Origin of the sequence: Kosakonia sp. 1610 (genome assembly GCF_050435845.1) — a bacterium.
Taxonomy (GTDB): Bacteria; Pseudomonadota; Gammaproteobacteria; order Enterobacterales; family Enterobacteriaceae; genus Kosakonia; species Kosakonia cowanii.
The window spans coordinates 339470-397140 of record NZ_JBNDKZ010000003.1; the positions used below are offsets into that span (position 1 = coordinate 339470).

The 57671-nt window shown below is 57.5% G+C and carries 46 protein-coding genes, 1 pseudogene and 1 riboswitch; of the genes and pseudogenes, 25 read left to right on the forward strand and 22 right to left on the reverse strand.

Features of this window, described 5'->3' with window-relative positions; translation table 11 throughout:
* The first annotated feature begins 30 nt into the window (after positions 1–30).
* From dnaJ to nhaR, 3 genes are all read left to right on the forward strand, one after another.
* Complete coding sequence (dnaJ, locus tag ABIC80_RS12305; protein ID WP_023480326.1) at positions 31–1173, forward strand: molecular chaperone DnaJ; 1143 nt, start codon at positions 31–33, stop codon at positions 1171–1173.
* Positions 1174–1339: 166 nt separating this feature from the next.
* Complete coding sequence (gene nhaA, locus ABIC80_RS12310; RefSeq protein ID WP_429177351.1) at positions 1340–2506, forward strand: Na+/H+ antiporter NhaA; 1167 nt, start codon at positions 1340–1342, stop codon at positions 2504–2506.
* A gap of 20 nt (positions 2507–2526) precedes the next feature.
* A complete protein-coding gene (gene nhaR, locus ABIC80_RS12315) occupies positions 2527–3426 on the forward strand; it encodes a transcriptional activator NhaR (protein WP_094419329.1) in 900 nt (299 codons plus the stop codon).
* Positions 3427–3474: 48 nt separating this feature from the next.
* On the opposite strand, the gene rpsT is transcribed toward nhaR, so the two are convergent.
* Positions 3475–3738: a 30S ribosomal protein S20 gene (rpsT, locus tag ABIC80_RS12320; RefSeq protein ID WP_023480327.1), complete on the reverse strand. Its 264-nt coding sequence runs from the start codon at positions 3736–3738 to the stop codon at positions 3475–3477.
* Between the two features lie 89 nt (positions 3739–3827).
* Between rpsT and ABIC80_RS12325 the strand changes: the two are divergent.
* From ABIC80_RS12325 to folA, 14 genes and pseudogenes are all read left to right on the forward strand, one after another.
* Positions 3828–3924 (forward strand): annotated as a pseudogene (locus ABIC80_RS12325) (hypothetical protein); the annotation flags it as partial.
* Positions 3925–4065: 141 nt separating this feature from the next.
* Positions 4066–5007, forward strand: a complete 942-nt coding sequence (gene ribF, locus ABIC80_RS12330; protein WP_429177353.1) for a bifunctional riboflavin kinase/FAD synthetase — start codon at positions 4066–4068, stop codon at positions 5005–5007.
* Between the two features lie 45 nt (positions 5008–5052).
* Positions 5053–7869 (forward strand): isoleucine--tRNA ligase, encoded by a 2817-nt coding sequence (ileS, locus tag ABIC80_RS12335; RefSeq protein WP_094419330.1) that lies wholly within the window; start codon positions 5053–5055, stop codon positions 7867–7869.
* Positions 7869–8369, forward strand: coding sequence for a signal peptidase II (gene lspA / locus ABIC80_RS12340; RefSeq protein WP_200134214.1), 501 nt, complete (start codon positions 7869–7871; stop codon positions 8367–8369). Before ileS ends, lspA begins: the two co-directional genes overlap by 1 nt.
* Positions 8370–8475: 106 nt before the next feature.
* The gene (gene fkpB, locus ABIC80_RS12345; protein WP_023480425.1) at positions 8476–8946 is read left to right on the forward strand and encodes an FKBP-type peptidyl-prolyl cis-trans isomerase; all 471 of its coding nucleotides are present in this window, start codon (positions 8476–8478) and stop codon (positions 8944–8946) included.
* Positions 8927–9877, forward strand: coding sequence for a 4-hydroxy-3-methylbut-2-enyl diphosphate reductase (ispH, locus tag ABIC80_RS12350; RefSeq protein ID WP_076768916.1), 951 nt, complete (start codon positions 8927–8929; stop codon positions 9875–9877). The genes fkpB and ispH overlap by 20 nt, the downstream gene beginning before the upstream one ends.
* 75 nt (positions 9878–9952) lie before the next feature.
* Positions 9953–10867, forward strand: coding sequence for a ribonucleoside hydrolase RihC (gene rihC / locus ABIC80_RS12355; RefSeq protein WP_429177355.1), 915 nt, complete (start codon positions 9953–9955; stop codon positions 10865–10867).
* Positions 10868–11020: 153 nt separating this feature from the next.
* Entirely contained in the window at positions 11021–11842 is an 822-nt protein-coding gene (gene dapB / locus ABIC80_RS12360; RefSeq protein ID WP_429177357.1) for a 4-hydroxy-tetrahydrodipicolinate reductase, read from the forward strand.
* 455 nt (positions 11843–12297) lie between these two features.
* Positions 12298–13446 (forward strand): glutamine-hydrolyzing carbamoyl-phosphate synthase small subunit, encoded by a 1149-nt coding sequence (gene carA / locus ABIC80_RS12365; protein WP_429177359.1) that lies wholly within the window; start codon positions 12298–12300, stop codon positions 13444–13446.
* A gap of 17 nt (positions 13447–13463) precedes the next feature.
* Positions 13464–16688, forward strand: a complete 3225-nt coding sequence (gene carB / locus ABIC80_RS12370; RefSeq protein WP_094419334.1) for a carbamoyl-phosphate synthase large subunit — start codon at positions 13464–13466, stop codon at positions 16686–16688.
* Positions 16689–16914: 226 nt separating this feature from the next.
* Complete coding sequence (locus ABIC80_RS12375; protein ID WP_429177361.1) at positions 16915–17148, forward strand: YgdI/YgdR family lipoprotein; 234 nt, start codon at positions 16915–16917, stop codon at positions 17146–17148.
* A 132-nt stretch (positions 17149–17280) separates the two neighbouring features.
* A complete protein-coding gene (kefF, locus tag ABIC80_RS12380; protein WP_263753284.1) occupies positions 17281–17811 on the forward strand; it encodes a glutathione-regulated potassium-efflux system oxidoreductase KefF in 531 nt (176 codons plus the stop codon).
* Positions 17804–19666, forward strand: a complete 1863-nt coding sequence (kefC, locus tag ABIC80_RS12385; RefSeq protein ID WP_139966657.1) for a glutathione-regulated potassium-efflux system protein KefC — start codon at positions 17804–17806, stop codon at positions 19664–19666. Before kefF ends, kefC begins: the two co-directional genes overlap by 8 nt.
* A gap of 194 nt (positions 19667–19860) precedes the next feature.
* Entirely contained in the window at positions 19861–20340 is a 480-nt protein-coding gene (gene folA, locus ABIC80_RS12390; RefSeq protein WP_023480281.1) for a type 3 dihydrofolate reductase, read from the forward strand.
* Positions 20341–20374: 34 nt separating this feature from the next.
* Here the strand turns inward: folA and apaH are convergent, their stop codons facing one another.
* The 6 genes from apaH to lptD are packed head-to-tail and all read right to left on the reverse strand — an operon-like array spanning position 20375 to position 27094.
* A complete protein-coding gene (gene apaH / locus ABIC80_RS12395; protein WP_429177363.1) occupies positions 20375–21223 on the reverse strand; it encodes a bis(5'-nucleosyl)-tetraphosphatase (symmetrical) ApaH in 849 nt (282 codons plus the stop codon).
* Between the two features lie 3 nt (positions 21224–21226).
* Positions 21227–21604, reverse strand: a complete 378-nt coding sequence (gene apaG / locus ABIC80_RS12400; RefSeq protein ID WP_042715373.1) for a Co2+/Mg2+ efflux protein ApaG — start codon at positions 21602–21604, stop codon at positions 21227–21229.
* Between the two features lie 3 nt (positions 21605–21607).
* Complete coding sequence (gene rsmA, locus ABIC80_RS12405; protein ID WP_023480359.1) at positions 21608–22429, reverse strand: 16S rRNA (adenine(1518)-N(6)/adenine(1519)-N(6))-dimethyltransferase RsmA; 822 nt, start codon at positions 22427–22429, stop codon at positions 21608–21610.
* Positions 22426–23415: a 4-hydroxythreonine-4-phosphate dehydrogenase PdxA gene (pdxA, locus tag ABIC80_RS12410; protein WP_429177414.1), complete on the reverse strand. Its 990-nt coding sequence runs from the start codon at positions 23413–23415 to the stop codon at positions 22426–22428. Before pdxA ends, rsmA begins: the two co-directional genes overlap by 4 nt.
* Positions 23412–24698: a peptidylprolyl isomerase SurA gene (surA, locus tag ABIC80_RS12415; RefSeq protein ID WP_023480474.1), complete on the reverse strand. Its 1287-nt coding sequence runs from the start codon at positions 24696–24698 to the stop codon at positions 23412–23414. The genes pdxA and surA overlap by 4 nt, the downstream gene beginning before the upstream one ends.
* 53 nt (positions 24699–24751) lie before the next feature.
* Positions 24752–27094 carry an LPS assembly protein LptD gene (gene lptD / locus ABIC80_RS12420; protein ID WP_429177364.1) on the reverse strand — a complete coding sequence of 781 codons (2343 nt, stop codon included), beginning with the start codon at positions 27092–27094 and terminating at the stop codon, positions 24752–24754.
* 195 nt (positions 27095–27289) lie between these two features.
* Between lptD and djlA the strand changes: the two genes are divergently transcribed.
* On the forward strand, positions 27290–28114 hold the full coding sequence (gene djlA / locus ABIC80_RS12425) for a co-chaperone DjlA (RefSeq protein ID WP_124969843.1): 825 nt from the start codon (positions 27290–27292) through the stop codon (positions 28112–28114).
* Positions 28115–28151: 37 nt separating this feature from the next.
* Here the strand turns inward: djlA and rluA are convergent, their stop codons facing one another.
* From rluA to araB, 6 genes are all read right to left on the reverse strand, one after another.
* Positions 28152–28811: a bifunctional tRNA pseudouridine(32) synthase/23S rRNA pseudouridine(746) synthase RluA gene (gene rluA / locus ABIC80_RS12430; RefSeq protein ID WP_094419342.1), complete on the reverse strand. Its 660-nt coding sequence runs from the start codon at positions 28809–28811 to the stop codon at positions 28152–28154.
* Between the two features lie 12 nt (positions 28812–28823).
* The gene (gene rapA, locus ABIC80_RS12435; RefSeq protein ID WP_076768905.1) at positions 28824–31730 is read right to left on the reverse strand and encodes an RNA polymerase-associated protein RapA; all 2907 of its coding nucleotides are present in this window, start codon (positions 31728–31730) and stop codon (positions 28824–28826) included.
* 146 nt (positions 31731–31876) lie between these two features.
* On the reverse strand, positions 31877–34234 hold the full coding sequence (gene polB / locus ABIC80_RS12440) for a DNA polymerase II (protein ID WP_429177366.1): 2358 nt from the start codon (positions 34232–34234) through the stop codon (positions 31877–31879).
* A gap of 74 nt (positions 34235–34308) precedes the next feature.
* Positions 34309–35004 (reverse strand): L-ribulose-5-phosphate 4-epimerase, encoded by a 696-nt coding sequence (gene araD / locus ABIC80_RS12445; RefSeq protein ID WP_094419345.1) that lies wholly within the window; start codon positions 35002–35004, stop codon positions 34309–34311.
* 139 nt (positions 35005–35143) lie between these two features.
* On the reverse strand, positions 35144–36646 hold the full coding sequence (araA, locus tag ABIC80_RS12450) for an L-arabinose isomerase (RefSeq protein ID WP_094419346.1): 1503 nt from the start codon (positions 36644–36646) through the stop codon (positions 35144–35146).
* Between the two features lie 10 nt (positions 36647–36656).
* The gene (gene araB / locus ABIC80_RS12455) at positions 36657–38348 is read right to left on the reverse strand and encodes a ribulokinase (RefSeq protein WP_429177368.1); all 1692 of its coding nucleotides are present in this window, start codon (positions 38346–38348) and stop codon (positions 36657–36659) included.
* Between the two features lie 337 nt (positions 38349–38685).
* Between araB and araC the strand changes: the two genes are divergently transcribed.
* Complete coding sequence (gene araC, locus ABIC80_RS12460; protein WP_042718368.1) at positions 38686–39531, forward strand: arabinose operon transcriptional regulator AraC; 846 nt, start codon at positions 38686–38688, stop codon at positions 39529–39531.
* A gap of 126 nt (positions 39532–39657) precedes the next feature.
* Positions 39658–40428 (forward strand): DedA family protein, encoded by a 771-nt coding sequence (locus ABIC80_RS12465; protein ID WP_263753277.1) that lies wholly within the window; start codon positions 39658–39660, stop codon positions 40426–40428.
* Here the strand turns inward: ABIC80_RS12465 and thiQ are convergent.
* From thiQ to sgrR, 4 genes are all read right to left on the reverse strand, one after another.
* Positions 40422–41123 carry a thiamine ABC transporter ATP-binding protein ThiQ gene (gene thiQ / locus ABIC80_RS12470; protein WP_429177369.1) on the reverse strand — a complete coding sequence of 234 codons (702 nt, stop codon included), beginning with the start codon at positions 41121–41123 and terminating at the stop codon, positions 40422–40424. The two genes, ABIC80_RS12465 and thiQ, sit on opposite strands and share 7 nt — an antisense overlap.
* Positions 41107–42717, reverse strand: a complete 1611-nt coding sequence (gene thiP / locus ABIC80_RS12475; protein WP_429177416.1) for a thiamine/thiamine pyrophosphate ABC transporter permease ThiP — start codon at positions 42715–42717, stop codon at positions 41107–41109. The genes thiQ and thiP overlap by 17 nt, the downstream gene beginning before the upstream one ends.
* Positions 42693–43676: a thiamine ABC transporter substrate binding subunit gene (thiB, locus tag ABIC80_RS12480; RefSeq protein WP_124969828.1), complete on the reverse strand. Its 984-nt coding sequence runs from the start codon at positions 43674–43676 to the stop codon at positions 42693–42695. The genes thiP and thiB overlap by 25 nt, the downstream gene beginning before the upstream one ends.
* Positions 43677–43705: 29 nt before the next feature.
* Positions 43706–43806, reverse strand: a riboswitch (TPP riboswitch).
* Between the two features lie 36 nt (positions 43807–43842).
* The gene (sgrR, locus tag ABIC80_RS12485) at positions 43843–45498 is read right to left on the reverse strand and encodes an HTH-type transcriptional regulator SgrR (protein WP_429177371.1); all 1656 of its coding nucleotides are present in this window, start codon (positions 45496–45498) and stop codon (positions 43843–43845) included.
* 246 nt (positions 45499–45744) lie between these two features.
* On the opposite strand from sgrR, the gene ABIC80_RS12490 reads away from it, so the two are divergent.
* On the forward strand, positions 45745–46923 hold the full coding sequence (locus ABIC80_RS12490; protein ID WP_263753274.1) for a sugar efflux transporter: 1179 nt from the start codon (positions 45745–45747) through the stop codon (positions 46921–46923).
* A gap of 166 nt (positions 46924–47089) precedes the next feature.
* On the opposite strand, the gene leuD is transcribed toward ABIC80_RS12490, so the two are convergent.
* The 5 genes from leuD to leuL form a co-directional block, all read right to left on the reverse strand.
* Positions 47090–47695, reverse strand: a complete 606-nt coding sequence (gene leuD, locus ABIC80_RS12495; protein WP_263753273.1) for a 3-isopropylmalate dehydratase small subunit — start codon at positions 47693–47695, stop codon at positions 47090–47092.
* A gap of 10 nt (positions 47696–47705) precedes the next feature.
* Entirely contained in the window at positions 47706–49109 is a 1404-nt protein-coding gene (gene leuC / locus ABIC80_RS12500) for a 3-isopropylmalate dehydratase large subunit (RefSeq protein ID WP_042718365.1), read from the reverse strand.
* A gap of 2 nt (positions 49110–49111) precedes the next feature.
* Entirely contained in the window at positions 49112–50203 is a 1092-nt protein-coding gene (leuB, locus tag ABIC80_RS12505) for a 3-isopropylmalate dehydrogenase (RefSeq protein WP_023480275.1), read from the reverse strand.
* Positions 50203–51777: a 2-isopropylmalate synthase gene (gene leuA / locus ABIC80_RS12510; RefSeq protein ID WP_023480193.1), complete on the reverse strand. Its 1575-nt coding sequence runs from the start codon at positions 51775–51777 to the stop codon at positions 50203–50205. Before leuA ends, leuB begins: the two co-directional genes overlap by 1 nt.
* Positions 51778–51869: 92 nt before the next feature.
* Positions 51870–51956 (reverse strand): leu operon leader peptide, encoded by an 87-nt coding sequence (gene leuL, locus ABIC80_RS12515; RefSeq protein WP_429177418.1) that lies wholly within the window; start codon positions 51954–51956, stop codon positions 51870–51872.
* A 479-nt stretch (positions 51957–52435) separates the two neighbouring features.
* Between leuL and leuO the strand changes: the two genes are divergently transcribed.
* The 4 genes from leuO to cra all read left to right on the forward strand — a co-directional run bounded on the left by leuO (position 52436) and on the right by cra (position 57185).
* Positions 52436–53398 (forward strand): transcriptional regulator LeuO, encoded by a 963-nt coding sequence (leuO, locus tag ABIC80_RS12520; protein ID WP_429177372.1) that lies wholly within the window; start codon positions 52436–52438, stop codon positions 53396–53398.
* Positions 53399–53784: 386 nt separating this feature from the next.
* Positions 53785–55509, forward strand: coding sequence for an acetolactate synthase 3 large subunit (gene ilvI, locus ABIC80_RS12525; protein WP_200134237.1), 1725 nt, complete (start codon positions 53785–53787; stop codon positions 55507–55509).
* 2 nt (positions 55510–55511) lie between these two features.
* Entirely contained in the window at positions 55512–56003 is a 492-nt protein-coding gene (gene ilvN, locus ABIC80_RS12530; RefSeq protein ID WP_007373137.1) for an acetolactate synthase small subunit, read from the forward strand.
* Positions 56004–56180: 177 nt separating this feature from the next.
* On the forward strand, positions 56181–57185 hold the full coding sequence (cra, locus tag ABIC80_RS12535) for a catabolite repressor/activator (protein WP_042718373.1): 1005 nt from the start codon (positions 56181–56183) through the stop codon (positions 57183–57185).
* Positions 57186–57671: the final 486 nt, after the last annotated feature.

The following is a 57671-nucleotide window of genomic DNA, read 5'->3' on the forward strand; positions in this document are numbered from 1 at the left end:
GTGCTCGTATGTTAAGGGGCAGATAAACCGATGGCGAAGCAAGATTATTACGAGATTCTCGGTGTGTCGAAAACGGCCGAAGAGTCTGAGATCAAAAAGGCGTACCGACGCCTGGCCATGAAATTTCACCCGGACCGCAACCAGGGCGATAAAGAGGCCGAAAGCAAATTCAAAGAGATCAACGAAGCCTATAAGGTCCTGACCGATCCCCAGAAACGCGCGGCGTACGATCAGTACGGTCATGCGGCCTTTGAGCAGGGCGGCGGTGGCGGTGGATACGGCGGCGGCGGCTTTGGCGGCGGTGCCGACTTTAGCGACATCTTTGGCGATGTCTTTGGCGACATCTTCGGCGGCGGTCGCGGTCGTCAACGCGCGGCGCGTGGTTCCGATCTGCGTTACACCATGGAGCTGACGCTGGAAGAAGCGGTACGCGGCGTCACGAAAGAGATCCGCATCCCGACGCTGGAAGAGTGCGACATCTGCCACGGCAGCGGCGCAAAAGCGGGTACTCAGCCGCAGACCTGTCCGACCTGTCATGGCTCCGGCCAGGTGCAGATGCGCCAGGGCTTCTTTGCCGTACAGCAGACCTGTCCGCACTGTCAGGGCCGCGGTACGCTGATTAAAGATCCGTGCAACAAATGTCACGGCCACGGTCGCGTTGAGAAATCCAAAACCCTCTCCGTGAAGATCCCGGCAGGGGTGGATACCGGCGATCGTATTCGTCTGAGCGGCGAAGGCGAAGCGGGCGAGCACGGCGCGCCGGCAGGCGATCTCTACGTTCAGGTGCAGGTGAAACAGCACCCGATCTTCGAGCGTGAAGGCAATAACCTCTACTGCGAAGTGCCGATCAACTTTGCCATGGCGGCGCTGGGCGGCGAAATCGAAGTGCCGACGCTGGATGGTCGCGTGAAGCTGAAAGTGCCGAGCGAAACCCAGACCGGCAAGCTGTTCCGCATGCGCGGTAAAGGCGTGAAATCCGTGCGCGGTGGCGCGCAGGGCGATCTGCTGTGCCGCGTGGTCGTAGAGACGCCGGTCGGCCTGAACGAGAAGCAGAAACAGCTGCTGCAGGATCTGCAGGATAGTTTTGGTGGCCCGACCGGGGAAAATAACAGCCCGCGCTCCAAAAGCTTCTTCGACGGCGTGAAAAAATTCTTCGACGATCTGACGCGCTAAGCGTTTCGCATCACCTCTCTTTATCAACCCGGCGCTGCCGGGTTTTTTTTTGCCCGCTCGCATACCTCGGGAAAACAGAGTTGATAAGCAATAATAATCTGTTTTTAACGAAGAGTGACGAGGAGTAAGATAGCCGCCACGACGTTACAGGGAGTGGGAGAATCCGATGAAGTTTTTGCACCGTTTTTTAAATAGCGATGCCTCAGGTGGCATCGTGCTGATTTGTGCCGCCGCGCTGGCCATGCTCTGCGCGAACCTCGGCGTGACGCAGGAGATTTACAGCTCGTTTTTACAGACCCCAGTCCAGCTGAAAGTCGGCTCGCTTGAGATCAATAAAGACATGCTGTTGTGGATTAACGATGCGCTGATGGCGATCTTTTTCCTGATGGTCGGTCTGGAAGTGAAGTATGAACTGGTAGAGGGGACGCTCGCCAGCCGTCAGCAGGCGGTATTCCCGGTGATTGCCGCGCTGGGTGGAATGGTTGCACCCGCGCTGATCTTCCTGCTGTTTAATGGTCATAACCCGCTGGCAAGCCACGGTTGGGCCATTCCTACCGCGACCGATATTGCCTTTGCCCTTGGCGTGCTGGCGCTGTTAGGTAATCGCGTCCCGCCGGTACTGAAGGTGTTTCTGATGGCGCTGGCGATCATTGACGATCTCGGCGCGATTGTGATTATTGCACTGTTCTACACCAGCGATCTCTCGACTCTGGCGCTGGGCGTTGCCGCCACCGCTATCGCCGTGCTGGCAATCATGAACGCACTCAATGTGCGCCGCATCGGTCTCTATATGTTAGTGGGCGTCGTGCTGTGGACGGCGGTGCTGAAATCCGGGGTTCATGCCACGCTTGCGGGTGTTATCGTCGGTTTCTTTGTGCCGCTGAAAAAAGAGAATGGCGTATCGCCGTTACATCAGCTGAGTGATGCGATTAGCCCGTGGGTCGCCTGGCTTATTCTGCCGCTGTTTGCTTTTGCCAATGCCGGGGTTCCTCTTATCGGTATGTCGCTCTCCGGCCTGACGGATGTACTGCCGTTGGGGATTATTGCTGGTCTGGTGATCGGTAAACCGCTCGGTATTTCGCTCTTCTGCTGGCTGGCGCTGCGTTTGAAACTGGCGAAGCTGCCGCATGGCGCGGTGTTCAAACAGATTATGGCGGTCGGTGTGCTGTGCGGTATCGGCTTTACCATGTCGATCTTTATCTCGTCACTCGCCTTTGGTGATGCGCATGCCGATATGATCGCCTGGAGCAAACTGGGCATTCTCACCGGCTCGGTTATCTCGGCCGTGGCGGGTTACTGCCTGCTGCGTACGCGCCTTATCCGCACGGCGTAGTCACCAAAAGGTAAAGCGCCATGTCATATATCAATTACAACCATCTGTACTACTTCTGGCATGTCTACCGGGAAGGCTCCGTCGTTGGTGCGGCGGAGGCGCTTTACTTAACGCCGCAGACCATCACCGGGCAGATCAAAGCGCTGGAGGAGCGGCTACAGGGCAAGCTCTTTAAACGTAAAGGGCGGGGGCTGGAAGCTACCGAACTGGGTCAGCTGGTGTTTCGCTATGCGGATAAGATGTTCGCCTTAAGCCAGGAGATGCTCGATATCATCAACTACCGCAAAGAGGCGAACCTGCTGTTTGATGTCGGCGTGGCGGATGCGCTCTCAAAGCGGCTGGTGAGCGGTATCCTTGATGCCGCCGTGCAGGAGGGCGAGCCGATTCACCTGCGCTGCTTTGAATCGACGCACGAGCTGCTGCTGGAGCAGTTAAGCCAGCATAAGCTCGATATGATTATCTCGGACTGCCCCATCGACTCTGCGCAGCAGGAGGGGCTCTTTTCGGTGAAGATTGGCGAATGCAGCGTCAGCTTCTGGAGCAGCGGCCCGGTGCCCGTTCTGCCGTTTCCCGCCTGCCTTGAAACGCGTCGGTTATTAATTCCCGGTCGCCGCTCAATGCTCGGCCGCAAGTTAATGAACTGGTTTCATGTGCAGAACCTGCAGGTGGAGATCCTCGGCGAGTTTGATGATGCTGCGCTGATGAAGGCCTTTGGCGCGAAACATGACGCCATTTTTGTTGCGCCGACCTCGTATGGCGACGACTTCTATGCCGATGCGCGCATGGTGGAGATCGGTCGGCTCGACAATGTGCAGGAGGAGTATCACGCGATTTTTGCTGAACGGATGATCCAGCATCCGGCGGTGCAGCGCATCTGCAATCGCGATTATTCAGCGCTCTTCGCGCTCCGCCAGAAATGAAAAAACCCGCCGAAGCGGGTTTTTTTTACAAAGCGAACAGCGAAGCGATTAAGCCAGGCTGTTGATACGCGCGGTCAGGTTAGCCTTATGACGCGCTGCTTTGTTTTTGTGGATCAGACCTTTAGCGGCCTGACGATCCACGATCGGTTGCATTTCGTTAAATGCATTCTGCGCAGCGGCTTTGTCGCCAGCTTCAATAGCTGCGTATACTTTCTTAACGAAAGTACGCATCATTGAGCGACGGCTAGCGTTGTGCTTGCGAGCCTTTTCAGACTGAACGGCGCGCTTCTTAGCTGATTTGATATTAGCCAAGGTCCAACTCCCAAATATGATCTTTATGGACAATTCAAAGGCCGGGGAATATGCCCTTTTAGCCTTCTTTTGTCAATGGATTTGTGCAAATAAGCGCCGTTAAGCAACGACGCTCGTTACGTAGTGATGGCGCAGGATTCTAACAGCTTGCGTGTCGCGAATACAGCTTTTCCACCAGAAAAATCGTGCATAACGGCAGATTCTCACCACAGCCAGCGGCAGCCTGATGAAAAGCCTCTCCTTATCTGGCGCGATAAGGCAATCGCCGGTTAACGTTGCCCGCTGTACAAGGTATAATCCGACGATTTTCACTGTTTTGAGCCAGACATGAAGCTGATACGCGGCATACATAACCTCAGTCATGCACCGCACGGGTGTGTGCTGACTATTGGTAATTTCGACGGCGTACATCGCGGTCATCAGGCGTTGCTACAGGGGCTGGGCGCAGAAGGGCGCGCGCGTGGCCTGCCGGTGGTGGTGATGATTTTTGAACCGCAGCCGCTGGAGCTGTTCGCCGGGGAAAAATCCCCCGCGCGGCTGACGCGTCTGCGCGAGAAGCTTCGCTGGCTGGCCGAGTGCGGCGTGGAGTATGTTCTCTGCCTGCGCTTCGACAGGCGTTTTGCGGCGCTGACCGCACAAACCTTTGTCAGCGACCTGCTGGTTGACCGCCTCGGTGTGAAATTTCTCGCAGTCGGTGACGATTTCCGTTTTGGCGCTGGTCGCCAGGGGGATTTCTTGTTATTACAGAAGGCCGGTGAGAAATATGGCTTTGACGTCACCAGTACGCAAACCTTCTGCGAAGGCGGCGTGCGGGTGAGCAGCACCGCGATTCGCCAGGCGCTGGCGAACGACGACCTGGCGCTTGCCGAGAATCTGCTTGGCCGCCCGTTCAGCATCTCCGGGCGCGTTGTCCACGGCGATGCGCTGGGGCGCACCATCGGTTTTCCAACGGCGAATGTGCCGCTGCGTCGCCAGGTCTCCCCGGTAAAAGGGGTCTACGCGGTTGAAGTCGCGGGTCTCGGCGACACGCTGCTGCCGGGCGTTGCCAATATTGGTACCCGTCCGACGGTGGCAGGTATTCGCCAACAGCTGGAAGTGCACCTGCTGGATGTTGCAATAGACCTTTATGGTCGCCATATAGACGTAGTACTGCGTAAAAAAATACGTAACGAACAGCGCTTTGCTTCCCTCGATGAACTGAAGGCGCAAATCGCCCGAGATGAGGTAGCGGCCCGTGAGTTTTTTGGGCTATCTAAACCGGCTTCTTAAGGCCTGGTGGTATTAATCAAACCGAAATACGGAACCGAGAATCTAATGAGTGACTATAAATCTACCCTGAATTTGCCGGAAACAGGGTTCCCAATGCGTGGCGATCTCGCCAAACGCGAACCGGGAATGCTGGCGCGTTGGACTGATGATGACCTCTACGGCATCATCCGTGCGGCGAAAAAAGGCAAAAAAACCTTCATTCTGCATGATGGCCCTCCATATGCGAATGGCAGCATTCATATTGGTCACTCGGTTAACAAGATTCTGAAAGACATTATTGTGAAGTCCAAAGGGCTCGCAGGTTATGACTCGCCTTACGTTCCGGGTTGGGATTGCCACGGTCTGCCGATCGAACTCAAAGTCGAGCAGGAGTACGGCAAACCGGGCGAGAAGTTTACCGCCGCCGAGTTCCGCGCTAAGTGCCGTGAATATGCCGCCACGCAGGTAGACGGGCAGCGCAAAGACTTTATCCGTCTGGGCGTGCTCGGCGACTGGTCGCACCCTTACCTGACCATGGACTTCAAAACCGAAGCCAATATCATCCGCGCGCTGGGCAAAATCATCGGTAACGGCCACCTGCTGAAAGGGGCTAAACCGGTGCACTGGTGCGTCGACTGCCGTTCTGCGCTGGCGGAAGCGGAAGTTGAGTATTACGACAAAACCTCACCTTCTATCGATGTCGCCTTCCAGGCCGTCGATCAGCAGGCGGCGAAAGCGAAATTCGGCGTTGATTCTGTTAACGGCCCGGTTTCGCTGGTTATCTGGACCACCACACCGTGGACACTCCCTGCTAACCGCGCTATCTCCCTCTCTCCGGAGTTTGAGTACGCGCTGGTGCAGGTTGACGGTCAGGCGGTGATCCTGGCAAAAGATCTGGTTGAGAGCGTGATGAAACGCACCGGCATCAGCGATTATCGCGTGCTGGCTACGGTCAACGGCGCTGAGCTTGAGCTGATGCGCTTCAAACACCCATTCCTCGATTTCGACGTGCCGGCGATCCTTGGCGATCACGTTACGCTGGAAGCGGGTACCGGTGCGGTGCATACCGCCGGTGGTCACGGCCCGGACGACTACACCATCAGCCAGAAGTACGGTCTGGAAATTGCCAACCCGGTTGGCCCGGACGGTCGCTATCTGCCGGGCACCTACCCGACGCTGGACGGCATTAACGTCTTCAAAGCAAACGACATCATCGTGGCGCTGCTGACCGAGAAAGGCGCGCTGCTGCACGTCGAGAAGATGCAGCACAGCTATCCGTGCTGCTGGCGTCACAAGTCGCCGATCATCTTCCGCGCTACGCCGCAGTGGTTCGTCAGCATGGATCAAAAAGGGCTGCGCGCGCAGTCGCTGCAGGAGATCAAAGGCGTGCAGTGGATCCCGGACTGGGGCCAGGCGCGTATCGAATCGATGGTCGCTAACCGCCCTGACTGGTGTATCTCCCGTCAGCGCACCTGGGGCGTGCCGATGTCGCTGTTCGTCCATAAAGATAGCGAAGAGCTGCACCCGCGTACGCTGGAGCTGATGGAAGAGGTAGCAAAACGCGTTGAAGTTGACGGCATTCAGGCCTGGTGGGATCTCGACCCGCGCGACATCCTCGGCGATGACGCCGACAGCTATGTCAAAGTGCCGGATACGCTGGATGTCTGGTTTGACTCCGGTTCAACCCATGCTTCCGTCGTCGACGTTCGCCCGGAGTTTGCAGGCAACGCAGCAGACATGTATCTGGAAGGTTCGGATCAGCATCGCGGCTGGTTTATGTCCTCCCTGATGATCTCGACAGCGATGAAGGGCAAAGCGCCTTATCGTCAGGTGCTGACCCACGGTTTCACCGTTGACGGCCAGGGCCGCAAGATGTCGAAATCGATCGGCAACACCGTTTCGCCGCAGGATGTGATGAACAAACTCGGCGCGGATATTCTGCGTCTGTGGGTGGCATCAACGGATTACACCGGTGAAATCGCCGTTTCCGACGAGATCCTCAAGCGTGCCGCCGATAGCTATCGTCGTATCCGTAACACCGCGCGCTTCCTGCTGGCGAACCTTAACGGTTTCGATCCGGCGAAAGATATGGTGAAACCGGAAGATATGGTGGTGCTGGATCGCTGGGCTGTCGGCTGCGCGAAAGCGGCGCAGGAAGATATCCTGAAAGCCTACGAATCCTACGACTTCCATGAAGTGGTGCAGCGCCTGATGCGCTTCTGCTCCGTGGAGATGGGCTCCTTCTATCTCGACATCATTAAAGACCGCCAGTACACCGCGAAAGCGGACAGCCGCGCGCGTCTTAGCTGCCAGAGCGCCCTCTATCACATCTGTGAAGCGCTGGTGCGCTGGATGGCACCGATCATGTCCTTCACTGCGGATGAGATCTGGGGCTACCTGCCGGGCGATCGCGAGAAGTATGTCTTCACCGGCGAGTGGTACGAAGGCCTGTTTGGTCTCGCGGACAGCGAAGCGATGAACGATGCCTACTGGGCCGAGCTGCTGAAAGTGCGTGGCGAAGTCAACAAGGTGATCGAGCAGGCGCGTGCCGATAAGAAAGTGGGCGGCTCCCTTGAAGCGACGGTGACGCTGTTCGCGCAGCCGGAGCTGGCGGCGAAACTGACGGCGCTGGGCGATGAATTGCGATTTGTCCTGTTGACCTCAGGCGCACAGGTTGAGGATTATGCCAGCGCGTCTGCGGATGCACAGCAGAGCGAACTGCTCAAAGGGCTGAAAGTAGCGCTGAGTAAAGCCGATGGTGAGAAGTGCCCGCGTTGCTGGCATTACACCCATGATGTCGGTCAGGTGGCGGAACACGCAGAAATTTGCGGACGCTGTGTTAGCAACGTCGCCGGTGACGGCGAAAAACGTAAGTTTGCCTGATGAGTAAACCGATCTTTTCAACAGGGCTGCGCTGGCTATGGCTGGTCGTGGCGGTGCTGATTATCGATCTGGGCAGTAAATACCTGATCCTCCAGAACTTCGCTCTGGGGGAGACGGTCTCTCTGTTCCCGTCGTTAAACCTGCACTATGCGCGTAACTATGGGGCGGCATTCAGCTTCCTCGCCGACAGTGGCGGCTGGCAACGCTGGTTCTTCGCGGGTATCGCTATCGGTATCTGCGTGGTGCTGTCGGTGCTGATGTACCGCGCTAAAGCGTCGCAAAAGCTGAATAACATCGCCTATGCGCTGATTATTGGCGGCGCGCTCGGTAACTTGTTCGACCGTCTGTGGCATGGCTTTGTCGTCGATATGATCGATTTTTATGTGGGCGACTGGCATTTTGCTACCTTTAACCTTGCCGATACTGCAATCTGTATCGGCGCGGCGCTGATCGTGCTGGAAGGGTTTTTACCCTCCGCCGCAGTGAAAAAACAGGCGTAAGCCATAAAGCGTTGTAGGCCCGGTTATTAAGCCGGATAAGCGTAGCGCCATCCGGCATGCAATATAGCCCGGGTCCTACATTCGCTATCACATAAGAGCAACCTGCATGTCTAAATCCGTACAGAGCGACAGCGCAGTGCTGGTGCACTTCACGCTCAAGCTCGAAGATGGTTCACTTGCCGAATCCACACGCAACAACGGTAAGCCGGCGCTGTTTCGCCTTGGCGACGGTTCCCTTTCCGAAGGGCTGGAGCAACATCTGCTTGGCCTGAAGGCCGGGGAGAAAAAGGTCTTTTCCCTTGAGCCGGATGCCGCTTTCGGCACGCCGAGCCCGGACCTGATCCAGTACTTCTCGCGCCGTGAATTTATGGACGCCGGCGAGCCTGAAATCGGCGCGATTATGCTCTTTACCGCAATGGATGGCAGCGAAATGCCCGGCGTGATCCGTGAAATCAACGGTGATTCGATTACCGTCGATTTCAACCATCCGCTGGCGGGCAGAACCGTCCACTTTGATATCGATGTGCTGGAAGTCGATCCGGCACTGGAGGAGACAAATGCAGATCCTGTTGGCTAACCCGCGCGGTTTTTGCGCTGGCGTTGACCGCGCTATCAGCATTGTTGAAAACGCGCTGGCGATCTACGGCGCGCCGATTTACGTGCGTCACGAAGTGGTGCACAACCGCTACGTGGTCGACAGCCTGCGCGAGCGCGGCGCCATCTTTATTGAGCAGATAAGCGAAGTGCCGGACGGCGCGATCCTGATCTTCTCGGCGCACGGCGTTTCACAAGCGGTGCGCAACGAAGCGAAAAGCCGTGATTTAACGGTCTTCGATGCCACCTGTCCATTGGTCACAAAAGTGCATATGGAAGTGGCACGCGCCAGCCGACGTGGCGAAGAGGCGATCCTGATTGGTCACGCCGGTCACCCGGAAGTGGAAGGCACTATGGGTCAGTACAGCAACCCGAAAGGGGGCATGTACCTGGTTGAGTCGCCGGACGATGTAGCGACGCTTGAGATCAAAGATCCGGGCAAACTCTCGTTTATGACCCAGACCACGCTCTCCGTCGACGATACTTCTGATGTCATTGACGCCCTGCGCGTGCGTTTCCCGCAGATCGTCGGGCCGCGTAAAGATGATATCTGCTACGCCACCACCAACCGTCAGGAAGCGGTGCGCGCACTGGCTGAACAGGCGGAAGTGGTGCTGGTGGTGGGCTCCAAAAACTCCTCCAACTCCAACCGGCTCGCCGAGCTGGCGCAGCGGATGGGCAAAGCGGCCTATCTGATTGATGATGCCTCTGATATCCAGGAGCGCTGGGTTCAGGGTATTGCCTGTGTCGGCGTTACCGCTGGCGCGTCCGCGCCAGATATTCTGGTGCAGAACGTGATTACCCGCCTGCAGGAGCTGGGCGGCGGCGAGGCCATCCCGCTTGAAGGGCGCGAAGAGAATATCGTCTTCGAAGTGCCAAAAGAGCTGCGGGTCGAGGTTCGCGAAGTCGAGTAACCTTTTTCCCGAGGGTTATGCGAAGATGCCAGACTGAGTCTGGCATTTTTTTTGACCATTTTTCGTGGAGGGGCTATGGGTCTGCCAATCATTCTCGACACCGATCCCGGTATTGACGACGCCGTGGCGATTGCCGCCGCGCTGTTCGCACCTGAGTGCGATCTGAAACTGATCACCACTGTTGCCGGTAATGTTTCGCTGGAGAAAACCACCCGCAACGCGCTGCAACTGCTTCACTTCTGGAACGCAGATGTCCCGCTGGCGCAGGGCGCCGCCACGCCCTTGCTGCGCCCGCTTTACAGCGCGGCAAATGTGCATGGCGAATCGGGGCTGGATGGCTACGACTTTATTGAACATGCACGCCAGCCGCTGGCGACCCCGGCTTTTCAGGCGATCCGCGAAATGCTGCTGGCCTCGCCTGAACCCATGACGCTGGTGACCATCGGCCCGCTGACCAATATCGCGCTGCTGCTTACCCACTACCCGGAGTGCCAGTTCAACATCCGTCGGCTGGTGATGATGGGCGGCTCCGCCGGGCGCGGTAACTTTACGCCGAGCGCCGAATTTAATATCGCCGTCGATCCCGACGCCGCGGCGCGCGTTTTTGCCAGCGGGCTGGATATCGTCATGTGCGGCCTGGATGTCACCAACCACGCAACCCTTGCGCCCGCGTTTCTGGCCACGCTTCCCACCCTTAACCGCACCGGCAAAATGTTGCATGCGCTTTTCAGCCACTACCGCAGCGGCAGCATGGCGACCGGGCAGCGCATGCACGATCTCTGCGCTATCGCTTACCTGGTCCGCCCGGATCTCTTTACCCTCAAACCCTGCTTTGTGGCGGTTGAGACGCAGGGGCAGTTCACTACGGGCGCGACGGTGGTGGATATCGACGGCAAGCTGGGGATGCCCGCTAATGCGCAGGTAGCGCTGGATATGGATGTTGAGGGTTTTCGTACATGGTTCGCCGGGGTGCTGGCGCTGGCACCTTAATAACGAAGCCAGGCTCTTGTCATGCCTTTTACTGATATTTGCTGGTGTATATCATTAATTTCTAATTATCGACGTTTTCGGCTGGTGGCTCAGCGATGGGCTGGTTAATCTGGAAACGATTTTTACGCATTTAATTAACAAAAGAGCACAACTATGCATGATGCAGCAATCCGCGTAGCCATCGCGGGCGCTGGCGGTCGTATGGGCCGACAGCTGATTCAGGCGGCGCTGGCTATGGAGGGCGTGGCCCTTGGTGCAGCGCTGGAGCGGGAAGGTTCATCTCTGCTGGGAAGCGATGCGGGCGAACTCGCAGGCGCGGGTAAAAGCGGTGTCACGGTGCAGAGCAGCCTTGAGGCAGTGAAAGATGATTTCGATGTCTTTATCGATTTCACCCGCCCGGAAGGGACGCTGCACCATCTCGCCTTTTGCCTTCAGCACCATAAAGCCATGGTGATCGGCACCACCGGTTTTGATGACGCGGGCAAGCAGGCCATCAGCGACGCGGCACAGGAGATTGCTATCGTCTTTGCCGCTAACTTTAGCGTTGGCGTAAACGTCATGCTGAAGCTGCTGGAGAAAGCGGCGAAGGTGATGGGCGACTATACCGACATTGAAATTATTGAAGCGCACCACCGCTATAAAGTGGATGCACCGTCAGGCACGGCGCTGGCGATGGGGGAAGCGATCGCCAGCTCACTGAATAAAGAGTTAAAAGAGTGCGCGGTTTATTCGCGTGAAGGCCATACCGGTGAGCGTGTTCCTGGCACCATTGGCTTTGCTACGGTTCGCGCCGGGGATATCGTCGGCGAACATACGGCGATGTTCGCCGATATTGGCGAGCGTGTCGAGATTACGCATAAAGCGTCAAGCCGCATGACCTTCGCTAATGGCGCGGTGCGTTCCGCTTCATGGCTAAAAGATAAAGAAAACGGTCTTTTTGATATGCGTGATGTCCTCGATCTCAACAATCTATAAGCGTTTTTACCCTTCGTGATGTGGTTGTTGCAGTCATAATAGATTGATTGCAAAGGGCAATAATTTATTGCCCTTTTATTTTGCCATGTATAAATGATTTTTCCTTTCAAGCCGCTAAATTACACGCTTTATGAGTGATTTTTTGTTTCTAAAATGTAAATTTTGACCATTTGGTCTGGTTTTTCACTCCGGCCACCACTCAGATACAATTTTCTTCCCGCGCAAGCGTTTTCCCGACTCTGCTTATCTTCTTTTTTTATCTCTTAAACCCTGTAAAAGCAGGCAGTGGCGTAAAAGAGAAAGAAAAACAGGCCTCATAAGTTGACTTTTATCCCGCATCTCTCCAGAATGCCGCCGTTTGCCAAAAATCCACGGCCAGCAAATTTGCATTGATTCATCATCCTGATATGAATTAATATGCAAATAAAGTGAGTGAATATTCTCTGGAGGGTGTTTTGATTAAGTCAGCGCTATTGGTTCTGGAAGACGGAACCCAGTTTTACGGTCGGGCCATAGGGGCAACGGGCACGGCGGTTGGGGAAGTCGTTTTCAATACTTCAATGACCGGTTATCAAGAAATCCTCACTGATCCTTCCTATTCCCGCCAAATCGTGACTCTTACTTATCCTCATATTGGCAATGTCGGCACCAACGCGGCTGACGAAGAGTCCTCTCAGGTGCATGCGCAGGGTCTGGTGATTCGCGACCTGCCGCTGATTGCCAGCAACTACCGCAGCACTGAAGATCTCTCTTCCTACCTGAAACGCCATAACATCGTGGCGATTGCCGATATCGATACCCGCAAGCTGACCCGCCTGCTGCGCGAAAAAGGCGCACAGAACGGCTGCATTATCGCGGGCGAAAACCTCGACGAGACCGTGGCGCTGGAGAAAGCGAAAGCCTTCCCGGGGCTGAACGGGATGGATCTGGCGAAAGAGGTGGCGACTCAGGAGAGCTATAGCTGGACGCAGGGCAGCTGGACGCTGGCGGACGAACTGCCGGAAGCGAAACAAGAGAGCGAACTGCCTTACCACGTTGTGGCCTATGATTACGGCGCGAAACGCAACATTCTGCGTATGCTGGTGGATCGCGGCTGCCGCCTGACGGTAGTTCCTGCACAAACCCCGGCCGCAGAAGTACTGAAAATGAATCCGGACGGTATCTTCCTCTCTAACGGCCCCGGCGACCCGGCACCGTGCGATTACGCCATCGACGCGATTAAAGCGTTCCTGGAAACCGACATCCCGGTGTTCGGCATCTGCCTCGGACACCAGCTGCTGGCGCTGGCGAGCGGTGCGAAAACCGTGAAGATGAAGTTTGGTCACCACGGCGGCAACCACCCGGTAAAAGATATCGACAACAATACGGTGATGATCACCGCGCAGAACCACGGCTTTGCCGTCGACGAGGCTTCCATGCCTGCCAACCTGCGCGTCACGCACAAATCGCTGTTCGACGGCACGCTGCAGGGCATTCACCGCACCGATAAGCCGGCCTTCAGCTTCCAGGGCCACCCGGAAGCCAGCCCAGGCCCGCACGACGCCGCGCCGCTGTTTGACCACTTTATTGAATTGATTGAGCAGTATCGTCATACCGCCAAATAATCAGGAGAAAAAGAGCCATGCCAAAACGTACAGACCTAAAAAGCATCCTGATCCTTGGCGCTGGCCCGATTGTTATCGGCCAGGCGTGTGAATTCGACTACTCCGGCGCGCAGGCGTGTAAAGCGCTGCGCGAAGAGGGTTACCGCGTAATCCTGGTGAACTCCAACCCGGCAACCATCATGACCGACCCGGAAATGGCGGACGCCACCTATATCGAGCCAATCCACTGGGAAGTGGTGCGCAAAATCATCGAGAAAGAGCGCCCGGACGCGGTGCTGCCGACAATGGGCGGCCAGACCGCGCTCAACTGCGCGCTGGAGCTTGAGCGCCAGGGCGTGCTGGAAGAGTTCGGCGTGACGATGATTGGCGCTACCGCAGATGCGATTGATAAAGCGGAAGATCGCCGCCGTTTCGATATCGCGATGAAGAAAATCGGCCTCGATACCGCGCGTTCCGGTATTGCGCACACCATGGACGAAGCGCTGGCCGTGGCGGCTGACGTCGGCTACCCGTGCATTATCCGCCCCTCCTTTACCATGGGCGGCACCGGCGGCGGCATCGCCTATAACCGCGAAGAGTTTGAAGAGATTTGCGCCCGCGGCCTCGACCTCTCTCCGACCAAAGAGTTGCTGATTGATGAGTCGCTGATTGGCTGGAAAGAGTATGAGATGGAGGTGGTGCGCGATAAGAATGACAACTGCATCATCGTCTGCTCGATTGAAAACTTCGACGCCATGGGCATCCATACCGGTGACTCCATCACCGTGGCCCCGGCGCAGACCCTGACCGACAAAGAGTACCAAATCATGCGTAACGCCTCGATGGCGGTACTGCGTGAAATCGGTGTGGAGACCGGCGGCTCCAACGTGCAGTTCGCGGTCAACCCGAAAAACGGCCGTCTGATTGTTATCGAAATGAACCCGCGCGTGTCACGCTCCTCGGCGCTGGCCTCAAAAGCGACCGGCTTCCCGATTGCGAAAGTGGCGGCGAAACTGGCGGTAGGCTACACGCTGGATGAGCTGATGAACGATATTACCGGCGGGCGTACCCCGGCATCGTTCGAACCCTCTATCGACTATGTCGTCACCAAAATTCCGCGCTTCAACTTCGAAAAATTTGTTGGCGCTAACGATCGCCTGACCACGCAGATGAAATCCGTTGGTGAAGTGATGGCGATTGGCCGCACCCAGCAGGAGTCGCTGCAAAAAGCGCTGCGCGGCCTCGAAGTAGGCGCCACCGGCTTCGACCCGAAAGTAAGCCTTGAGGATCCGGAAGCGCTGACCAAAATCCGCCGCGAGCTGAAAGATGCGGGCGCGGATCGTATCTGGTACATCGCTGACGCTTTCCGCGCTGGCCTTTCCGTCGATGGCGTTTTCAACCTGACCAATATCGACCGCTGGTTCCTGGTGCAGATTGAGGAGCTGGTGCGTCTGGAAGAGCAGGTCGCCGCGCAGGGCATTAACGGCCTGAATGCCGACTTCCTGCGCCAGCTGAAACGCAAAGGCTTCGCCGATGCGCGTCTGGCGACGCTGGTTGGCGTGCGCGAAGCGGAGATCCGCAAGCTGCGCGACCAGTACAACCTGCACCCGGTCTACAAACGCGTTGATACCTGCGCCGCGGAATTCGCTACCGACACCGCCTATATGTACTCCACTTATGAAGAGGAGTGCGAAGCGAACCCGAACCAGGATCGCGAAAAAATCATGGTGCTCGGCGGGGGGCCAAACCGTATTGGCCAGGGTATCGAGTTTGACTACTGCTGCGTCCACGCCTCGCTGGCGCTGCGCGAAGATGGTTACGAGACCATTATGGTCAACTGTAACCCGGAGACCGTCTCCACCGATTACGACACCTCCGACCGCCTCTACTTCGAGCCGGTAACGCTGGAAGATGTGCTGGAAATCGTGCGTATCGAGAAGCCGAAGGGCGTGATTGTTCAGTACGGTGGCCAGACGCCGCTGAAACTGGCGCGCGAACTGGAAGCAGCGGGCGTACCGATTATTGGCACCAGCCCGGATGCAATTGACCGCGCAGAAGACCGCGAACGTTTCCAGCAGGCGGTAGAGCGCCTGAAGCTGCTGCAACCGGCTAACGCCACGGTCACGGCGCTGGAGCAGGCGGTTGAGAAGGCCAAAGAGATCACCTATCCGCTGGTGGTGCGTCCCTCCTATGTGCTGGGTGGCCGCGCAATGGAGATTGTCTACGACGAAGTCGACCTGCGTCGCTACTTTATGACCGCAGTCAGCGTCTCCAACGATGCGCCGGTGCTGCTGGATAAATTCCTTGATGACGCAGTAGAAGTGGACGTCGACGCGATTTGCGACGGCGAAAGCGTGCTGATTGGCGGCATCATGGAGCATATCGAGCAGGCAGGTGTTCACTCCGGTGACTCCGCCTGTTCACTGCCAGCCTATACGCTCAGCCAGGAGATTCAGGATGTGATGCGCCAGCAGGTGCAGAAACTGGCGTTTGAGTTGCAGGTGCGCGGTCTGATGAACGTGCAGTTCGCAGTGAAAGATAACGACGTCTACCTGATTGAAGTGAACCCGCGTGCGGCGCGTACCGTACCGTTTGTTTCAAAAGCGACGGGCGTTCCGCTGGCGAAAGTGGCGGCGCGCGTGATGACCGGCCAGACTCTGGCTGCGCAGGGGCACACAAGCGAAATTATCCCGCCGTACTACTCGGTGAAAGAGGTGGTGCTGCCGTTCAACAAATTCCCGGGCGTTGACCCGCTGTTAGGGCCAGAGATGCGCTCGACCGGGGAAGTGATGGGCGTTGGTCGCACCTTCGCTGAAGCGTTTGCCAAAGCGCAACTCGGCAGCAACTCCACCATGCAGAAGCGTGGTCGTGCGCTGCTGTCGGTGCGCGAAGGGGATAAAGAGCGCGTTGTTGACCTCGCCGCTAAGCTGCTGAAGCAGGGCTTTGAGCTGGATGCTACCCACGGCACAGCGATTGTGCTCGGCGAAGCAGGCATCAACCCGCGCCTGGTGAACAAGGTGCATGAAGGGCGTCCGCACATTCAGGATCGTATTAAGAATGGCGAATACACCTACATCATCAACACCACCGCAGGTCGCCAGGCGATTGAGGATTCAAAACTGATTCGCCGCAGCGCGCTGCAGTACAAGGTGCATTACGACACCACCCTGAACGGCGGCTTCGCCACCGCGATGGCGCTGAATGCCGACGCCACCGAGAAGGTGACCTCCGTGCAGGAGATGCACGCGCAGATCAACAAGTAACAGAGCGGGCCGGTTTACCGGCCCGAATTTTTTGTATTTGTAGGCCGGATAAGGCGTTGCCGCCATCCGGCAATAATGCCTGATGGCGCTTCGCTTATCAGGCCTACGCGATCCTACCTGCATTTACCCACCTTCAGAGTGTTCTGTATTTTCCTCATCCCTCAGCGAGTTACCCTACACTTACTCCCAAGAAGCTTAAAATTGACTGCAAAACAGGGAGAGAACCATGAAAACTAAACTTCTGCTCACATCCGTAATGACTGCCGCTGCGCTGTTCACCGTTACCGGTTGTTCTTCAAACCAGGCTGTAGAGACGACCGATGGCAAAACTATCGTTACCGACGGCAAGCCGCAGGTAGACAAAGATACCGGTATGGTCTCCATTAAAAATGCCGAAACCGGTAAAACGCAGCAGATCAACCGTGACCAGGTTAAAGGAATGAGCGAGCTGGATAACTAATCCGCCACGCTTAGCGTGCGGTGGCTTTCGCCGCCGCACGACCCCCCTCTGAATTTCCCTACAGATTGCCACTGTTAGCCAATCGATTAACTGTCTACACTCTTTGAAAATTGTCAGTGAAACAGGTAATCGATGATCCTTATTATTTACGCCCACCCCTATCCGCAACACTCCCATGCTAATAAGCAGATGCTTGAGCAGGTCAGGACAATGGATGAGGTGGAGATCCGTTCCCTTTACGACCTCTATCCCGATTTCAATATCGACATTGCCGCCGAGCAGCATGCTCTGGCACGTGCCGATCTCATCATCTGGCAGCACCCGATGCAGTGGTATAGCGTCACGCCGTTACTCAAACTCTGGATCGATAAAGTGCTGGCCCACGGCTGGGCATATGGTCACGGCGGCACCGCGTTGCGTGGCAAAAGCATTATGTGGGCGGTGACTACCGGCGGCGGCGAGCACCATTTTGATCTGGGTGAGCACCCTGGTTTTGAGGTGCTGGCCCAGCCTTTGCAGGCCACGGCGCTCTATTGTGGGCTGACCTGGCTGCCGCCTTTTGCCATTCACCGCACTTTTGTCTGCGATGACGAAACCCTGCAGGCGCAGGCACGGCAATATAAACAGCGTTTGCAGACATGGCTGGAGGTGCAGCGTGGATAGTCACTCAATGATTCAGGCGCTGATCTACCTGGGAGCGGCGGCGCTGGTGGTGCCAATCGCCATGCGCCTCGGGCTCGGTTCAGTGCTTGGTTACCTGATTGCCGGCGGGATTATCGGCCCGTGGGGATTACGGCTGGTCACCGATGCGGAGTCTATTCTGCACTTCGCCGAAATCGGCGTGGTATTGATGCTGTTTATCATCGGGCTCGAGCTCGATCCGCAGCGGTTATGGAAATTGCGCGCCTCGGTGTTTGGCGGCGGCGCGTTGCAGATGGGCAGTTGTGGCCTGCTGCTCGGCGGCTTCTGTCTGCTGCTTGGCCTGCCGTGGCCGGTGGCGCTGCTGATTGGCCTGACGCTGGGGCTCTCATCGACCGCTATTGCCATGCAGGCGATGAATGAGCGGAACCTTACCGCCTCGCAGATGGGGCGCAGTGCCTTTTCAGTGCTGCTGTTCCAGGATATCGCCGCGATTCCGCTGGTGGCGATGATCCCGCTACTGGCTGCCAGTGGCGGAGCGATGACCCTCAGCGCCTTTCTATTATCCGCGTTAAAAGTGGTGGCGGCGCTGACGCTGGTGGTGCTGATTGGGCGCTATGTCGCACGCCCGGCGCTGCGCTTTGTCGCCCGCTCCGGCCTGCGGGAAGTCTTCTGCGCCGTGGCGCTGTTGCTGGTCTTCGGTTTCGGTTTGCTGCTGGAAGAGGCCGGGTTATCGATGGCGATGGGCGCCTTCCTCGCCGGGGTGCTGCTTGCCAGCTCCGAGTATCGCCACGCGCTGGAGAGCGATATCGAGCCGTTTAAAGGGCTGCTGCTCGGGCTCTTCTTTATCGGCGTCGGCATGTCGATCGATTTTGGCACGCTGGTAAGCCATCCGCTGCGCATCCTGCTGCTGCTGGGCGGGTTCCTGGTGATTAAAACCGCGGTGCTGTGGCTGATTGCGCGTCCTTTAACGGTGCCGCGCAAACAGCGCTGGTGGTTCGCGGCGCTGCTGGGGCAGGGGAGTGAATTTGCCTTCGTGGTGTTTGGTGCCGCGCAGACGGCGCAGGTGCTGGATAGTGAATGGGCGAAAGCCTTAACCCTCACCGTGGCGCTGTCGATGGCGGCAACGCCGCTGCTGCTGCTGGTGCTTGCGCGTCTGGAAGCGGGCGGCGGTGATCGGGAGCAGGAAGCTGATGCGATTGACGAAGAGGAGGCGCGGGTGATCGTTGCCGGCTTTGGCCGCTTCGGGCAGATCTCAGGGCGTCTGCTGCTCTCCAGCGGCGTGAAGATGGTGATCCTCGATCACGATCCCGACCATATCGAGACGCTGCGTAAGTTTGGTATGAAGGTCTTCTACGGTGACGCGACCCGCGTCGATCTGCTGGAGTCTGCGGGCGCGGCGCGGGCGGAAGTCTTGATCAACGCAATTGATGATCCCGAAGCCAGCCTGCACTTAACGGAGCTGGCGAAGGAGCACTTCCCGCACCTGCGCATTATTGCCCGCGCCCGCGATGTCGATCACTACATTCGCCTGCGTCAGATGGGCGTCGAGGATCCTGAACGTGAGACCTTCGAAGCGGCGCTGAAAACCGGCCGTCAGGCGCTTGAAGGGCTGGGGCTGGGGGCCTATGAGGCGCGCGAGCGCGCCGATCGCTTCCGCCGCTTTAATCACGACATGATTGAAGAGATGGCGAATGCGGAAGATGGCGGCCAGGGGCGCGTTGCAGTGTTTAAGCGTACTAGCGCCATGCTGACGGAGATTATCGCCGAAGATCGTGCGCATCTCTCTGTTACGCAGCGCCATGGCTGGCAGGGGACGGAAGAGGGGCGGCACACTGACGATCCGGCAGATGAGCCCGCGGTGAAACCAGAGCCCTGATCGCGCGGTCTGTTAAGGCTGCTTGACGGCTAACGGCTTGATAGATCAGGCATGGAAAGCTGGCGGTGCTAAGATGTGCAGGGTCACCGCCAGCAGAACAGAAATTTTTCTTCTTCTTTACCTTGCACACCGTCGACGAAAGATTGTGCTTTCCGTATAGTGGCGACAATTTTTTGCATCCAGGAAATGAATGAATGATCAGTCTGATTGCGGCGTTAGCAGTGGATCGCGTCATCGGTATGGAGAATGCCATGCCGTGGGATCTCCCTGCCGATCTCGCCTGGTTTAAGCGCAACACCTTGAATAAACCTGTTGTGATGGGCCGCCTGACATGGGAATCCATCGGTCGCCCGCTGCCGGGGCGTAAAAACATTGTCATCAGCAGCCAGCCTGGCACCGACGATCGCGTTGAGTGGGTGAAATCCGTTGAGGATGCGCTGGCGGCGTGCGGCGATGCGCAGGAGATCATGGTGATCGGTGGCGGCCGCGTGTATGAGCAGTTCCTGCCGAAAGCGCAGCGCCTCTACCTGACGCACATCGATGCGGAAGTGGAGGGCGATACCCATTTCCCGGATTACGATCCGGACGAGTGGGACTCGGTCTTCAGTGAATTCCACGACGCGGACGCGCAGAATTCACACAGCTACTGCTTCGAAATTCTCGAGCGTCGCTAATAGCAAAATCCCCGGCATGCCGGGGATTTTCATTTCAGGAGGCGATAGCTTCCCCATCACCCAGATCCATCTGGCGATTCGATGGCTGGGTGAAGATCTGCTTATCCTCCCAGCGCAGGCAGGTGAGATCCCCGCCCCAGCAGCAGCCGGTATCCAGGCCGTAAATCCCCTCCGGCGTGCCTTCGCCTTCCAGCGATGCCCAGTGACCGAAGACGATGCCGTACTCTTGCGCGACCGGACCCGGAATTGAGAACCAGGGTTTCAGCGGTGCCGGCGCGTTCTGCGGCGTATCTTTGCAGTACATATCCAGCTGCCCGTTCGGGAAGCAGTAACGCATCCGCGTAAATGCGTTGGTGATAAAGCGTAAACGTGCAAGGCCGCTCAGCTCCGGCGACCAGTGGTTTGGCAGATCGCCATACATCGCATCGAGGAATAGCGGATAGGAGTCGCTTGCCAGCACCGCTTCGACATCGCGGGCGCAGCTTTTCGCCGTGTCGAGATCCCACTGTGGCGTGATCCCGGCGTGGGCCATCACCACCTTTTTCTCTTCATCGATTTGCAGCAGCGGCTGGCGACGCAGCCAGTTAATCAGCTCGTCGGCGTCGGGCGCTTCCAGCAGCAGGTTAAGCCGATCTTTCGGCTTATTGCGGCTGATGCCGGCAAAGACTGCCAGCAGATGCAGATCGTGATTGCCGAGCACAACGCGCGCGCTGTCGCCAAGGGATTTGACGTAACGCAGCACGTCGAGCGAGCCAGGGCCGCGCGCCACGAGGTCGCCGGTCAGCCATACGGTGTCTTTTTCCGGTGAAAACTGCACCTGGTTTAACAGCGCGATCAGTTCATCAAAGCAACCGTGAACGTCGCCAATAAAGTATGTAGACATTGATTAATGGATCACTATTGGAACGGCGAGTCGGAAGACCGGGATAGCGACGCGGAAGGGGTTGCCCTGCGCATCGACCATATCGTAATGGCCCTGCATGGTGCCCAGCGGCGTTTCGATCACCGCGCCGCTGGTGTACTGAAATTCGCCGCCTGGCTCGATATGGGGCTGCTCGCCCACCACACCTTCGCCCTGCACTTCCGTTTCGCGGCCATTTCCATTGGTGATCAACCAGTAGCGACTGAGCAACTGGACGGCGCTTCGCCCCAGGTTCCGGATGGTGACGGTGTAAGCAAAGACATAGCGTTCATGGTCGGGTTGCGACTGTGACTCGATATAGAGGCTTTGAACCTGCACAGAGACGCGGGGCGAATTGATCATGGGTTAACTCTCCTTCGGCGGCGCATTATCCGTCAGGTAGTTGGCTAACTGACAATACTGCGCAACAGAGATATTTTCTGCGCGCATCGTCGGATCGATACCCAACGATGAAAGCACGTCGACGGTAAACACATTGCCGAGACTGTTACGAATGGTCTTACGGCGCTGGTTGAACGCTTCGGTAGTAATGCGGCTAAGGGTGCGAACCTCTTTTACCGGGTGCGGCATAGTGGTATGCGGCACCAGGCGCACCACGGCGGAATCGACTTTTGGCGGCGGCGCGAAGGCGGTCGGCGGCACTTCGAGCACCGGGATCACCTGGCAATAGTACTGCGCCATTACGCTCAGTCGTCCATACGCTTTACTGTTCGGCCCTGCAACCAGGCGGTTTACCACCTCTTTTTGCAACATAAAGTGCATGTCGGCAATGGCATCAGTATAGCTAAACAGATGAAACATCAACGGTGTCGAGATGTTGTAGGGCAGATTGCCGAAAACGCGCAGCGGCTGGCCGAGGGTTTGCGACAGTTCGCCGAAGTTCATGGTCATCGCATCCTGCTGATAAATCGTCAGCTTTGGTGCGAGGAACGGATGCGTTTGCAGACGAGCCGCCAGATCGCGGTCAAGCTCGATAACCGTCATTTTATCCAGACGGTCGCCGACCGGTTCGGTCAGCGCGCCAAGACCCGGGCCGATTTCGACCATGGCCTGACCCTTTTGCGGGTTGATGGCGGAAACGATGCTGTCGATCACGAACTGGTCGTGGAGGAAGTTTTGCCCGAAGCGCTTGCGGGCTAAGTGGCCCTGATGGACGCGAGTATTCATTGAGTATTAACAATCATCTTGATGGCGAGATTAAGCGCCGTAATAAAACTGCCGACCTCCGCGGTTCCCTGTCCCGCCAGTTCAAGGGCGGTACCGTGGTCGACGGAGGTGCGAATAAAAGGTAAACCGAGGGTAATATTCACCCCGCGGCCAAAGCCCTGGTATTTTAGCACGGGCAGGCCTTGATCGTGGTACATCGCCAGCACCGCGTCGGCGTTATCGAGGTATTTCGGCTGAAACAGCGTGTCTGCCGGGAGCGGACCGCTCAAGTTCATGCCTTCGCGACGCATCGCTTCCAGCACCGGAATGATGGTATCGATCTCTTCCGTGCCCATATGGCCACCTTCGCCCGCATGGGGGTTGAGGCCGCAGACCAGAATATGCGGAGAGGCGATACCAAACTTCTGCCGTAAATCGCCGTGCAGAATGGTGATAACTTCACGCAGCAGATCGGGCGTGATGGCATCCGCCACCTCTCTGAGCGGCAGATGCGTCGTCGCCAGCGCCACGCGCAGCGTCTCCGTTGCCAGCATCATTACCACTTTGTCGGCGTGAGCGCGCTGCTCGAAAAACTCCGTGTGCCCGGTAAAGGGCGTCCCCGAATCGTTGATCACCCCTTTATGCACCGGGCCGGTAACCAGCGCGGCGAACTCACCGTTCAGGCAACCATCACAGGCGCGGGCAAGGGTAGAGACGACGTAAGCACCGTTTTGCGGATTAAGACGACCGGCGACAACCGGCGCGTTGAGCGCAATGGGCAGCAGGGTAAGGGTTCCGGACTGTTGCGGCACCGCTACGTGCCCGGGAGCGTACTCCCGAAGCGTAAGCGGCAGACCGAGCAGGGCTGCCCGGTCAGTTAACAGCGTCGCATCGCCGCAGATTACCAGTTCAACCGGCCAGTCGCGCTGGGCGAGCTGCACCACCAGATCCGGGCCAATCCCGGCGGGTTCGCCGGGAGTGATAACGATGCGCTGCGTGTTCATCAGTTGCTCAGAATTTTGACGTAAGCGCTGGCGCGTTGTTCCTGCATCCAGGTTGCCGCCTCTTCAGAGAACTTGCGGTTCATCAACATCCGGTAGGCGCGATCTTTCTGCGCGGCATCGGTTTTGTCGACGTTGCGCGAATCGAGCATTTCGATCAGGTGCCAGCCGAAGGAGGAGTGCACCGGGCCGCTCATCTGGCCGCGTTTCAGCTTCATCAGCGCATCGCGGAAAGCGGGATCGTAGATATCCGCTGCCGCCCAGCCGAGGTCACCGCCCTGGTTGGCTGAACCCGGATCCTGAGAGAACTCTTTCGCTGCATTAGCAAACGTGGTGCGACCGCTCTTAATATCGGCAGCAATCTCTTCCAGCTTGGTACGCGCCTGGTCATCGGTCATGATCGGCGACGGTTTCAGCAGGATGTGACGGGCATGCACTTCGGTCACGGAGATGCTCTTCGACTGACCGCGCAGATCGTTCACTTTAAGAATGTGGAAACCAACACCAGAGCGGATTGGGCCCAGCACGTCGCCTTTTTTCGCCGTGCTCAGCGCCTGAGCGAAGACGCTCGGCAGCTCCTGAATACGGCCCCAGCCCATCTGGCCGCCTTTCAGCGCCTGCTGGTCAGCAGAGTAGGTGATTGCCAGCTTGCCAAAGTCAGCGCCGTTACGCGCCTGCTCAATGATCGAGCGCGCCTGGGCTTCTGCTTCGTTAACCTGCGCGGAGGTCGGGTTTTCTGACAGCGGGATCAGGATGTGGCTCAGGTTCAGCTCGGTGCTGGCATCGTTCTGGTTGCCAACTTGCTGCGCCAGCGACTCCACTTCCTGCGGCAGTACGGTCACACGACGACGCACTTCGCTGTTACGCACTTCGGAGATGATCATCTCTTTGCGGATCTGATTACGATAGGTGCTGAAATTCATCCCATCGTAGGCCAGACGGCTGCGCATCTGATCCATCGTCATGTTGTTCTGTTTCGCAATATCCGCGATAGCGGCATCGAGCTGTTCGTCAGTCACTTTGACGCCCATCTTCGTGCCCATCTGCAAAATGATCTGATCCATGATCAGACGCTCCAGGATCTGATGGCGCAGGGTTTTATCATCCGGCAACTGTTGACCCGCCTGGCCAGCATTCGCTTTGACGGACTGCATCAAACCATCAACGTCACTTTCGAGCACGACGCCGTTATTCACCACGGCGGCGACTTTATCGACAACCTGAGGCGCGGCAAAACTGGTATTCGCAACCATAGCGATACCGAGAAGCAGCGTTTTCCAGTTCTTCATACCTTTTCCATTTCAATTAACCGCAGTGCGGATTACGTTGCAAATCAAACAGATCACAGTGAGCTACGGTACGGCAGGATGTTCGAGCGCAGCATCTCTTGCGTACCCAGGCCATAGTTGGAACTCAGGCCGCGAAGCTCAATGTTGAAACCGATAACTTTTTCATACTTGCTCTGATCGTTCTCCCAGCCGTTAAGTTTGCGTTCCCAACCGAGGCGAATCGCATAACAGCAGGAGTTGTACTGCACGCCAACCATCTGGTCCGCAGGCTTTTTGGTATTGGTATCAAGATAGTACGCGCCAACAAGAGACCAGCGATCGGCAATCGGCCAGCTTGCGGCGGTGCCCACCTGCGAAATCCCGTTTTTATACTGCTCTGATGCCGCGTAGTTCGGCAGCGTTGCCTGGATATACTCCGGGCTTGCATAACGGTAGCTCAGCTGCACCAGACGGTCTTGATCCCGGCGGTATTCCAGCGCAGAGCTGCTGTTGGCGATGTTGTTCAGACGCGTATCGTACTGAACCCCGCCGCGCAGACCCCAACGGTCGGAGATACGCCAGTAGGTGTCACCTGCCCACACCAGCGAACCGGTTTTGTTGTCTTTCTCCCATTTGATGTTGTCATCACCGGTACGGGACTCGGTGAAATAGTAGATTTGACCAACAGAAACGTTAAAACGTTCAACCGCCGCATCATCAAAAATACGCGTGGTGAGACCGGTAGTGACCTGGTTTGCCGACGCGATGCGGTCGAGACCGCCATAGGTACGGTCACGGAACAGGCCGCTGTAGTCTGACTGTAACAGGGAGGAGTCGTAGTTATTGATATGGCTCTGATCGCGGTACGGCACATAGAGGTACTGCGCGCGCGGCTCCAGCGTCTGGGTGTAGCCCGCCGCCCAGTCCATATTACGTTCGAACACCAGCTTGCCGTCAGTCTTAAACTGCGGCATGACGCGGTCAACAGACTCGCGATAATCGGTGCCGTTACGGGTGTTATAGGTGTCGACATTGGTCTGCTGGTAGTGGGTCGCCAACATTTTGACTTCGGTATTGAGACTGCTCCAGCCATTCGAAAGCGGCAGGCTTAAAGTCGGCTCCAGATGCAGACGCGTCGACTCAGGGTTGTTTTTGTTGGTATTAACAAAGTTAACCGCCTGGCCATACACGCGGAAATCGAACGGACCGAGATCGTTGTGGTACCAGTTTACGTCCACCTGCGGCTGCGCAGAGTAGGAGTTACTGTTGTTACGGTTAAACACCTGGAACTGCTTGGTAGAGACCGTAGCGTCAAAGTTTTCAACCGCATAGCCGACGCTGAGGATCTGCGTGGCGTAACCGTCTGTACTGGAACCATATTTTGACGAGAAGTCGTTAAAGTAGTTCGGATCGCTAACTTTGGTGTAGTTGGCGTTAAAACGCCACACTTTATCCAGCACCCCGGCATGCTGCCAGAAGAAGAGCCAGCGATGGCGATCGCCTTCGGTTGGGTGCTCATCTTCATACACTTTATCGGAGGGCAGATAATCGAACTCAATCAGACCTTCGCCAGCCTGCGACAGGTAGCGGAACTCGTTCTGCCACTGGGTGTTACCGCGCTTGTGGATATAGTGCGGCGTGATCGTCGCATCCATATTGGGCGCGATGTTCCAGTAGTAGGGCAGGTAGAATTCGAAGTAGTTGCTGGTTGAGTACTTGGCGTTCGGGATCAGGAAACCTGAACGGCGCTTATCCCCGATCGGCAACTGCAAATAGGGGCTGTAGAAGACCGGAACCGGGCCGAGCTTAAAGCGGGCGTTCCAGATCTCAGCAACCTGCTCTTCGCGATCCTGAATCACCTCGCTTCCCACCACGCTCCAGGTATTGGAGCCGGGCAGACAGGAGGTAAAGGTACCGTTGTCCAGAATGGTATAGCGATTCTGGCCGCGCTGTTTCATCAGATCGGCAGTACCGCGACCCTGGCGGTCAACCATCTGGTAGTTACCGTCCCAGATATTGGTATCTTTTGTGTTGAGATTCGCCCAACCTTTCGGACCTTTCAGGATGACCTGATTGTCGTCATAGTGCACATTACCGAGCGCATCCACCGTTCGTACAGGTTCTGTCTGACCTTCCGGTTGCTGTTGATGAACCTGAACCTCATCGGCCTGCATGCGGCTATTACCCTGATTAATATCGACATTGCCGGTAAAAACGGCGTCGTCAGGGTAGTTGCCTTTAGCATGATCGGCGTTGATCGTTACCGGTAAGTTATTGGTATCGCCTTTAATCAGGGGGCGGTTATAGCTGGGAACGCCAAGCATACACTGCGAGGCAAGATCGGCTGCCATCCCCTGCTGACTGTAAAGGGCGTAGCCAATCATGGTGGCCAGGAGGGTGGGGATACGTTTTTTCATACGTTTTATGTGTTGTTCCGTCATCTGTGGCTTTACGCTGGCAAACGGTCTGAGACTAACTTACTCGCCTTTGCAACGCTAGTTTTAATCCTGCCCGCGTTCGAGCCAGAAGGAGAGCCTGCGCCTGTGCACGGCATAGAATGACGGGTATGATAAAGCAAATTTTAGCCGACGGCATGACGATTTGGGGAGTATATGCAGTATTGGGGGAAAGTGGTTGGAGTAGTCGTTGCCCTTTTCGTAGGCGGCGGCTTTTGGGGCGCCGTGCTGGGGCTGATTATTGGGCATCTTTTTGACAAATCACGCAGCCGTAAAATGGCGTGGTTTGCCAACCAGCGCGAGCGCCAGACGCTTTTTTTTGCCACCACCTTTGAGGTGATGGGGCATTTAACCAAATCGAAGGGGCGCGTAACGGAAGCGGATATTCAGGTCGCCACCCTGTTTATGGATCGTCTGAATCTGCACGGCGAGTCGCGCACCGCGGCGCAGCACGCGTTTCGCGTCGGCAAAACGGATAACTACCCGTTACGCGATAAGATGCGTCAGTTTCGCAGCGTCTGTTTCGGCCGCTTTGATTTGATTAGGATGTTTCTGGAAATTCAAATCCAGGCAGCGTTTGCTGACGGTACGCTCCACCCGAGCGAACGCCAGGTTCTGTACGTCATTGCCGAAGAGCTGGGCATCTCTCGCCAGCAGTTCGATCAGTTCCTGCTGATGATGCAGGGCGGGGCGCAGTTTGGCGGCGGCTTTAACAACTCACAGCAGCAAGCAGGCGGTGGTGGATGGCAGCAGTCGCAGCGCGGCCCAACGCTGGAAGATGCCTGTAACGTGCTGGGGGTGAAAGCCACCGACGATGCGACAACCATTAAACGCGCCTATCGCCGCTTAATGGGCGAGCATCACCCGGACAAGCTGGTGGCGAAAGGATTACCGCCGGAGATGATGGAGATGGCGAAGCAGAAAGCGCAGGACATCCAGAAAGCCTACGAACTGATTCGCGAACAGAAAGGGTTTCGCTAATAAAAAACGTCCCCGACCGCAAGATCGGGGCGCGTTCTCAAAAATCCACCGGTGCCTTAAACGTCATGCTGTTGCCAAACGCCGGGTGGGTAATGGTCAATATTTCGGCATGGAGCTGTAAACGCGGCGCCATCGCCAGCGCCTCTGGCGTCGCATAAAAGCGGTCGCCAAGGATCGGATGACCCAGCGCCAGCATATGCACCCGCAGCTGGTGTGAACGACCGGTAATCGGCTTCAGACGCACCCGCGCGCTGCCATCCTCGTCATAGGACAACACTTCATACTCCGTCTGCGCCGCCTTGCCGGTTTCAAAACAGACCTTCTGCTTTGGCCGGTTCGGCCAGTCGCAAATCAGCGGCAGATCCACCAGCCCTTCCGCTTTTTCCGGGTGACCCCAGACGCGCGCCAGGTACTGCTTTTTCGGCTCGCGTTCGCGGAACTGGCGTTTCAGCTCGCGCTCGGCCGCTTTGGTGAGTGCCACCACAATCACGCCGCTGGTAGCCATATCCAGCCGGTGCACCGATTCCGCCAGCGGATAGTCGCGCTGAATGCGCGTCATCACGCTGTCTTTGTGCTCATCAAGACGCCCCGGCACCGACAACAAGCCGCTGGGCTTGTTGACGACCATAATGTGCTCATCCTGATAGAGAATGACCAGCCAGGGATCCTGCGGCGGGTTGTAGGGCTCCATCACCATTGCGGGCTCCGTTTATTGATGCGTGACGACAATCAGACGCAGCGCGTCCAGACGCCAGCTGGCCTGCGCCAGACTCTCCATCACCTGCAGCCGGTTGCTCTCGATCGCTTCCAGCTCGTCATCACGAATGTTCGGGTTGACGGCTTTCAGCGCTTCCAGACGCGCCAGCTCCGCAGAGAGCTTCTCATCGGCTTCGCGGCGCGCGGCTTCAATCAGCGCCTTCGCGGCGTCAGCCACCTGGGCTTCCCCTTTTTGCAGGATAGTATGCACTTCCTGCTGTACGGCGTTGACCAGTTTGCTGCCGGTATGGCGGTTTACCGCGCTCAGCTGGCGGTTAAAGGTCTCAAACTCCACCTGTGCGGCGAGGTTGTTACCGTTTTTATCCACCAGCAGGCGGATCGGCGTCGACGGCAGGAAGCGGTTTAACTGCAACTGCTTCGGTGCCTGTGCTTCGACCACGTAGATCAGCTCCACCAGCAGCGTGCCGACCGGTAAGGCTTTGTTCTTCAGCAGGGAAATGGTGCTGCTACCGGTATCGCCGGAGAGGATCAGATCCAGGCCGTTACGGATGATCGGGTGCTCCCAGGTGACAAACTGCGCATCTTCGCGCGACAGCGCTACATCACGCTCAAAGGTGATGGTGCAGCCATCTTCCGGCAAGCCCGGGAAGTCCGGCACCAGCATATGATCCGATGGCGTCAGCACAATCATGTTCTCGCCGCGATCGTCCTGGTTAATGCCGACGATATCAAACAGGTTCATGGCGAAGGCGATAAGCGCGGTGTCGTCATCCTGTTCGGCGATGCTGTCAGCCAGCGCCTGCGCTTTTTCGCCGCCGTTGGAGTGGATCTCCAGCAGGCGGTCGCGGCCCTGCTCCAGCTGCGCTTTCAACTCATCATGCTGCGCGCGGCAGGTTTTAATCAGCTCGTCAAAACCGTCGGTGTTTTCCGGTGCGGCCAGGTAGTTAATCAGCTCGCCGTGCACGCTGTCGTAGATCGCGCGGCCGGTCGGGCAGGTGTGTTCAAACGCGTCCAGCCCTTCGTGATACCAGCGTACCAGCACCGACTGCGCGGTTTTTTCAAGATATGGCACGTGGATCTGAATGTCATGCGCCTGGCCAATACGATCCAGACGGCCAATACGCTGTTCGAGCAGATCCGGGTTGAAGGGCAGGTCGAACATCACCAGATGGCTGGCGAACTGGAAGTTACGCCCTTCAGAGCCGATTTCGGAGCAGAGCAGCACCTGCGCGCCGCTATCCTCTTCCGAGAACCAGGCCGCCGCGCGATCGCGTTCAATAATCGACATCCCTTCATGGAACACCGCTGCGCGGATGCCTTCGCGCTCGCGCAGTACCTGCTCCAGCTGCAGCGCGGTCGCCGCTTTGGCGCAGATCACCAGCACCTTCTGCGAGCGGTGGCTGGTGAGGTAGCCCATCAGCCACTCGACGCGCGGATCGAAGTTCCACCAGGTGCCGCTGTCGCCTTCAAACTCCTGATAGATCTGCTCCGGGTAGAGCATGTCGCGGGCGCGCTCTTCCTGGCTTTTGCGCGCACCCATGATGCCGGAGACCTTAATCGCCGTCTGGTACTGGGTCGGCAGCGGCAGTTTCACCGTGTGCAGTTCGCGTTTCGGGAAGCCTTTGACCCCGTTACGGGTATTACGGAACAGCACGCGGCTGGTGCCGTGGCGATCCATCAGCATGGCGATCAGCTCCTGGCGCGCATCGGCAGCGCCGTCGCGATCGCTGTTCGCGGTTTGCAGCAGCGGCTCGATATCCTGCTCGCCCACCAGCTCGCTTAGCATATTGAGATCGTCATTGCTCAGGCGTTCGCCCGCCAGCAGCAGCGCGACGGCGTCGGCTACCGGACGGTAGTTCTGCTGCTCATCAACAAACTGGGCAAAATCATGGAAACGGTTCGGGTCGAGCAGGCGCAGACGCGCAAAGTGGCTCTCCATACCGAGCTGTTCCGGTGTTGCGGTCAGCAGCAGAATGCCCGGCACGCGCTCGGCCAGTTGTTCAATGGCGAGATATTCGCGGCTCGCCTCTTTTTCGCTCCACACCAGGTGGTGCGCTTCATCGACCACCAGCAGATCCCACTCGGCATCGCACAGGTGTTCGAGGCGCTGCTTGCTGCGGCGCACGAAATCAAGGGAGCAGATCACCAGCTGTTCGGTCTCGAACGGGTTATCGCTATCGTGCTGCGCTTCGGCATAACGATCGTCATCAAACAGCGCAAAGCGCAGGTTGAAGCGGCGCAGCATCTCAACCAGCCACTGGTGTTGCAGGGTTTCCGGCACCACGATCAGCACGCGCTCGGCGGCACCCGCCAGCAGCTGCTGATGCAGGATCATCCCGGCTTCAATGGTTTTGCCCAGCCCCACTTCATCGGCCAGCAGCACGCGCGGCGCATGGCGGCGGCCCACGTCATGGGCGATGTGCAACTGGTGTGGAATCAGATTCGTACGCTGCCCACGCAGGCCGCTCCACGGCATGCGGTACTGCTCACTCTGGTATTTCCGCGCGCGGTAGCGCAGCGCGAAACGGTCCATACGATCAATCTGCCCGGCGAAAAGACGATCCTGCGGCTTGCTGAACACCAGCTTGCTGTCGAGCAGCACTTCACGCAGCACCACGTTGCTCTCACCGGTATCAAGACGCGTACCGGTATAGGCGAGCAGACCGTTCTCTTCGTTGACTTCATCGATGGTGAGCTGCCAGCCGTCGTGACTGGTGATGGTGTCACCGGGATTGAACATGACGCGCGTGACGGGAGAGTCGCTGCGGGCATACAAGCGATTTTCACCGGTGGCGGGGAAAAGCAGGGTGACCGTGCGCGCGTCCATCGCAACGACAGTACCAAGTCCAAGCTCGCTTTCCGTATCGCTGATCCAGCGTTGACCAAGTGTAAAGGGCATAAATGAACTCTAATCTCTAATTGCAGGCAATAGTTCGTCACCGCCTGGCGACAGGCGGGCGGATAAATTTGGGGCCAGAAAAAGGAAGGGCGCTATGGTACTGGAACCAACTTCGTTCGTATAGACCGATTCGTGCAGCATCACGGTCAGAATAGTCCCAGCTGCCCTGTCATCAGTGTAGCAAAGTCATCGTCAAGGAAAGGAAGTATCCCATCGGCGACCGGCTGCAACTGCTTCGTTAAATAGTGATCGTAATCGAGCGGCGAGCGCTGGTAATCGACCGGTTCCGGACCACTCGTCGTCCAGAGATACTTAATAGTGCCGCGGTTCTGGTACTGCGGCGCGCGCCCGCGCTTCTGGTTTTCCTCGTCGGCAAGACGCGCGGCGCGCACGTGCGGCGGCACATTACGCTCATACTCCGCCAGCGGGCGGCGCAGGCGCTTGCGGTAGACCAGCTGCGCATCCAGTTCGCCCGCCATCAGGCTGGCGATGGTCTCGCGAACATAATCCTGGTAGGGCTCGTTGCGAAAGATACGCAGATAGAGCACCTGCTGAAACTGCTGCGCCAGCGGCGTCCAGTCGGTACGTACCGTCTCAAGGCCTTTAAACACCATGCGCTGCGTATCGCCCTCCTGAATCATCCCGGCGTAGCGCTTTTTACTCCCCTGATCGGTACCGCGAATGGTCGGCATCAGAAAGCGGCAAAAATGGGTTTCAAACTCCAGCTCCAGCGCGCTCTCCAGCCCCTGTTGTTGCAGATGCGCGGTCCACCAGCGGTTAACCGTGTCGACCAGCTGCTGGCCAATTTTCGCCGCCGCCTCTTCGCTGTGCTGATGTTTAAGCCAGACGAAGGTGGAGTCCGTATCACCATAGATCACGTCATACCCTTCGGCTTCAATCAGCGCTTTGGTTTGCAGCATGATCTGGTGCCCGCGCATGGTGATCGACGAGGCGAGCCGCGGATCAAAGAAGCGGCAGGCGGTGGTGCCGAGCACGCCGTAGAAGGCGTTCATAATGATCTTCAGCGCCTGTGACAGCGGCTTATTGCCCTGCCGTTTGGCCTCATCGCGCCCGTGCCAAATCTGCCCGACAATCTCCGGCAGGCAGTGCTTCTCGCGCGAAAACCACGCGCCGAGAAAACCTTCCGTGCTGTGCGCCGCATCCGGCTGCGCCAGCCCCTCAATCAGACCGACCGGATCGATAAGAAAGGTGCGGATGATCGACGGGTAGAGGCTTTTGTAATCGAGCACCAGCACCGAATCATAGAGGCCTGGGCGTGAGTCCATCACATAGCCGCCGGGGCTCGCCTGCGGTGCGACATCGCCGAGATTGGGTGCCACATAACCGGCGCGGTGCATGCGCGGAAAATAGAGGTGGCTAAAGGCGGCAACCGAGCCGCCGTGGCGGTCGGCGGGCAGGCCGTTGACCGTCGCACGCTCCAGCAAAAAGGGCATGATCTCCGTTTTATGGAAGATACGCGTCACCAGCTCGCAATCCTTCAGGTTATAGGTAGCGAGCGCCGGCTTATTTTCGGCGAAGCGGCGGTTGATCTCATCCATGCGATCCCACGGGTTGTCGATCGCTTTTCCCTCGCCGAGCAGCTCGCGCGATACCGATTCCAGCGAGAAGGAGGAGAAGCTCCAGAAGGCGGACTTCAGCGCGTCGATGCCGTCGATAATCAAGCGGCCCGGTGCCTGGGCAAAGAAGACGCCGTTTTTAAAGCCGTGCTCGCGCCACTCCAGCTCGCTGCCGTTGCGCCCAAGGGTTAGCGGCACGCGGTAGCGCTCAGCGCTCTTTTGCAGCACTTTCAAATCGAACTGCACCACGTTCCAGCCAATCAGCACATCGGGATCGTGCTCGGCAAACCAGGCGTTAAGTTTCTCCAGCAGCTGCGGGCGGCTGGCGACATAGATAAGATCGAAATCGAGCCCCTGCGCATCACCATTCTCCGGGCCAAGCATATAGACCGTGCGCTGGCCGCAGCCCTCAAGGCCGATGCAGTAAAGCTCGCCGTGGCGGGTGGTTTCAATATCCAGCGACACCCACTTCAGCGGCGGGCGATAGTGCGGGCTCGGCTTCAGGCGTGCATTAACCAGCGCGTTGCCGCGCGGTTCGCCATCGACCCACACCGGAGCGGTGATAAAGCGCTCCATCAGATAGCGCTCCGGCGGGCGGACATCGCCTTCATAGACGGTAACACCGCCTTCGCGCAGCAGCTTCTCAAAACGCATTAATTGACGGTGGGCGCGACAGTAGAGCCCCATTACGGGACGGCGGTGAAAATCGTTGAGAGAGAGGGGCGTTAAGCGCCAGTTGTGCTCATCGCGCAGCAGCGCGCGGGCGTTGTCGGCCTGTTCGGCGGGAATAAAGGCAACCGACTCCTGCGGCGGCAGCACCACGCGCAGCGGGCCGTTATCCGTGGCAAGCCAGAGTTCGATCTCCGTCCCGTTGGGCGTATCCCGCCAGTGACGGGTTAAAATAAAGCCTTCTTGCGCCTGCGCCACAGTTTGCTCTCACTCAACCGAAACCAGGCGAGATTATAGCCTGGTTCGGTAGGTGATGCTGTGGTTTTATACAGCTATTGTCCGTAATAGGCTTTCGCGCCGTGTTTCCGTAAATAGTGCTTATCCAGCAGCGTCTGCTGCATGGCGGGCAGCTGCGGATTGAGCTGGCGGCTGAAGATGCCCATATAGGCCACCTCTTCCAGCACAATGGCGTTATGCACCGCGTCATCGGCATTTTTACCCCAGGCAAACGGCCCGTGGGAGTGCACCAGCACGCCAGGCATCTGCGCCGCGTCGATACCATTTTTCTCGAAAGTTTCGACAATCACATTGCCCGTTTCCCACTCATATTCACCGTTGATCTCCTCATCGCGCATTTTGCGGGTGCAGGGGATCTCGCCATAAAAGTAGTCGGCGTGAGTGGTGCCGGTCGCCGGAATAGGCTGCCCGGCCTGCGCCCAGATAGTGGCGTGGCGCGAATGGGTGTGGACAATGCCGCCAATGGTCGGAAACGCCTGGTAGAGCAAGCGGTGGGTGGGGGTATCGGAAGAGGGCTTTTTCGTCCCCTCAACCACGTTGCCAGTGGCGATATCCACCACCACCATATCCTCGGCGGTCATCACGCTGTAGTCGACGCCGGAGGGTTTGATCACCAGCACGCCGCGGGTGCGGTCGACGGCGCTGACGTTGCCCCAGGTCAGGGTGACCAGATTATGTTTTGGCAGTGCCAGGTTAGCTTCCAGCACCTGCCGTTTGAGATCGTCGAGCATCGGTTTCTCCTGTATTGCCGGATGGCGCGTGGCTTATCCGGCCTACGGATTCGTTTTGTCTGTATCGCCGGATGGCGCGTGGCTTATCCGGCTTTCGGGTTTTGTAGGCCCGGTAAACGCAGTGCCACCGGGCATCGGCTTAGCGCTTAGAACCGTAATAGAGCTCGTTCCAGCGCAGCGCATCTTTAAACGCTGGCAGGCGGGTATCTTCATCGATCACCGTCAGCTCAATGCCGTGCAGCTCGCTGAACTGGCGCATATCATCAAGCGTCAGCGCCTGGCTAAAGACGGTATGGTGCGCGCCACCGGCGAGGATCCACGCTTCGGAGGCGGTGTTGAGATCCGGCAGCGCTTTCCACAGGGCATTCGCCACCGGCAAGTTCGGCAGATCGTGCGGCGTTTTCACCGCTTCAACACAGTTCACCAGCAGGCGGAAGCGATCGCCGAGATCGATCAGGCTGGCGTTGATCGCCGGACCTGTTTTGGTGGAGAAGATCAGACGTGCCGGATCGGCCTTGCCGCCGATGCCGAGATACTGCACATCGAGCGTCGGTTTCTCGTCGAGAGCGATAGAAGGGCACACTTCCAGCATATGCGAGCCGAGCACCAGGTCGTTGCCATTCTCAAAGTGGTAGGTGTAATCCTCCATAAAGGAGGTGCCGCCGTTCAGGCCGCCGGACATCACCTTCATAATGCGCAGCAGCGCTGCGGTCTTCCAGTCGCCTTCGCCAGCAAAGCCGTAGCCCTGCTGCATCAGGCGCTGTACCGCCAGACCCGGCAGCTGTTTCAGGCCGTGCAGATCTTCAAAGGTGGTGGTGAAGGCGTGGAAGCCGCCCTCTTCTAAGAAACGTTTCAGGCCAAGCTCGATACGCGCGGCATCGATTACGTTCTGGCGTTTATCGCCGTTCACCTGGGCCGCCGCGGTCAGGCGGTAGCTGCTCTCATACTCATCGACCAGCGCATTGATATCGCCGTCGCTCACCGCATTCACCACCTGCACCAGATCGCCCACGCCCCAGGTATTTACCGAGAAGCCAAATTTGATCTGTGCGGCCACTTTATCGCCGTCGGTTACCGCCACTTCACGCATGTTGTCGCCAAAGCGCACCACTTTCAGGTGACGGGTATCCTGTTTCGACACCGCCTGACGCATCCACGCACCGATGCGGGAATGAGCCTGTTTATCCTGCCAGTGACCGGTTACCACGCTGTGCTGCTGGCGCATACGCGCGCCGATAAAGCCAAATTCGCGGCCGCCGTGCGCGGTCTGGTTGAGGTTCATAAAGTCCATATCGATGCTGTCCCACGGCAGAGAAGCATTGAACTGGGTATGGAACTGCAGCAGCGGCTTATTGAGGATCGACAGGCCGTTGATCCACATTTTCGCCGGCGAGAAGGTGTGCAGCCACACCACCAGCCCGGCGCACTTCTCGTCATAGTTGGCATCGCGGCAGATGGCGGTGATCTCATCCGGCGTGGTTCCCAGCGGCTTCAGCGTCAGTTTGCAGGGCAGTTTTGCTTCTGCGTTGAGGGCGTTAACCACCTGCTCGGCATGATGCGTCACCTGCTTCAGGGCTTCCGGCCCGTACAGGTGCTGGCTGCCAATAACGAACCAAATTTCATACTTGTCGAAAATAGTCATGATCGTGTCCTTAATGGGTTAACGCGGCCGGCGAAACTGTCGCGGCTGAAGGGAGATAGTGCTGCTCGGCGCTGACGGCCCACTGCTGATAGCGACGATAGAGCCGTTCAAACTGCTGCGCCTGCGCCGAAGGCTGGAGCGTTTTCTCGATGGCGCTCGCCATCTTCTGCTGCGCAGCCGGGATATCGGCGTGCACCTCTGCGGCGACGGCGGCAAAGATGGCCGCGCCCAGCGCACAGCACTGTTCAGAGGCGACAACCTGCAGCGGGCGGTTGAGCACATCGCAGCAGGCCTGCATCACGCCGAGGTTTTTACGCGCGATGCCGCCGAGTGCCATCACGTTGTCAACGGCAATACCCTGTTCGGTAAAGCACTCCATAATCGCGCGGGCACCGAAGGCGGTAGCGGCAATCAGCCCACCGAACAGCGCCGGGGCGTCGGTGGCAAGATTCAGATCGGTGATCACCCCTTTCAGGCGCTGGTTGGCGTTTGGCGTGCGGCGACCGTTGAACCAGTCGAGCACCACCGGCAGGTGATCGAGAGAAGGATTTTTCACCCACGCGTCGGTAAGCGCTGGCAGCAGCTGTTTCTGGCTGGCTTTGATCTGCTCTTTCTGTTCCGGGTGCTGCTGGGCCAGCTGTTCCAGCGGCCAGCCGAGGATGCGGCCAAACCAGGCGTAGATATCGCCGAAGGCGGATTGCCCCGCTTCGAGGCCGATAAAGTCCGGTACCACGCTGCCGTCAACCTGGCCGCAGATACCTTTCACCGCGCGGTCGCCAACGCTCTGTTTATCGGCGATCAGAATGTCGCAGGTGGAGGTGCCGATCACTTTCACCAGCGTATTGGGCTGAGCGCCCGCGCCAACGGCACCCATATGGCAGTCGAACGCGCCGCCGGAGATCACCACCGACTCGGGCAGCCCCAGGCGCTGCGCCCACTCGGCGGTCAGCGTGCCCACCGGGCGGTCTGCGGTAAAGGTTTCGGTAAAGAGCGGCCAGCGCAGGTGTTTGTTGATAATTGGATCGAGTTCATCAAAGAAGGCGGCAGGCGGCAGACCGCCCCAGCTTTCATGCCACAGGGATTTATGCCCTGCGCTGCAACGTCCGCGGCGAATCGCTTCCGGGCGCGTGGTGCCGGAGAGCAGGGCAGGTACCCAGTCGCAGAGCTCGATCCACGAGGCGGCGGCCTGCGCCACGGCGCTGTCGGCGCGGGTCACGTGCAGGATCTTCGCCCAGAACCATTCACTGGAGTAGATGCCGCCAATGTAGCGCGAGTAGTCGGTTTTACCGGAGGTGTGGCACAGGCGGGTGATGGCTTCCGCCTCTTCCACGGCGGTGTGATCTTTCCACAACACGAACATGGCGTTCGGGTTGTCGGCAAACTCCGGGCGCAGCGCCAGCACGCGGCCTTCGGCATCAATTGGCGCCGGGGTGGAGCCGGTGCTGTCTACGCCAATGCCTTTGATCTCTGCACGCTGGGTGTCGCTTAGCTCTGCCAGCACGCTTTTGAGCGCCGCTTCCATCGATTCGATGTAATCGCGCGGGTGATGGCGAAACTGGTTATGTGGCGCGTCGCAATAACGGCCCTCCTGCCAGCGCGGATACCACTCGACGCTGGTGGCGATCTCCGCCCCGGATGTGCAGTCTACCGCCAGCGCACGTACTGAATCGCTGCCGAAATCGAGGCCAATCGTGATTGCCATGCTTAGTGCTCCATAAGAATAACCGTTAGAAAAACGATAGAGATCGGCGGCGAAAACCGTCAGGCAGGATTCGCTAATCTTATGGACGAAATTGCTATGGCATCGCAAAGTGTGACGCCGTGCAAAAATTCGATGTGGACATTTCTGTCACCTTTATAGACACTTTCGTTATCCGTTTTGACCCTGCTTTAAGGCGTTAAAAAGGGCTTATCGCTTTTGTCTTGCGGCATCGCGTGATGGCAGTATTGACGCGCTCTGCCCGCCATTAGCCGGGAAATAACGGGAATGACAATATGGACAATTGGTTTCCTTGTCGGGTAGGGGAGTAATGCGTTTTATGGCCGAATCTCAAAATGATCCACTGCTGCCCGGGTACTCGTTTAACGCGCACCTGGTGGCGGGTCTGACGCCGATTGAATCGGAAAGCTATCTCGACTTTTTTGTTGACCGACCGCTGGGGATGAAGGGCTATATCCTCAACCTGACGGTGCGCGGCGAAGGCGTGGTGATGAACCAGGGCAAACAGTTTGTCTGCCGACCCGGCGATATTCTGCTCTTTCCCCCCGGCGAGATTCACCACTATGGCCGCCATCCTGACGCCGAGGCGTGGTATCACCAGTGGGTCTACTTCCGTCCGCGCGCCTACTGGCAGGAGTGGTTAAACTGGCCGACGCTCTTCGCGCAAACCGGTTTTTACCGCCCGGATGATGCGCATATGGATCGTTTTCGCGACCTTTTCGCGCAAATTATCGACGCCGGGCAGAGTGCCGGGCGCTACGCTGAACATCTGGCGATTAACCTGCTCGAACAGCTGCTGCTGCGGCGTATGGAGGCGATTAACGAATCCCTTAATCCGCCCCTTGATAACCGCGTGCGTGATGCCTGTCAGTACATCAGCGACCACCTTTCCGATAACCATTTTGATATTGCCAGCGTCGCGCAGCATGTCTGCCTCTCGCCGTCGCGCCTGTCGCATCTCTTCCGCCAGCAGCTTGGCGTCAGCGTACTGAGCTGGCGTGAAGATCAGCGCATCAGCCAGGCGAAGCTGCTGCTGAGCACCACGCGGATGCCGATTGCCAGCGTCGGGCGCAACGTCGGCTTTGACGATCAGCTCTATTTTTCACGGGTGTTTAAGAAATGCACCGGTGCCAGCCCGAGCGAGTTTCGTGCTGGATGTGAATGAAGCGTAAAGAATGGAAATAATCTGTTCTTCAATCTGACATAAGTGGTAAAGATTCAGATAATTGAAAGCTTGACGGTGGCGGAGGCGCTCCGCAGAATCCGGCGTTCAATCTGAACAGGACCCTTTATGGAAGCATTGCTGGAACACTTTATTACCCAGTCAGCCATGTACTCGCTGGTGGCGATTGCGCTGGTCGCTTTTTTTGAGTCGCTGGCGCTGGTGGGGCTGATCCTTCCCGGCACGGTGATGATGGCGGCGCTGGGCGCATTGATTGGCAGCGGGGAAGTTAATTTCTGGCATGCGTGGCTGGCGGGCATTGTCGGCTGCCTGCTCGGTGACTGGATCTCCTTCTGGCTCGGCTGGCGCTTTAAGAAACCGCTGCACCGCTGGTCTTTCCTGAAAAAGCACAAAGCGCTGCTCGATAAGACCGAACACGCGCTGCATGAGCACAGCCTGTTTACCATTCTGGTGGGACGCTTTGTCGGCCCGACGCGCCCGCTGGTGCCGATGGTCGCCGGGATGCTCGATCTGCCGATCCGCAAATTTTTACCGCCGAATATCATTGGCTGCCTGCTGTGGCCGCCCTTTTACTTCCTGCCGGGTATTCTCGCCGGGGCGGCGATCGATATTCCTGCCGATATGCAGAGCAGCAGCTTTAAATGGCTGCTGCTGCTGACGGCGATTGTGCTCTGGCTGGCCTGTTGGTTCTGCTGGCGTCTGTGGCGCGCGGGGAAATCGGGCAGCGATCGTTTAACGGCGTACCTGCCGCGCCAGCGCCTGCTCTGGCTGGCACCGGGCACGATGGTGATTGCTATCGCGGCAGTAGTGATGCTGGCAAAACACCCGCTGATGCCGATCTATCTCAATATTCTCGGCAAGGTGATCCGCGGTCACTGAGCCTGAATGCCCAGCAGGGCAGAGACCGGCGCGTTGCCGCGAAGCAGCGTGTCGGTTGCGCCATCCCAGGCGATACGCCCCTCGGCGACCACCAGTGCGCGTTCGGCGATGCGCGCAGCATCCTCCACGCTGTGCGACACCATCAGCAGCGTTAACTGTTGGCGACGGCAGACGCTCTGCACCAGCGCGAGCATCTCCTGGCGCAGGGCGGGATCGAGCGCGGAAAAGGGCTCATCCAGCAGCAGCAGCGGCTGCTCGCGCACCAGACAGCGTGCTAACGCTACGCGCTGGCGCTGGCCGCCGGAGAGCTGATCCGGCTGTCGCTCAAGCAGGCTCTCCAGCCCCATGGTGGCGGCAATCTCATTAAGTCTCTCCCGCTGCGCGGCATTCAGCTTCAACCCCGGATGTAAACCAAGAGCAATATTCTGCCGCACCGTCAGGTGGGTGAAGAGGTTGTTCTCCTGAAACAGCATCGACACCGGACGGCGCGCGGGCGGCGTGCGGGTATGATCCTCATCGCCGAGTAAAATCGTGCCGCTCGCCGGGGTAATAAACCCGGCAATCAGGTTCAGCAGGGTGCTCTTTCCCGCGCCGCTGGGGCCGAGAATGGCAATCTGCTCACCCCGTTCGGCTGCAAGGGTAAAGCGCATCGGCAGGTGTTCGTAAAGCCAGGTGACATCAATCATTCTTAGCATGGCGGCCCGGTAGTTTTTCAATCACAGTGAAGAGTAAAAAGCAGAGCAGCAGCAGGATCAGCGCGGTGACGGCTCCATCCTGGCTGCGGTAAGAACCGATTTGCTGATAGAGATAGAAAGGCAGCGTGCGGAAATCTTCATTGCCGAACAGCGCCACCACGCCAAAATCACCGATCGACAGCACGCAGGCAAAGGCCAGCGCCTGCGCCAGCGGGCGTTTCAGCGCGCGCAGCTCCACCACCCACAGGCGGCGAAAACCGGTAATATCGAACGACTGGCAGAGCAGCGCGTACCGCGCGGTGAGATCGCGCATCGGGTTTTCCAGCACCTTTAACGCATAAGGGATCGCCATCAGCGCATTGGTAAACATCACAATGCCATCAGCGGAGTCGGGCAGGCCGATGGTGTTATTGAGCAGCAGGAAAAAGCCGGTCGCCAGCACAATCCCCGGCATCGCCAGAATCAGCATGCCGCTCAGTTCGAGCGTCTGCCCGGCTGCTGCGCGGTGGCGCGCGCGCAGTTCGCGGCTGCTCCACAGCAGCATCATGGTCAGCACCACGCAGAGCAGCCCGGCGACCAGCGCGATGCGCAGCGAGGTCCACACCGCCTGCCACAGCACTGGCTCTGCCAACACCTTCAGCAAACTGACATTAAGCCCGTCAACGATCACCGCCAGCAGCGGCGGCAGCATCAGCAGCAGTGCCAGCACAATTAACAGCGTATCGGCGAGGCGGCTAAACCAGCGCGTTTCCGGGTCGCGCCAGCCCTGAATGTGATGGCTGCCAACGGCGAAGGCTTTACTCATCCGCTGGCTTAACAGCACCAGCCCGAGGCAGCAGATCATCTGGATTATCGCCAGTATCGCCGCGCGGGCGGGGTCGAAATCAAAGCTAAGCGCCTGGTAGATCGCAAGCTCAATGGTGGTTGCCTGCGGGCCGCCGCCCAGCGACAGCACGGTGGCGAAACTGGCGAAGCAGAGCATAAAGATCAGCGCTGCCACCGGCGGGATCTGGCGACGCAGCCAGGGCCACTCGACAAAGCGGAAGAAGGCCCAGCCGCGCATGCCCAGTTGCGCCGCCAGCTGGCGCTGTTCACCGGGGATCTGCTCCAGCGCCTGTAGCAGCAGGCGCGAGGCCATCGGCAGGTTAAAAAAGAGGTGCGCCAGCAGGATGCCCTGCAAACCGTAGGGCGAAAAGGTCCACTCAAGGCCTAGCGTCTGGCAGAGCGCGGCGAGCCACCCCTGGCGACCATAAACGCTGAGAATGCCAAACACCGCCACCAGCACCGGCAGGATCAGCGTCATCGCGCATAAGCGCAGCAGCAGCTGGCGGCCGGGAAAACGACGGCGGTAGAGCGCACGGGCAAGGAAAATGGCGGGCACCACGGAGAGCAGGGCAGAGAGAAAAGCCTGCCAGAAGGAGAATCGCACCACGTGCCACAGGTAGCTGTCCGACAAAAAGTCAGATAGCCCTTCGACAGGTGCGTTTTGCCACAACGCGAAAAAGGCCGCCAGCGCCACCGCCACCATCAGCGTGGCGGCGGTGAGGCCAGGCAGCAGCCAGCCGGGAATTAGCGGCTGACGGCGCGTTGCCACGAGGCTATCCATGCTGCGCGCTGGGCGGCCACCTCTTGCGGCGAGAATTGCAGCGAGGTTTGCGGTTTCTCCAACTGGTCAAAACCGGCGGGCAGCGTGACGTTGCTCACCGGGTACATCCAGTTGCCGGTAGGGATGGTGCTCTGGAAGGCGGGTGAAACCATAAATTTGAGGAATTTTTCTGCCAGCTCCGGCTGCTTGCTGGCGGCGGTGCGCGCCGCAACTTCAACCTGCAAATAGTGGCCTTCGCTGAAGTTCGCCGCCGCGTAGTTCTCTTTCTTCTCTTCGATGATGTGGTAGGCAGGCGAGGTGGTGTAGCTCAGTACCAGATCGCTTTCACCTTTCAGGAAGAGGCCGTAGGCTTCGCTCCACCCTTTGGTGACGGTAACGGTTTTGCCCGCCAGCTTTTGCCAGGCTTCAGGGGCTTTATCGCCATAGACTTTCTGCATCCACAGCAGCAGGCCGAGCCCTGGCGTGCTGGTGCGCGGATCTTCGTAAATCACGCGCCACTTCTGATCGCTTTCGACCAGCTCTTTCAGGCTTTTCGGCGGGTTTTTCAGTTTGGTTTTGTCATAGACGAAGGCGAACCAGCCGTAATCGAACGGCACAAAGGTGTCATTGCTCCAGCCGCCCGGCACTTTCACCGCGTCATCCGGCACGCCGCTTTTGGCGAAGAGTTTGGTCTGGGTCGCGGCTTCCAGCAGGTTGTTATCGAGACCGAGCACGACGTCAGCTTTGCTCTTTTTGCCCTCCATGCGCAGACGGTTGAGCAGCGAGACGCCATCTTCCAGCGCCACGAACTTCAACTCGCAGTTGCAGTCGGCTTCAAAGGCTTTTTTTACCGCAGGGCCTGGGCCCCATTCGGCGGCGAAGGAGTCGTAGGTGTAGACGGTCAGGACGGGCTTAGCGAAAACGGGGGCGGCAATCAGCAGCAGCAGTGACAACGATTTTTTTAACACTTTGCACCTCATAAATGGGTGGCAAAGGATTTTGAGAGAGCCTCAAATCCCTTCGCCGGCGTTATCCGGATCAGGTTCGACGGGTATTTTCTCAGCACGCGCGTGAAGCGCAGCACCCCGTTGAGAACGGCGCTATTGTAATGATTTGGTAAACAATCTGAAAGCATTACGGATCCGGCGGCGCAAACCAGGCTGATTTAAAGTCAAACCAGCCGAGGGTATTCATGCGTAGCCCGCGCATGGTGCGCTGCCCCTGGATGCGCAGCCAATGGTGGATCAGCGGCACAATCGCTTTGCTCGCCAGCAACTGCTGTGACCACATCGCCAGGTTCATCTCCCCGGCGCGCCAGCGCGCGGCGTCCGCCTGCCAGTCGCGCGGGATGCAGTGTTGCAGCAACGGCACCTCATAGAGGTTGGCGAAGACCGAGAAGTCGAGCGGCAGCGTAAAGTTGGCGCTGTTAAGCCAGATATCGCTCTCTGTTTCGCCGCGATGCCACTCATCGTAATCGACCTCCTGAATCAGTAACTTAACGCCATGTTCTGCCAGCAGTGTGCTCATGGTGTCGGCGATCGCCTGGTGCTCGTTGTGCTCGCGGTAGAAGGTGAGCGTCAGCGTCTCCAGCCCGGCGGGCTTTTCACCGCTGCCGGGGCGCGCATGGTGCCAGCGCGGCAGCAATCCATAGGCGGGAAACCAGTAGCGCTGATTCTGTTCGCTGGCATGCCACAGCAGATTGGTCGGTGAAAGGATCCGGCTTACCCACTCGCGCACAGCCGGGTTTGCGCCGCGGCTGGAACGTGCGTCAAACAGCAGATAGTAGCAGCCCTCTTCGAGGCGGCTCTCCACCGCTTTTTCGCCCTCCGTTGGCCCTTCAAGCGTCAGGCCGCAGGTGGTCTCATCCCCAACATCCGGCAGCACCCAGACATTCACTTCATCAATCAGGGCGCGAAAACCGAAGTAATCCTCAAAGGCGTGGATTTTTAACTGGTTGCGGGTGTTGCGCATCACCGCGTAAGGGCCGGTGCCAATCGGCTGGCTGGCAAAGTTCGCCAGCGTCTCCCACTCCTGCGGCAGGATCATCGCCGGCACGTGGCCCATCAGCCACGGCAGCCAGCTGTCGGGCTGCGAGAGGTGAATGTCGAGCGTCCATGGCGTGGGGGAAACGATATCGCGGATATGGGAGTAGAGCGGCAGGGCGCTGGCGCGCTGTAAGGAGGCGATAACATCCGCCATCTCCAGCTCGCGACCATGGTGAAAGTGGATGCCGGGGCGTAAGTAGAAGCGCCAGTGCAGGGGAGAAATAGCTTTCCAGTGGTGAGCAATATCGGCTTCCAGTTCCCCGTTTTCCTCATTTATCCGCGTCAGGGTGCTGAAGATTTGCCGCGCCATATGGGTTTCGGAGCGGCGCAGCGGCGAGCCGGGCAGCAGATTGCGCAGCGGGCGGTAGTAGAGCACGCGCAGGATGTGCCGCCCCTGGCGAAAACTGCGGCCGAGATGCGACACCAGCATCTGGCGCACGGCGGCTTTATCCCCTACTAGTTGCACCAGCTGGTCGATGCGATCCTGCTCAAGCAGATCTTCCGCCCGCTGCTGCTGTAACGCGAGGCCGGTGTAGAGGAAGGTGAGGCGCGAGCGTTTACCGCGCCCGGCTTCCGCCTCCCAGGTGAGCCAGCCGCGCGTCTGCATGGTGTTGAGCAGGGTGCGCATATGGCGGCGGGAGCAGTTGAGCAGCTCCGCCAGTTCGTTAAGCGTAGTTTCCTGAGATTTTCCATCGCAGCATTGCCACAGACGGATGAACTGTTGTTGCAGGCGACCAGAGGACATAAAAGAGGAACTCCCGGCAAAAACTCAGCAATTTATTTATCCCTATATTAAGCCGATACTTCTCTGCGATGAAAGCGAGGAGGCGCATAGCGGAGTGGGGAATGACGACGCGTGTGGAAAAACTGACTCGCCCGAATCATGTGTGACTGAGTATTAAGTGCGAATGCACCCGCCAGCAAAATGTTTTTGCTGGCTTTTTTCGTTTAAGCTTGCGTCGCTGTTTTCCGCTTTCAACAAGGAAATGCCATGCTCTGGTTGATGACGATGGGACGCCGCATGAATGGCGTCTACGTCGCGTTTATGATCGTCGCCTTTATGATGGGTGTTGCCGGTGCGGTACAGGCGCCGACGCTGAGCCTGTTCCTCAGCCGCGAAGTGGGCGCAGAGCCCTTCTGGATCGGGCTGTTCTACACCGTTAACGCCATTGCCGGGATCCTCGTCAGCCTTGCGTTGGCAAAACGATCCGACAGCCAGGGCGACCGGCGCAAGCTGATCCTCTTTTGCTGCCTGATGGCGGTGGGAAACGCGCTGCTGTTCGCGTTTAACCGTCACTATCTGACCTTAATCACCTGCGGCGTGCTGCTGGCTTCGCTTGCCAGCACCGCGATGCCTCAGCTCTTCGCGCTGGCGCGTGAGTACGCCGACAGCTCGGCGCGGGAAGTGGTGATGTTCAGTTCGATTATGCGCGCGCAGCTCTCGCTGGCGTGGGTTATCGGGCCGCCGCTGGCGTTTATGCTGGCGCTCAATTATGGCTTTGTCGCCATGTTCTCTATCGCCGCCGGGCTGTTTATTGTCAGCCTGGTGCTGATCGCCTTCTGGCTGCCGTCGGTGCCGCGGGTTGAGCAGCCCGCTGATGTGGCCGTCACGCAGGTAAGCGGCTGGCGCGACAGCAATGTGCGCATGCTGTTTATCGCCTCGACGCTGATGTGGACCTGCAACACCATGTACATCATCGATATGCCGCTGTGGATAAGCCTTGAGCTGGGGCTGCCGGATAAGCTGGCGGGTATTTTGATGGGTACTGCCGCAGGACTTGAGATCCCGGCGATGATCCTCGCGGGTTATTTCGTGAAGCGTTTCGGTAAGCGGCTGATGATGCTGATCGCCGTCGCAGCCGGCGTGCTGTTCTATATCGGCCTGCTCTTTTTCCATAGCCAGACGGCGCTGCTGCTGTTGCAGTTTTTCAACGCGGTGTTTATCGGTATTGTCGCCGGGATCGGCATGCTGTGGTTCCAGGATTTGATGCCGGGCAGGGCAGGTTCAGCGACGACGCTGTTTACCAACAGCATCTCCACCGGCGTGATTCTGGCAGGCGTGATTCAGGGCGCGCTGGCGCAAAGTTTTGGTCACGGTTCGGTCTATTGGGGAATTGCCGGGCTGTCGGTAGTGACGCTGCTGCTCACCAGCCGGGTGAAGGATGTGTAAGGCGCGGTGCGGCGGTTCAATTGCCGGATGGCGGCGTTGCCTTATCCGGCCTACGGGTAACAATGCAAATGTGAAGAGTAGGCCGGATAAGCGTTAGCGCCATCCGGCAAACAAACTCGCACGATGCCGACTGCCGGATAACCCTCCGGCAATCAGCGTCAGGCTATCAACCCATAAACGCGGGTTGTTTTGCTTCGTAAGCAGCAATGGCGTCGTCGTGTTGCAGCGTCAGGCCAATGCTGTCCAGACCGTTCAGCATGCAGTGGCGGCGGAAGGCGTCGAGCGTAAAGCTGTAGGATTTCCCACCCGCCTTCACCACCTGCGCCTGCAGATCCACCTCAAAGGTAATGCCCGGGCTGCTCTGCACCAGCGCAAACAGCTCATCCACCTCTTCGTCGCTCAGCGTCACTGGCAGCAGCTGGTTGTTAAAGCTGTTGCCATAGAAGATGTCGGCAAAGCTTGGCGCAATCACCACTTTAAAGCCGTAATCCGTCAGCGCCCACGGCGCATGCTCGCGCGAGGAGCCACAGCCAAAGTTCTCCCGCGCCAGCAAAATCGACGCCCCTTTGTACTCTGGAAAGTTGAGCACGAACTCCGGGTTCGGCTGCTCGCCCTTATCGTCGAGGAAACGCCAGTCGTTAAACAGATGCGCGCCAAAACCGGTGCGCGTCACCTTCTGCAAAAACTGCTTCGGGATAATGGCGTCGGTATCGACGTTAGCGGCATCCAGCGGAACCACCAGCCCGGTATGTTGGGTAAATTTCTCTGCCATGGTGATCTCCTTAAGCCTGCAAATGACGAATATCAGCGAAACGACCGGTTACTGCCGCAGCGGCGGCCATTGCCGGGCTGACCAGATGGGTGCGTCCGCCGCGGCCCTGACGGCCTTCAAAGTTACGGTTGCTGGTAGAGGCACAGCGCTCGCCCGGGTTCAGGCGGTCGTTGTTCATCGCCAGGCACATCGAGCAGCCCGGCAGACGCCACTCAAAACCGGCTTCGATAAAGATCTTATCCAGCCCTTCCGCTTCCGCCTGCGCTTTCACTGGGCCGGAGCCAGGAACCACCAGCGCCTGCACGCCCGGTGCCACTTTACGCCCTTTGGCAATTGCCGCGGCTGCGCGTAAATCTTCAATGCGCGAGTTGGTGCAGGAGCCGATAAAGACTTTGTCGATCGCCACGTCGGTCAGCGGTACGCCCGGTTTCAGTCCCATATAGGCCAGCGCTTTTTCCGCCGAGGCACGCTCGACCGGATCGGCGAAGGAGGCCGGATCGGGGATGATCTCGGTGACCGAGATCACCTGGCCTGGGTTAGTGCCCCAGGTGACCTGCGGGGCGATATCTTCTGCCTGCAGGGTGACAACGCGGTCAAAGTGGGCGCCTTCATCGGTATGCAGCGTCTTCCAGTAAGCGACCGCTTCGTCGAAATCTTTGCCCTTCGGCGCATGCAGGCGACCCTGCACGTAGTTAAAGGTGGTCTCATCCGGCGCGACCAGGCCCGCTTTCGCACCCATCTCAATCGCCATATTGCACAGCGTCATGCGGCCTTCCATGCTGAGCGCGCGGATCGCGTCGCCGCAGAACTCCACCACGTGACCGGTGCCGCCAGCGCTGCCGGTTTTGCCAATAATCGCCAGCACAATATCTTTGGCGGTAATCCCCGGCGCAGCGGTGCCGTTGACTTCAATCTTCATGGTTTTGGCGCGCCCTTGCTTCAGGGTCTGCGTCGCCAGCACATGTTCCACTTCTGAAGTGCCGATGCCGAACGCCAGCGCACCAAACGCGCCGTGCGTGGCGGTGTGGGAGTCGCCGCAGACGATGGTCATACCCGGCAGGGTGATGCCCTGTTCCGGACCCATCACGTGCACGATGCCCTGATAGGGGTGGTTCAGGTCATACAGCTCGACGCCAAATTCGTTGCAGTTCTTAATCAGCTCCTGCATCTGAATACGCGCCATCTCGCCGGAGGCGTTGATATCTTTGGTCTGCGTTGAGACGTTGTGATCCATCGTGGCGAAGGTTTTGCCCGGCTGACGCACCGGGCGATTGTGCGCGCGCAGGCCATCAAACGCCTGCGGCGAGGTCACTTCATGCACCAGATGGCGGTCGATATAGAGCAGCGGGGTCTCGTTCGGCGCTTCATAGACCACATGGGCGTCAAATAACTTTTCGTACAAACTCTTAGCCATGATTACACCCCTTCTGCGACATAACGAGCGATGATATCGCCCATCTCATCGGTACTGACTGCGGACGCGCCACGCGCTAAATCGCCGGTGCGCACGCCCTCTTCTAAAGCCCGGTTAATGGCCTGTTCAATCGCCGTTGCCGCCTCGTCTGCATTCAGGCTGTAGCGCAGCAGCAGCGCCAGCGACAGGATCTGCGCGATCGGGTTGGCAATATTTTTGCCCGCGATATCCGGCGCGGAGCCGCCCGCCGGTTCATACAAGCCAAAGCCCTGCTCATTCAGGCTGGCAGAGGGCAGCATGCCCATTGAGCCGGTGATCATCGCGCACTCGTCGGAGAGGATATCGCCGAACAGGTTGGAGCAAAGCAGCACGTCGAACTGGGACGGATCTTTAATCAGCTGCATGGTGGCGTTATCGATATACATATGCGCCAGCTCAATGTCCGGATATTCGCCCGCGATCTCATTGACGATTTCACGCCACAGCAGCGAAGTTTGCAGCACGTTGGCTTTATCAATGGAGTGGACTTTTTTGCCGCGTTTGCGCGCCGACTCGAAAGCGATACGCGCGATGCGCTCGATCTCAAAGCGGTGATAAATTTCGGTGTCGTAAGCTTTCTCATGCTGACCGCTGCCTTCGCGCCCTTTCGGTTGGCCGAAGTAGATGCCGCCGGTCAGTTCGCGTACGCACAGGATATCGAAACCGTTGGCGGCGATATCTTCGCGCAGCGGGCAGAAGGCTTCCAGGCCCGCATAGAGTTTGGCCGGACGCAGGTTGCTGAACAGCTTGAAGTGTTTACGCAGCGGCAGCAGCGCGCCGCGCTCCGGCTGCTGCGCTGGCGGCAGGTTTTCCCATTTCGGGCCGCCGACGGAGCCAAACAGAATTGCATCGGCCTGCTCGCAACCTTCGACCGTCGCCTGCGGCAGCGGATTGCCATGACGGTCAATGGCGATACCGCCAACGTCGTAATGGCTGGTGGTAATACGCATCGCGAAACGGCTACGCACGGCTTCCAGTACTTTCAGGGCTTGCGCCATCACTTCCGGGCCAATGCCGTCGCCCGGCAGCACGGCAATATGGTAACTCTTCGACATCACACGGTTTCCTTGTTGTTTTCTTTGTTCTGCGCTTTACGTTGCAACTCTTTTTCCACTTCGGCGGCGCGCCAGATGGTGTTCAGCACGTTGACCATCGCTTTGACGGAGGACTCAACGATATCTGTTGCCAGGCCGATGCCGTGGAAGCGGCGGTTGTTGTAATTGACGACGATATCAACCTGGCCCAGCGCATCTTTACCGTGGCCTTTCGCGGTCAGGCTGTATTTCACCAGCTCGATGTCATACTCGGTGACGCGGTTAATCGCCTGGTAGACTGCATCGACCGGCCCGTTGCCATTGGCGGCTTCGGCTTTGATCTCCTCGCCGCAGGCCAGTTTCACCGAGGCGGTGGCGATATCGTTGGAGCCGGACTGCACATTGAAGTACTCCAGGCGGAAATGCTCCGGCTCTTCCTGCTGTTTGTTGATAAAGGCCAGCGCTTCCAGATCGTAATCAAAGACCTGACCCTTTTTATCCGCCAGCTTCAGGAAGGCGTCGTACAGGTTATCCAGGTTGTAGTCACTCTCCTGATAGCCCATCTCTTCCATACGGTGTTTGACCGCTGCGCGACCGGAGCGTGAAGTCAGGTTCAGCTGCACCTGATTCAGGCCGATCGACTCTGGCGTCATGATTTCGTAGTTTTCGCGGTTTTTCAGCACGCCATCCTGGTGGATGCCGGAGGAGTGGGCGAAGGCGCCGGTGCCGACGATCGCTTTGTTGGCCGGGATCGGCATATTGCAGATCTGCGCCACGGTCTGGCTGGTGCGCCAGATCTCCTGATGATTGATGCGGGTGTGCACATTCATAATGTCTTTGCGCACTTTGATCGCCATGATCACCTCTTCCAGTGAACAGTTACCGGCACGTTCGCCGATGCCGTTCATCGCGCCTTCTACCTGGCGCGCGCCGGCATGCACGGCGGCAATCGAATTACCGACGGCCAGGCCTAAGTCATCATGGGTGTGGACAGAAATAATGGCTTTATCAATGTTTGGAACACGGTCATACAGGCCGGTAATGATATTGGCGAACTCGAAGGGCATGGTGTAGCCCACGGTATCCGGGATATTGATGGTTTTCGCCCCGGCATTGATTGCCGCTTCGACGACGCGCGCCAGATCCTCAATCGGCGTACGCCCGGCATCTTCACAGGAAAACTCCACATCATCGGTATAGTTACGCGCACGTTTCACCATATAGATGGCGCGCTCAATCACCTCATCCAGCGTGCTGCGCAGCTTGGTGGCGATATGCATTGGCGAGGTGGCGATAAAGGTGTGAATGCGGAACGCTTCAGCCACTTTCAGCGACTCTGCGGCGACATCAATATCTTTCTCAACGCAGCGTGCCAGGGCGCAGACACGGCTGTTTTTTACCTGGCGGGCGATGGTCTGTACGGACTCAAAATCGCCCGGTGACGAGACCGGAAAACCGACTTCCATCACATCAACACCCATACGCTCCAGCGCCAGGGCGATCTGCAGCTTCTCTTTCACACTCAGGCTTGCCTGCAATGCCTGTTCACCGTCACGTAAGGTGGTATCGAAAATTACGACTTGCTGCTGGCTCATGGTTTAGATCCTTGTTCGCTTTGGCCGCCTCGCTACGAGCATAAAAAAACCCGCGCCAAGGCGCGGGTTCTTAGTCTTAACAGGAAGACGATTCAGTTCTGAGTGTCGTCCACCGGTCTACCGCGCACAGTTGATGCGTTTAGTAGTAGTAGACCAGCGAAACGAACGTGATGAATCATGAATCTTGCTCCCGTGAAAACCGATATGCTTTTAGTGGTACTGGATACGCACTTTGATGTCAACCCCCCGGCGAAATCTGGCGATGTGGAAGCGCAAATCTCCGCGCACTGTTTTAGTTTAATCTGCTGTCTAATTAGCGTGATCGCGACATTCTTGCTTGTTGTGCTGATAAGACTTTTCGTAAGAAAAAGCGAAGGGAAGGTTCGGGGAATTAATAATCCTTTTCGGCGAGATGTTAAAGAAAATGGTGGGTAGGGCAATCGACTTATGATTATCGTTACAAAACAGCTATGGAAGTGAAAATATTAAAAATTAATTTATATTACAGGGCTGAGTAATGCTTTTTTTAATTTCATCCAGGAAATTAAATGTAAGCTTTATATATTCCTAAATTTTCACACTGCGCTTCTAATAATGCTATATGCGTGATAAATCATCTTCCTGAATATTATTATTACACAAGTCAAGGGAGTTTATCATGACGACGGATTGCAATTTTCCCGGGGAAAGTATTTATAATCAAAAGGTTAATGACGGCGAGAAGCCACAATTACGTTCGGTTGATCTCAATTTACTGACCGTTTTTGATGCCGTTATGCAGGAACAAAACATTACGCGTGCAGCCCATGCGTTGGGTATGTCTCAACCCGCCGTCAGTAATGCCGTTGCGCGTCTTAAGGTGATGTTTAACGACGAACTTTTTGTTCGTTATGGTCGAGGTATTCAACCTACCGCACGTTCGTATCAGCTTTTTGGCGCGATAAGACAGGCACTTCAGTTGGTGCAAAATGAACTGCCTGGCTCCGGTTTTGATCCACAAAGCAGCGAGCGGATTTTTAATCTTTGCGTATGCAGTCCACTCGATAATTTCTTGACTTCGGTTATTTACAATAATGTGAAAGCCGTCGCACCAAATATAAAACTGATATTCAAATCTGATCTAAATCACAGTACCGAACATCAGTTGCGCTATCAGGAAATAGAGTTTGTGATCGGCTATGAAGAATTTCGTCGTCCGGAGTTTTCCTGCGTCCCGCTGTTTAAAGATGAAATGGTGCTGGCGGTGAGCCAACAACATCCGCGCATCGCTGACCTGAAGACGGAAAACAGCCTGTTTAACGAGCAGCACGCCGTTGTTTCGCTGGAGCGCTACGCCTCTTTCAGCCAGCCCTGGTACGACACGGTCGAAAAGCGCAACCGCATTGCCTATCAAGGAATGGCGCTGCCCAGCGTATTAAACGTTGTCTCTCAAACCCATCTGGTCGCTATTGCGCCGCGCTGGCTGGTGGAGCGCTTTGCCAGCGGGCTGGCGCTGCATACGCTGCCGTTGCCGCTTACGCTCAATAGCCGTACCTGCTGCCTCTCATGGCACGAATCCGCTGGTCGGGATAAGGGGCATCAGTGGATGGAGGAGCTGCTGGTGTCGGTCTGTAGCCACTAAGCGGCGTGCGGAATAAACCGGTCAGCTGAATTCCGGTTTATTCTGCCTTTATCTATATAACCACTATTTTATTCTGATTTATCCCGCCAGCGAATCTCTGCACGATGTTAAAAATGCATGAATTACTGAACATTCCCTTATCACAGCGATCAATGGTCATCGTCGCGGCTTATTACAGACGTTTTCACCAGCTCTTTATTTAAGACCTCCTGTTTCTGCTTTTAGCGGGGCTTTTCCTCGCCTGAGGTCGGATTGCCTGCCAGATTTTGAGCGGTTATGGTAACTGCCATTCATAATCAGAAAGCAGGATGTCCTGTTCTGAACAGAGCGACAGTGCGGAAATGAGTTCTGCCGTCAGTCGACAAACGTAAGCCTGGAGGCAAAGCATGGAGATGTTGTCTGGAGCCGAGATGGTCGTACGATCGCTCATCGATCAAGGCGTAAAGAAGGTATTCGGCTACCCCGGAGGCGCGGTACTTGATATCTACGACGCCCTGCATACCGTCGGTGGCATCGAGCATGTGCTGGTGCGCCATGAGCAGGCGGCCGTTCACATGGCAGACGGGCTGGCACGTGCGACAGGTGAAGTGGGGGTAGTGCTGGTGACTTCCGGCCCCGGCGCGACAAACGCCATCACCGGTATCGCGACAGCTTATATGGACTCCATCCCGCTGGTGGTGCTCTCCGGTCAGGTAGCGACCTCGCTGATTGGTTACGACGCCTTCCAGGAGTGCGACATGGTGGGCATCTCCCGCCCGGTGGTGAAACACAGCTTTCTGGTGAAGCAGGCGGAAGATATCCCCGGCGTATTAAAAAAGGCGTTCTGGCTCGCTGCCAGCGGACGTCCCGGTCCGGTGGTGGTGGATCTGCCGAAAGATATTATGAACCCCGCGAACAAGCTGCCCTATCTCTGGCCGGAGTCGGTCAGCATGCGCTCCTATAACCCGACCACGCAGGGGCACAAAGGGCAGATCAAACGCGCGCTGCAAACCCTGGTTGCCGCCAAAAAGCCGGTCTTCTATGTCGGCGGTGGGGCGATTACTTCTGCCTGCGACGCCCCGTTGCGCCAGCTGGCTGAAACGCTGAATGCACCGGTGGTCTCTTCATTAATGGGGCTGGGCGTCTTCCCGGCTTCCCATCGTCAGTCGCTCGGTATGCTCGGTATGCACGGGACCTATGAAGCGAATATGACGATGCATCATGCCGACGTGATCTTTGCCGTTGGCGTGCGTTTTGACGATCGCACCACCAATAATTTGCTGAAGTACTGCCCCGACGCGACGGTGCTGCATATCGATATCGATCCCACCTCTATCTCTAAAACCGTGCAGGCGGATGTGCCGATTGTTGGCGATGCGCGCCAGGTGCTGGAGCAGATGCTCGAGTTGCTTGAACAGGAGCGCGCCTCGCAGCCGCACGATGAGATCCGCGACTGGTGGCTGCGCATTGAGCAGTGGCGCGCGCGCCAGTGCCTGAAATATGACACGCAAAGCGAAAGCATTAAACCGCAGGCGGTGATTGAGGCTGCCTGGCGTCTGACCAAGGGCGACGCTTACGTCACCTCCGATGTTGGTCAGCACCAGATGTTTGCCGCGCTCTATTACCGCTTTGATAAACCGCGCCGCTGGATCAACTCCGGCGGCCTCGGCACGATGGGCTTCGGCTTGCCTGCCGCGCTGGGCGTAAAAATGGCACTGCCGGACGAGACGGTGATTTGCGTCACCGGCGACGGCAGTATCCAGATGAATATCCAGGAGCTTTCGACGGCGCTGCAATATGAGCTGCCGGTGCTGGTTCTCAACCTTAACAACCGCTACCTCGGCATGGTGAAGCAGTGGCAGGATATGATCTACTCCGGGCGCCACTCGCAATCTTATATGGAGTCTTTACCAGATTTCGCCCGTCTCGCCGAAGCGTATGGCCATGTTGGTATCCGCATTACCCGTCCGGAAGAGCTGGAGGCGAAGCTCGCCGAGGCGCTGGAGCAGGTGAAAAACAATCGTCTGGTCTTTGTCGATGTGACCGTTGACGGAAGTGAACACGTTTATCCGATGCAGATCCGCGGCGGCGGCATGGATGAGATGTGGTTAAGCAAAACGGAGAGAACCTGATTATGCGCCGGATATTGTCTGTCTTACTGGAAAACGAATCGGGCGCGTTATCGCGCGTCATTGGCCTCTTCTCACAGCGCGGCTACAACATTGAGAGCCTGACGGTCGCGCCAACGGACGATCCCACCCTGTCGCGGATGACCATCCAGACCGTGGGCGATCAAAAGGTCCTTGAACAGATCGAGAAGCAGCTGCACAAACTGGTGGACGTGCTGCGCGTAAACGAGCTGGGGCAGGGGGCCTATGTTGAGCGTGAGATCATGCTGGTGAAGATCCAGGCCAGCGGCTATGGCCGTGAAGAGGTTAAACGCAACGCGGAGATCTTCCGCGGGCAGATCATTGACGTCACGCCGTCGATTTACACGGTTCAGCTCGCCGGCACCAGCGACAAGCTGGATGCGTTCCTCGCCACAATCCGTGATGTAGCGAAGATTGTTGAAGTAGCGCGCTCCGGCGTGGTCGGTTTATCACGCGGCGATAAAATCATGCGCTAATGCGAGCAAGGTTCCACATTTTTAAGCCCGGCTGATTATGCCGGGCTTTTTTTTGCGAAATCAGCCGGAAGCAGAGAGAAAAGCGGTTGCCGCAGTAACCTTTCTGCGCTTAGATGTTATGGAAATTAACCTATATCCCTAAAAAGGTTATGGTGCGCATCATTTTAAGGGGCAATTGTGAAACTGGATGAAATCGCCCGGCTCGCCGGCGTCTCACGAACCACGGCAAGCTACGTCATTAACGGAAAGGCGAAGCAGTATCGTGTCAGCGATAAAACCGTAGAGAAAGTTATGGCGGTCGTTCGTGAGCATAACTACCACCCGAATGCGGTGGCAGCTGGGTTACGAGCAGGACGCACCCGATCGATTGGACTGGTCATTCCCGATCTGGAAAACACAAGCTATACCCGTATTGCTAATTATCTGGAGCGTCAGGCGCGCCAGCGCGGCTACCAGCTGCTGATCGCCTGTTCTGAAGATCAGCCCGATAACGAGATGCGTTGCATCGAACATCTGCTGCAACGGCAGGTGGATGCGATCATCGTCTCGACCTCGCTTCCGCCGGAGCACCCCTTCTATCAGCGCTGGGCGAATGACGCCTTCCCGATTGTCGCGCTGGATCGCGCGCTGGATCGTGAACACTTCACCAGCGTAGTCGGGGCCGATCAGGAGGATTCAGAGATGCTGGCGGCGGAGCTGCGTAAAATGCCGGCGGAGCGCGTGCTCTATTTAGGCGCGCTGCCGGAGCTCTCGGTGAGCTTCTTGCGCGAGCAGGGTTTCCGCACCGCCTGGAAAGACGATCCCCGCGAGGTGAAGTATCTCTACGCCAATGGCTATGAGCGCGACGCCGCCGCCCAGTTATTTGAAAAGTGGCTGGAAACGAACGAGATGCCGGAAGCGATGTTTATCACCTCTTTCGCGCTGCTGCAGGGCGTGCTGGATGTGACGCTGCGCCGCGACGGCAAGCTGCCTTCCAATCTGTCGATAGCCACCTTTGGCGATCATGAACTGCTCGATTTCCTGCAGTGTCCGGTGCTGGCCGTGGCGCAGCGTCACCGTGACGTTGCCGAGCGGGTGCTCGAGATCGTGCTGGCAAGCCTTGATGAGCCGCGCAAGCCGAAGCCGGGGTTAAGCCGTATTCGACGTAATCTCTATCGACGCGGCATATTAAGCCGGGTATAAATAAACGCAATTAAGGCAGCGCCCGCTGCCTTTTTCCTTTTCAACATTTCGCCTTAATCGAAATAGTGCTATTTAACTCCTCAGATAAATCCTTAATTTACGAAGATGCTCTGATTTATTATTTCTTTAAGTTTCTTTACTTCCGATTTCTCACTGCCCGTTAAGAAGTTACTGATGATGATTTCTGTATTGAATTGTTACATCTCCTGATCGCATTCGATTAATTAACAACCACTTTTGTTGAGAGGAACATCACCTTAGCGAAACCGGGGCTAAGTTAGCGCCAGCTCCTGCATCTGGCGCTGTTAAGTCGCGCCGTTATGCCTTAAAATGCCGCCCGCGTCGCAAACTGACACTTTATATTTCGCGTACAGAAACGGAATGGTCTGAAACCCCAGGGCCTATATTCCCCCCTTTTTTCTTGCAAATATTCATGACGTTAATTTGCCTCGTAAGCTGAGCACTATTTCACCGACGCTGATATTC

Excerpts from the sequence above, each read along its gene's own strand:
- ABIC80_RS12490 (WP_263753274.1), top strand. The coding sequence starts at position 45,745 with ATGCTCTGGTTGATGACGATGGGACGCCGCATGAATGGCGTCTACGTC.
- sgrR (WP_429177371.1), bottom strand. The coding sequence starts at position 45,498 with ATGTCCTCTGGTCGCCTGCAACAACAGTTCATCCGTCTGTGGCAATGC.
- ileS (WP_094419330.1), top strand. The coding sequence starts at position 5,053 with ATGAGTGACTATAAATCTACCCTGAATTTGCCGGAAACAGGGTTCCCA.
- leuL (WP_429177418.1), bottom strand. The coding sequence starts at position 51,956 with ATGATTCATCACGTTCGTTTCGCTGGTCTACTACTACTAAACGCATCA.
- dapB (WP_429177357.1), top strand. The coding sequence starts at position 11,021 with ATGCATGATGCAGCAATCCGCGTAGCCATCGCGGGCGCTGGCGGTCGT.
- kefF (WP_263753284.1), top strand. The coding sequence starts at position 17,281 with ATGATCCTTATTATTTACGCCCACCCCTATCCGCAACACTCCCATGCT.
- dnaJ (WP_023480326.1), top strand. The coding sequence starts at position 31 with ATGGCGAAGCAAGATTATTACGAGATTCTCGGTGTGTCGAAAACGGCC.
- ilvN (WP_007373137.1), top strand. The coding sequence starts at position 55,512 with ATGCGCCGGATATTGTCTGTCTTACTGGAAAACGAATCGGGCGCGTTA.
- lspA (WP_200134214.1), top strand. The coding sequence starts at position 7,869 with ATGAGTAAACCGATCTTTTCAACAGGGCTGCGCTGGCTATGGCTGGTC.
- nhaA (WP_429177351.1), top strand. The coding sequence starts at position 1,340 with ATGAAGTTTTTGCACCGTTTTTTAAATAGCGATGCCTCAGGTGGCATC.
- leuD (WP_263753273.1), bottom strand. The coding sequence starts at position 47,695 with ATGGCAGAGAAATTTACCCAACATACCGGGCTGGTGGTTCCGCTGGAT.
- araA (WP_094419346.1), bottom strand. The coding sequence starts at position 36,646 with ATGACTATTTTCGACAAGTATGAAATTTGGTTCGTTATTGGCAGCCAG.
- rihC (WP_429177355.1), top strand. The coding sequence starts at position 9,953 with ATGGGTCTGCCAATCATTCTCGACACCGATCCCGGTATTGACGACGCC.
- nhaR (WP_094419329.1), top strand. The coding sequence starts at position 2,527 with ATGTCATATATCAATTACAACCATCTGTACTACTTCTGGCATGTCTAC.
- leuB (WP_023480275.1), bottom strand. The coding sequence starts at position 50,203 with ATGTCGAAGAGTTACCATATTGCCGTGCTGCCGGGCGACGGCATTGGC.
- rsmA (WP_023480359.1), bottom strand. The coding sequence starts at position 22,429 with ATGAATACTCGCGTCCATCAGGGCCACTTAGCCCGCAAGCGCTTCGGG.
- djlA (WP_124969843.1), top strand. The coding sequence starts at position 27,290 with ATGCAGTATTGGGGGAAAGTGGTTGGAGTAGTCGTTGCCCTTTTCGTA.
- ilvI (WP_200134237.1), top strand. The coding sequence starts at position 53,785 with ATGGAGATGTTGTCTGGAGCCGAGATGGTCGTACGATCGCTCATCGAT.
- ABIC80_RS12465 (WP_263753277.1), top strand. The coding sequence starts at position 39,658 with ATGGAAGCATTGCTGGAACACTTTATTACCCAGTCAGCCATGTACTCG.
- araB (WP_429177368.1), bottom strand. The coding sequence starts at position 38,348 with ATGGCAATCACGATTGGCCTCGATTTCGGCAGCGATTCAGTACGTGCG.
- lptD (WP_429177364.1), bottom strand. The coding sequence starts at position 27,094 with ATGAAAAAACGTATCCCCACCCTCCTGGCCACCATGATTGGCTACGCC.
- araD (WP_094419345.1), bottom strand. The coding sequence starts at position 35,004 with ATGCTCGACGATCTCAAACGGCAGGTGCTGGAAGCTAACCTGGCACTG.
- rluA (WP_094419342.1), bottom strand. The coding sequence starts at position 28,811 with ATGGTGATGGAGCCCTACAACCCGCCGCAGGATCCCTGGCTGGTCATT.
- surA (WP_023480474.1), bottom strand. The coding sequence starts at position 24,698 with ATGAAGAACTGGAAAACGCTGCTTCTCGGTATCGCTATGGTTGCGAAT.
- apaH (WP_429177363.1), bottom strand. The coding sequence starts at position 21,223 with ATGTCTACATACTTTATTGGCGACGTTCACGGTTGCTTTGATGAACTG.
- leuA (WP_023480193.1), bottom strand. The coding sequence starts at position 51,777 with ATGAGCCAGCAGCAAGTCGTAATTTTCGATACCACCTTACGTGACGGT.
- carB (WP_094419334.1), top strand. The coding sequence starts at position 13,464 with ATGCCAAAACGTACAGACCTAAAAAGCATCCTGATCCTTGGCGCTGGC.
- apaG (WP_042715373.1), bottom strand. The coding sequence starts at position 21,604 with ATGATCAATTCGCCCCGCGTCTCTGTGCAGGTTCAAAGCCTCTATATC.
- ispH (WP_076768916.1), top strand. The coding sequence starts at position 8,927 with ATGCAGATCCTGTTGGCTAACCCGCGCGGTTTTTGCGCTGGCGTTGAC.
- ribF (WP_429177353.1), top strand. The coding sequence starts at position 4,066 with ATGAAGCTGATACGCGGCATACATAACCTCAGTCATGCACCGCACGGG.
- ABIC80_RS12375 (WP_429177361.1), top strand. The coding sequence starts at position 16,915 with ATGAAAACTAAACTTCTGCTCACATCCGTAATGACTGCCGCTGCGCTG.
- leuC (WP_042718365.1), bottom strand. The coding sequence starts at position 49,109 with ATGGCTAAGAGTTTGTACGAAAAGTTATTTGACGCCCATGTGGTCTAT.
- thiQ (WP_429177369.1), bottom strand. The coding sequence starts at position 41,123 with ATGCTAAGAATGATTGATGTCACCTGGCTTTACGAACACCTGCCGATG.
- araC (WP_042718368.1), top strand. The coding sequence starts at position 38,686 with ATGGCCGAATCTCAAAATGATCCACTGCTGCCCGGGTACTCGTTTAAC.
- fkpB (WP_023480425.1), top strand. The coding sequence starts at position 8,476 with ATGTCTAAATCCGTACAGAGCGACAGCGCAGTGCTGGTGCACTTCACG.
- folA (WP_023480281.1), top strand. The coding sequence starts at position 19,861 with ATGATCAGTCTGATTGCGGCGTTAGCAGTGGATCGCGTCATCGGTATG.
- rapA (WP_076768905.1), bottom strand. The coding sequence starts at position 31,730 with ATGCCCTTTACACTTGGTCAACGCTGGATCAGCGATACGGAAAGCGAG.
- leuO (WP_429177372.1), top strand. The coding sequence starts at position 52,436 with ATGACGACGGATTGCAATTTTCCCGGGGAAAGTATTTATAATCAAAAG.